Here is a 56026-nt window from a genome sequence, read left to right on the forward strand (position 1 = left end):
GGCGCCGGCTCCTCCGAGGTCTGCGGACAGCTGCTGCACACGGTCGTCGGCCCCGGCGACGAGGTCGTCTTCGGCTGGCGTTCCTTCGAGGCGTACCCGATCCTCACCGCGGTCGCGGGCGGATCGGCGGTGAAGGTGCCCCTGCGTGATCACACTCTCGACCTCGACGCCATGGCTGCGGCGATCTCCGACCGGACCCGGCTGGTGTTCGTGTGCAACCCCAACAACCCCACCTCCACCGCGCTCGGCGAGCGGGACCTGCTCGACTTCGCCGACCGGGTGCCGCGGGACGTGATGATCGTCGTCGACGAGGCGTACCGGGAGTACGCCGATCCCGCCCTGGTCCCCGACGCCCTCGCGCTCCTCGGCGACCGGCCGAACGTGGTGGTATTGCGGACCTTCTCGAAGGCCTACGGCCTGGCGGGGCTGCGTGTCGGTTACTGCGTCGCGCCGCCCGATGTCGCCTCCCACGTGCGCAAGACCCAGGTGCCGTTCAGCGTCAGCGCCCTCGCCCAGCGGGCGGCCGTCGTCGCCCTCGGTGAATCCGGCGAGGTCGCCCGGCAGGCCGCGCTCACGGTCGCCGAACGAGACCGTGTCACCCGGCGGCTGCGTGCGCTGGGATTCGACGTCCCCGACTCCCAGTCCAACTTCGTGTGGCTGCCGCTCGCCGACGACAGCGCGGACTTCGCGGTGCACTGCCTCGCCGGGCGAGTGGTGGTCCGCCCGTTCTTCGGCGAGGGCGTCCGGGTGACGATCGGTCTGCCGGAGGAGAACGACGCCCTACTGGCACTCGCGGCGACCTGGAAAGGCTGAAGGCCATGCGCCCCAGCGCCTACGAACGGCACCGCGAACTGCTCCAGAGCGTCGTCGCCGCCCTCGCCGCCGGTGAACGCCGCCGCCCCTTCACCGAGGCGACCGGCCAGGACGCAGCGGACGCGGGGATGAGATCGACACGCACCGCCGGAAAGGTCTTCGACTCCCTGCTGGGACGGCCCTTCGACCTGGGGCAGCCCGGCGCACTCGGCAGTGTGCGCACGGAGTCGTCGCCGTACGGCATCGGCCTGGGCATCGCCTATCCACGCTGCGACCCGGCCGAGTTGGTCGCCGCGGCCGCACGGACCGCGGCCGGCTGGCGGGCCGCCGGGCCCTACCAGCGCGCAGGGCTCGCCGTGGAGATCCTGCGTCGGCTGAACACCCGCAGCCACGAGCTGGCCCTGGCGGTGCACCACACCACCGGCCAGCCGTTGCCGACCGCTCTTCGCGCCGCGGGGCCGCGCGCCCAGGACCGTGCTCTGGAGGCCGTCGCCCAGGCCTTCGCCGAGTCGGAACGCGTCCCGGCCGACCTGCCCCTGGAGAGTGCCGGACGACGCGGTCGACCACTGGCCCTGCGGGGCAGCTGCACCCTCGTGCCCCGGGGGGTGTCGCTGCTCGTCGGCTGTCCCGACTTCCCCCTCTGGAATGGGTTTCCCGGCCTGTTCGCCAGTCTGGTGACCGGCAATCCCGTCGTCGTGGCCCCCCACCCACGCTCGGTGCTGCCACTGGCGATCACGGTGCGGGTCGCCCGGCAGGTGCTCGTGGAGGCAGGTCACGACCCGGACGTCGTGACCCTGGCGGTGGCGGAACCGGAGCGGCAGGTGCACCGGCGGCTGGCCACGGACCCGGCGGTGCGCATCGTCGACTTCACCGGCTCGGCGCGCTTCGCGACCTGGCTGGAGCAACACGCCCGCCAGGCCGCCGTGTTCGCCGACCGGACCGGACTGAACACCGTGGTCGTGGACTCGACCGACGACTACCGGGGGCTGGTCCGCGGACTCGCCCTCTCCCTGTGCCTGTGCAACGGCACGGTGCGCACCACCCCGCAGAACATCCTGGTCCCCGACCAGGGTTTCGGGACCGACGAGGGCCGCAAGACCCTTCGGGACCTCGGGTCCGACCTCGCTGACGCCGTGGACCGCCTGCTCGGTCATCCCACACGCGTGGCGCGGGTACTGGGCGCGATCACCGCCGACGAGGTGCGTGACGCGCTGGCGGAGGCCGCACGGTACGGCCCGGTCCTGCACGCCTCCGCTCCGGTCGCCCACCCGGACCATCCGGGTGCCGACACGCGCAGCCCGCTGCTGGTGCGGCTGCGGGCCTCGGACGAGCCGGTCTACACACGGGAATGGCCCGGTCCGGTCTCCTTCCTGGTGGGGACCGATTCGACCTCGCACGCCCTGGCGCTTCTGCGCCGTACCGTGGCACGGCACGGCGCGATCTACGCCGCTGTGCACTCCACCGACCCACTGGTGCTGGCGGCCGCCGAGGCGGCCGCGCTGGACGCCGGGGTCGATCTGGTGGCGAACCTCAGCGACCTGCCCGCCGGCCCTTCCTCGGCGCTCGCCGAACTGCCGGGCGCCGGCGCCCACTTCGTCACCGGACGGTTTCGCGTACTGCGCTCCCGGTGGCACGCCCCGCCGGCGGCCTCCGCGTCCGCCGCGGCGGCGGAACAGTTCACGGTCCCCGGGCCGGCACCCGACGGCGTTGCCGTGCCCGACCCCGGCCTCGCCGTCGAGCTCATCGACGTATGAGCCGGCCTGTGCTCAGCCGGTCCAGGTGGCGCCGCGCCCGCGCACCTCGTCGAAGACGAGCCAGGTGCGGCTCGAGCGCACGCCCGGCACCGCCTGGATGTTCCCCAGCACGACCTGGCGAAGCGCGATGTTGTCCGGCGCGCGCACCAGCACCAGGACGTCGAAGTCGCCCGTGACCAGGGCGACATGTTCCACATACGGGATCTCACGCAGCTCGCGCGAGATGTCGCGCCAGGCGTTCTGGTCGATGCCCAGCATCACGTAGGCGCTCGTACCGAGGCCGGCCCGCTGCGCGTTCAGCTGTGCGGTGAAGCCCGTGATGACGTCCTCGGCCACCAGTCTGCCGATACGTGTGTAGGCGTTGGCCCTGGAGATGTGGACCTGCTCGGCGAGGGCCCGGACCGAGATCCGGCCGTCCTCGAGGAGCCGGCTGAGGATCTGCCGGTCGATGTCGTCGAGCGGGACGGCAGTTCGTCCGGCCGCCGCACCCGGCGGCGCGCTTTCCTCGGACACATTGCTCTCCTGTCTCGCTCAGTTCGGCATTTCATCGCCAGTTCGGCGGAGCTATTGAACACATATTCCGCGGTGGCGACCATTCTCCTGTCAAGTGTCCAGAGAAAGCGAGTGCCCTCCATGTCTGTGAAGAGCCTCCGCCAGACCGTCCAGGGCCTGCTGCCGTCGCTGACGCCGGTACGGTTCGTGGCCGAGGACGGCACAGCGGTCGCCAGACAGCCGGCCGACTACGCCGAGCCACCGGCCCAGGCCCTGCGCGAGGCCTACCGGCGGATGGTCCTGGGACGCCGGTTCGACACCCAGGCGACCGCCCTGACCAAGCAGGGCAGGCTCGCGGTCTACCCCTCCAGCCGAGGCCAGGAGGCCTGCCAGATCGGTGCCGTGCTCGCGCTGCGCCCCGACGACTGGCTGTTTCCCACCTACCGCGACTCGGTGGCCCTGGTCACCCGCGACATCGACCCCGTCGAGGTGCTGACGCTGCTGCGCGGCGACTGGCACTGCGGTTACGACCCCGCCGCCACCCGCGTCGCTCCGCAGTGCACCCCGCTGGCCACGCAGGTGCTGCACGCCACCGGTATGGCCGAGTCCCTGCGCCGCGCGGGCACCGGCGGCGTGGCGATGGCTCTCGTCGGTGACGGTGCCACCAGCGAGGGCGACTTCCACGAGGCGCTGAACTTCGCGGCCGTCTTCCGCGCGCCGGTCGTCTTCTTCGTCCAGAACAACAAGTACGCGATCTCCGTGCCGCTGGCCCGGCAGACCGCGGCACCCGCGCTCGCGTACAAGGGCATCGGCCACGGCGTGCGCTCCGAGCAGGTCGACGGCAACGACCTGGTCGCCGTGCTGGCGGTACTGACCACGGCGGTGGAGCACGCACGGGCCGGACACGGTCCCGTCCTGGTCGAGGCGCACACCTACCGCATGGACGCGCACACCAACGCCGACGACGCCACCCGCTACCGGGAGGACGACGAGGTCGAGCAGTGGCGGGCTGCCGACCCGGTCGACCGGCTGGAGGCGTACCTGCGATCGCGGGACGCGCTCACCGACGAGGACGTCGCCGCGCTGCGGGAGGAGGCCGAGGAACTGGCCGCGCGGGTGCGCGCGGGCATGAACGCGGACTCCGAGCTGGACCCGCTGGAGCTGTTCGACCACGTCTACGCCGAACCGACACCCCAACTGCACGAGCAGCGGGCCCAGTTGGCCGCCGAACTGGCGGCGGTCGACGCCTCCGGGCACGATCAGGAGGACTGAACCCCGATGACCAAGGTCACGATGGCGCAGGCGCTCAACACCGCCCTGCGCGACGCGCTGAGTGAGGACGAGCGGGTGCTCGTCTTCGGCGAGGACGTCGGTCCGCTCGGCGGGGTGTTCCGCATCACCGACGGCCTGACCCGCGACTTCGGGGAACAGCGCTGCTTCGACACCCCGCTGGCCGAGGCCGGCATCGTCGGGCTGGCGGTCGGCATGGCGATGGGCGGATTCCGGCCCGTGGTGGAGATGCAGTTCGACGCCTTCGCGTACCCGGCGTTCGAGCAGATCGCCTCCCACGTCGCCAAGCTGCGCAACCGCACCCGCGGACGGATCGGCCTGCCGATGGTGATCCGCATCCCGTACGCCGGCGGGATCGGGGGAGTGGAGCACCACTGCGACTCCAGTGAGGCCTACTACGCGCACACCCCCGGCCTGAAGGTCGTCACCCCAGCCACGGCCGAGGACGCGTACTGGCTGCTGCGCGACGCGGTGGCGGACCCCGACCCCGTGGTCTTCCTGGAGCCGAAGAAGCTGTACTGGTCGCGCGAGGACGCCGACCTGGAGACGCGGGAAGCGCCGCCCTTCGGCCGGGCGGCGGTACGGCGGGTGGGCCGCGACGCCACGCTGGTCGCCTACGGGCCGTCGGTCCCGGTGGCCCTGGCGGCGGCCGAGGCCGCCGCCGCCGACGGGATCGACCTCGAAGTGGTGGACCTGCGGACCCTGGTCCCCTTCGACGACGAGACCGTCACGGAGTCCGTCCGCAGGACCGGGCGCTGCGTGGTCGTGCAGGAGGCCCAGGGCTTCGCCGGAGTCGGCGCCGAGATCGCCGCGCGGGTCCAGGAGCGCTGCTTCCACTCCCTGGCCGCGCCGGTCCTACGGGTCTCCGGGTTCGACATCCCGTATCCGCCGCCGAAGCTGGAGCACGCCCACCTGCCCGGCGTCGACCGGATCCTCGACGCCGTCGACCGCCTGCAGTTCGCCGACGAGCCGGATGCCCGCCACCTGCTGAAGGGAGCGGTCGCATGAGCACCGCGACGTCGCGGGAGCAACTGTTCCGCCTGCCCGACCTCGGCGAGGGACTGACCGAGGCGGAGATCATCGACTGGAAGGTCGCCGTCGGCGACACGGTGACGATCGACCAGATCGTGGTCGAGGTGGAGACCGCCAAGGCCGCGGTCGAGGTGCCGGTGCCCTACGCGGGCACCGTGCTGCGGCTGCACGCCGAGGCGGGCACCGCGCTGGGGGTGGGCGAACCGCTGATCACTGTGGGGGCCGGTGCCTCCGCCGGGGGAGAAGACACCGGCTCACGCCCGAGCGAGGTGGCCGCCGAGCGGTACCGCGAGGAGGAGCAGGCCGGATCCGGCAACGTGCTGATCGGCTACGGCACCGGCCGTGAACCGGCGCCCCGCCGTCGCCGCCGACGCGCGGCCACGACGTCCGCGGGCGGCCCCGAGACCACCGCGGTGCCGCCGGTCGAGCCGCACGCCCCCCGGGTCATCTCACCCCTGGTACGGAGAATGGCCCGGGACAACGGAATCGATCTCACCGCCCTGCGGCCTTCCGGTCCCGCCGGAGTCGTCCTGCGGCGCGACGTGGAGCAGGCCCTCGCCCAGGGCGCCCGCAGCCCGAGGGAAGCCGCCCCCCGCACGGAGCCCGTCGCGAACGGTCTCGTGCGCATCCCCCTGCGCGGTGTCCGCCGGGCCGTGGCCGACAAGCTCTCGCGCAGCCGGGCCGAGATCCCCGACGCCACCACCTGGGTCGACGTGGACGCCACCGGACTGCTCCAGGCCAAGAAGGTCTTGGAGGCCGCCGAACCCGGCCGTCGTGTCGGGCTGCTGGCACTGCTGGCCCGCGTCTGTGTCGCCGGTCTGCGCCGCTACCCCGAGTTGAACTCCGCGGTCGACACCGAACAGCGCGAGATCCTGCGCTTCGACGAAGTGCACCTCGGCTTCGCCGCCCAGACCGAACGCGGACTCGTCGTCCCGGTCGTCCGTGACGCCCACCGGCTGACGACCGTACAACTGGCCGCCGAACTGGCGCGGCTGACCGCTCTCGCCCGCGACGGCAACCTGCCGCCCGACCGGCTGACCGGCGGGACCTTCACCCTCAACAACTACGGCGTGTTCGGCGTCGACGGTTCGACGCCCATCATCAACCATCCGGAGGCGGCGCTCCTCGGCGTGGGCCGCATCGTCGACAAACCCTGGGTGGTGGACGGCGCGCTCGCCGTACGCAAGGTCACGCAGCTCTCGCTCAGCTTCGACCACCGGGTCTGCGACGGCGGCGTGGCCGGCGGCTTCCTGCGCTTCGTCGCCGACTGCGTGGAGCGCCCGGCGATCCTGCTCGCCGACGTCTGATCCGGCCCGTCTTCTCTTCCCCTCCGCTCGGGCCCACCGCGCCCATCCACCTACCGAACGTTCGGCCTGGAGTCTCATGTCCACCGACCAGCACCCCGACTTCTTCGCCCGCCATGTGGAGCTCCTCCACCAGGCGGTGGAACGCACCACCGACCGCGGCTACTGGACGCCCTATCCGGAAACCCCCAGCGCCTCCGCGTACGGAGCCGGAGCCCCCGAACGCGGAGAGGTCGCTTTCCGCGACCTCCTCGACCGCCGCTTCGCGCTCGACGGGCACCCGGCCACCGGCACCGTCCCGGCCGCCGAAGTCTCGCCCTACGGCTTTCCCCTCGGCGTCAGTTACCCCCATCTGGTGCCCGAGGTGGCCGTGGCCACCGCCAAGGCGGCGGGCGCGGCCTGGCGTGCCGCCAGCGCCGATGCCCGCGCCGGAGTCGCGGCCGAGATCCTGGCCCGCCTGAACACCGCGAGCTTCGAGATCGCCCACGCCGTCCAGCACACCACCGGCCAGCCCTTCGTGATGGCCTTCCAGGCGGGCGGCCCGCACGCCCAGGACCGCGGGCTGGAAGCAGTGGCCTACGCCTGGGAGGCACAGCGGCGCCATCCGGCCACCGCGCACTGGAGCAAGCCCCGGCGTCGCGGCGGACCGCTGGTCATGGAGAAGTCCTACACCCCGGTCGGCCGCGGTGTGGCGGTGCTCATCGCCTGCAACACCTTCCCCACCTGGAACGGATATCCGGGATTCTTCGCGAGCCTGGTCACCGGCAACCCGGTGGTCGTCAAGCCGCACCGGCGGGCCGTGCTGCCGCTGGCGATCACCGTGCGGATCGCCCGCGACGTGCTGGCGGAGGCCGGTTTCGACCCCGACGTGGTCCTGCTGGCCGCCTCGGGCCCCGAGGAGCGCACGGCTCCCGCCCTGGCCACCCACCCCGATGTGCGGATCGTGGACTTCACCGGTTCCAGCGATTTCGGCGACTGGCTGGAGGCCCACGCCCGTCAGGCCGTCGTGCACACGGAGAAGGCGGGGCTGAACACCGTCGTCGTGGACTCCACGAACGACTACGCCGGACTGCTGCGCAACCTCGCCTTCTCGCTGGCGCTCTACAGCGGCCAGATGTGCACCACCCCGCAGAACATCCTGGTGCCCCGCGACGGTTTCCCCACCGACCAAGGGACGCGTACGGCCGACGAGTTCGCCGCCGATCTGGGCTCCGCGCTGGACGACCTGCTCGCCGACCCGGCCCGCGCGGCCGCCACCCTCGGAGCCATCGCGAACGGCGGAGTCCTCGCCCGCCTGGAGGAGGCGGCGGCCCTGGACCGTACCGCCCATCCCTCCCGGGCCGTGGTGCACCCCGACCACCCGGACGCAGTCGTCCGCACCCCGCTGCTGGCCCGGCTCGACGCGGAGGCCGACATGAAGACCTGCACGAGCGAGTGGTTCGGGCCCATCTCCTTCGTCATCGCCACCGACGACACCGCACACTCCCTGCGCGTCCTGCACGAGACCGTACGACGCCACGGCGCCCTCACCGCCTGCGTGTACGCGACCGACGAGGGCGTACTGACGGCGACGCGTGCGACGGCCCTGGAAGCCGGGGTGCACCTGTCGGAGAACCTGACCCGGGACGTCTTCCCCAACCAGTCCGCGGCCTTCAGCGACTTCCACGGCACCTCGGCCAACCCCGCCGCCAACGCGACGCTCACCGACCCGGCGTTCGTCCACGGCCGGTTCTCGGTCCTCCAGTCCCGCCGTCACGCAACCGCAGAGGAGCACGACCATGTCTGACGAGGTCTATCTGATCGACGGCGCCCGCACCCCGCTGGGACGCCACCGCGGTGCCCTGGCCTCCATACGCCCCGACGACCTGGCCGCCCTGGTCGTCGGCGAGGCGGTGCGGCGCTCCGGCACCCCGGCCGAAGCCGTCGACGAGGTGATCCTCGGCGCCGCCAACCAGGCCGGCGAGGACAACCGCAACGTGGCGCGGATGGCGGCACTGCTGGCAGGTCTGCCGCACCACGTGCCCGGATACACCGTCAACCGGCTGTGCGCGTCCGGCCTGACGGCCGTGGCGTCCGCCGCCCAGACGATACGGGCGGGCGAGGCCGACCTGGTCGTGGCGGGCGGAGTGGAGTCGATGACCCGCGCCCCCTGGGTGATGGCCAAGCCGGGCACACCCTGGGCCCGGCCGACCGAAATGCACGACACCCCCCTCGGCTGGCGCTTCACCAACCCGCGCTTCCCCGCCGAGACCACCCTGTCGATGGGCGAGACCGCCGAGGAACTCGCCGCCCTGGACGGCATCACACGCCTGGAGGCGGACGCCTACGCCCTGCGCAGCCACCGGCGGGTACAGGCCGCCGGGCGAGCCGGCCGCCTGGACCAGGAGATCGTCCCGGTACCGGTGAAGGACGGGGAGGTGACCCAGGACGAGGGACCTCGGCCGGACACCACGCTGGAGAAACTCGGCGCGCTGCGCACCTCCTTCCGCCGCGAGGGAATCGTCACCGCGGGCAACTCCTCGCCGCTGTCGGACGGGGCAGCGGCCCTGGTGGTGGCGAGCGGGGCGGCGGTCGAACGGTACGGGCTGACTCCCCGCGCCCGTGTCGTCACCGCCGCCTCGGCCGGGGTCGAGCCCCGCCTCATGGGACTCGGCCCCGTGCCGGCCACCGCGCTGGCACTGGACCGGGCGGGCTGGAGCGTCGACGACCTGGACACGGTCGAACTCAACGAGGCGTTCGCCTCCCAGGCACTGTCGGTCATCCGCAGGCTGAAGCTGGACGAGGACCGCGTCAACGCCGACGGCGGCGCCATCGCCCTCGGCCACCCGCTGGGCTGCTCCGGCGCACGCATCGTGCTCACCCTGCTCGGCCGGATGGAACGCGAGAACGGCCACCGGGGCCTGGCGACCATGTGCGTGGGCGTCGGGATGGGCGTGTCGATGCTGCTGGAGCGCGTATGAGCACGACCGCCGACACCTCGTACGAGACCCTGCTCGTCGAACGGCGGGCGGACCGGCTCGTCGTCACCCTGCACCGCCCCGAGGCCCGCAACGCCGTCAACGGCCGCATGGTCGCCGAACTGCACCGTGTGTGCCAGGAGTTGGAGCACGACCCCAAGCTGCTCCTGCTCACCGGGCACGGCGGGGTGTTCGCCGGCGGCGCCGACATCGCCGAACTGCGCGAGCGCGGCAGGCAAGAGGCGCTGCGGGGCATCAACAGCCGCCTCTTCGAGCGGATCCGCAGACTGCCCATGCCCACGGTGGCGGCCGTGTCCGGCTGGGCGCTCGGCGGCGGCGCCGAACTGGCGTACGCCTGCGACCTGCGCATCGCCGGCCCCGACGCGGTCTTCGGCAACCCCGAGCCCGGCCTGGGCATCCTCGCCGCCGCCGGCGCGTGCTGGCGACTGCGGGAACTGGTCGGCGAATCGGTGGCCAAACAGGTCCTGCTCGCCGGCCGCACCCTCGACGCGCCGGCCGCGCTCACCTGCGGACTGCTCATGGACGTCGTACCCACGGACCGGCTGATCGTCGAGGCACACGCCCTGCTCGACCGCATGGCCCGCTCCTCGGCCCTGGCCCTGCGGCTCACCAAGCTCGTCACCGACGCCCCGGGAGCCCACCCCGTGGCCGACGACCTCGCCCAGGCCGTGCTGTTCGAAGGCAGCGACAAGAAGGAGCGCATGACGCGCTTCCTGGACGAGAAGGGAGGCCGGGCATGACCTCGGCATCCGCACCGCCCGCCGTCGTGGGGGTGATCGGCGGCGGCCGGATGGGCGCCGGTATCGCCCAGTCCTTCGCGGCCGTCGGATCGTCCGTGACGGTCGTGGAACACGACGCCGCGGCCGCGGCCACCGCCCACGACAGGATCGCCGCCGGGCTGCGGCTGGCCGCCGAGCGCGGGGGGCTCGACGGAACCGCGGCCCGCGCGGCGGCCGCCCGGGTCACCGCCGTGACCTCGGTCGCCGAACTGCCCCATGACATGCAGCTCGTCATCGAGGCGGTGCCCGAGGACACGGTCCTCAAGGCCGGCCTGCTCGCCGCCACCGAACAGGTCGTGACGGCGGAGTGCGTACTGGCCAGCAACACCAGCTCCCTGCCGGTGACCGAACTGGCCGCGGCCCTGAAGCGTCCGGCGCGGTTCCTGGGAATGCACTTCTTCAACCCCGTGCCCGTCTCCACGCTCGTCGAACTGGTCACCGCTCCCGACACCAGCGACGAAACCCTGACCGCGGCGATCGGCTGGACCCGCGCCCTCGGCAAACAGGAGATCGTCGTCAACGACTCACCCGGCTTCGCCAGCAGCCGGCTCGGTCTCGCGCTCGGTCTCGAGGCGATCCGCATGGTCGAGGAGGGTGTCGCCGACCCGGCGGCCATCGACACGGCCATGCGCCTCGGCTACCGGCACCCGATGGGGCCGCTGCGCCTGACCGACGTGGTGGGCCTCGACGTACGCCTCGCCATCGCCGAACACCTGCACACCACCCTCGGACAGCGGTTCGCGCCGCCCCGGCTGCTGCGCGAGAAGGTCGCCCGCGGAGAACTGGGCCGCAAGACCGGTCAGGGGTTCTACTCATGGCACTGAACGACAGCCCCTCCGTCCCCGCCCGGGAAGGCCAAGGGGAGGACCGCGAGGCGTACGGGGTGGCCTACGACGTCACCGGAGCCGTGGCCGTCGTCGAACTGCGCGGCCTCACGGCTGGCAACGCGCTCGACGCGCACCTGCGCAGCGCACTGCTCACCGCAGCCCGCCGCTTGACCACGGATGCCGCCCGCGGAGTGAGGGCGGCGCTCATCACAGCCCGCGGCAAGAACTTCAGCGTCGGACAGGACCTCACCGAACACGCCCGGCTGCTGAAGAGCTCGCCCACCCGGGCGTTCGCGAACCTTCCCAACGACTACAACCCATTGATGAAGGAGCTGAACGCGCTGCCGATCCCGCTCGTCGCGGCCGTCGAGGGCAACTGCGTCGGAGCCGGACTCGGCATCGCGCTCTGCGCCGACCTGCGCGTCGCCGCCGAGAGCGCACGCTTCGCCACCGCCTTCACCGGCCTGGCCCTGGCCTCCGACTCCGGGGTAGCCCGCGCCCTCGCCCGACAGCTCGGCCCCTCACGCACCGCCGCACTCATGCTCCTCAACGAGCCCTTCTCCGCCCGGGACGCCGAACGCTGGGGTCTCGTCCAACGCGTCGTACCCGACGGCACCGCCACGGCCGAGGGGCTGGCCCTGGCGCGCTCCCTGGCCTGCGGGCCCACCGCCGCCCACCGGGAGATCAAGGCACTGCTCCGAGGCGCCGCCACCACCCCGCTGCCCGCCGCACTGGAACGCGAGGCCGTGATCCAACGGCGCCTCGGCGCCACCGAAGACCACCAGGAAGCCGTAGCGGCCTTCCTCGAGCGCCGTGGCCCCGCCTTCCGCGGCCACTGACCCACCCACCTACCCAGTACGACGGGACGGACCCACCATGAACAACCCCACGGGCACACCCCCCGGGGCCCCAAGCCCCGAGTCGGCCTTCCAGGACACCATCGACCGGGATCACCGCATCGAACCCCGCGACTGGATGCCCGACGGCTACCGCGCCACGCTCATCCGGCAGATCGCCCAGCACGCCCACTCCGAGATCATCGGCATGCAGCCGGAGGGAGAGTGGATCACCAGGGCCCCCTCGCTGCGCCGCAAGGCGATCCTGTTCGCCAAGGTGCAGGACGAGGCCGGGCACGGGCTGTACCTCTACTCGGCGGCCGAGACCCTCGGCGCCGACCGCACCGAGCTGACCGAGCGGCTGGTCGAAGGCCGTCAGAAGTACTCCTCCATCTTCAACTACCCCACCCGCACCTTCGCGGACGTCGGCGTGATCGGCTGGTTCGTGGACGGCGCGGCCATCTGCAACCAGGTGCCCCTCTGCCGCACCTCCTACGGCCCCTACGGTCGCGCGATGGTGCGCATCTGCAAGGAGGAGTCCTTCCACCAACGGCAGGGCTACGAACTGCTGATGACCATGATGCGGGGCACCGACGAGCAACGGGCCATGGTGCAGGACGCCGTCGACCGCTGGTGGTGGCCGTCCCTGATGATGTTCGGGCCGCCCGACGACGACTCTCCCAACTCCATGCGGTCCATGGCCTGGAAGATCAAGCGGCACTCCAACGACGAACTGCGCCAGCGCTTCGTCGACATGACGGTCCCGCAGGCCGAGAAGCTGGGCGTCACCCTGCCCGACCCGGAACTGAAGTGGAACGAGGAGCGCGGCCGCCACGACTTCGGCACTCCCGACTGGACGGAGCTGCACCGCGTGATCGCCGGCGACGGGCCGTGCAACGACGAACGGATCGCACGACGCAGGGCCGCGCACGAGGAAGGCGCCTGGGTACGGGACGCAGCCGCCGCCTACGCCGCCAAGCAGGCCGTCCGGGTGCGCGAAGGAGCGGCGGCATGAGCGAGACCACCGGCACCGACGCCCGATCCGCGGACCGCATGCGGCGGGAGTGGCCGCTGTACGAGATCTTCGTCCGTGGCAAGCGCGGCCTCAACCACGTCCACGTCGGCTCCCTGCGCGCGGCCGACGACGACATGGCCCTCCTCCACGCCCGCGACCTGTACACACGACGCAGCGAGGGCGTGAGCATCTGGGCGGTGCGCTCCGACACCATCGCCGCCTCCGCCCCTGACGAGAAGGACGCCTTCTTCGCCCCCAGCGGCGACAAGGTCTACCGCCACCCCACCTTCTACGCCATCCCCGACGACGTCCCCCACATCTAGGAACAGCGCATGAGCGACGAGGACCTGCACACATCCCACGACGACACACGGTGGGCGTTCGGCACCGGATTCACCGACCCGCTGCACGGCATGGACCAGGCCGTGCCCGACGGCGTCGACGCGGGAGCCCTGGCGGCCTGCTGCCTAGCGCTGGCCGACGACGCCCTGGTGTCCGCCCAGCGGCTCGCCGAATGGTGCACCCGCGCACCCGAACTGGAGGAGGAACTGGCCCTGGCCAACATCGGACTGGACCTGCTGGGTCAGGCCCGCCTGCTGTACGCGAGGACCGGCCGCGCCGACGGCACGGGCCGCGGTGAGGACGCCTACGCGTACTTCCGTGACGCGGCGGACTTCCGCAACGTACGACTCGCCGAACTGCCCGGCGGCGACTTCGCGTTCACCATCACCCGGCTACTGGTCATGTCCACCTGGCGGCTGGACCTCTTCGAGACCCTCACCACCGCGCCCGACCCGGTCCTGGCAGCCATCGCCGCCAAGAGTGCCAAGGAACTGGCCTACCACCGCCGTTACGCCGCCGAGTGGACGGCGCGGCTCGGTGACGGCACCACGGAGTCCCGTCGACGCGTGGAAGCGGCCCTGTGCGCCATCACTCCCTGGCTGCCAGAACTGCTGACCGACCCCGTCGCGGCTCCTCTCGGCGCGGCTCCCGCCGCCGTCGCACACCGGACCTGGTCGGAACTCGCCGAAGTGCTCCGGTCTGCCGGACTGAGCCACGCCGGGGCCGGCTTTCGCGATGCGGAGCCCGTCGACGCCCTCGCCGGCTCCGGCCGGGACGGCGTCGATGCGGAGCCCGTCGACGCCCTCGCCGGCTCCGGCCGGGACGGCGTCCACACCGACCACCTGGCACCCCTCCTCACCGAGCTGCAGAGCGTCGCCCGCGCCCACCCGAGCGCGACATGGTGACGCCCTCGGAACGCGCATGGCGCACCGCCCGCGAGGTTCCCGACCCCGAGCTGCCGATGCTGACGCTCTCCGACCTCGGAGTACTGCGCGACGTCGAGGTGGCACAGGACGGCACGGTCGTCGCCCGTCTCACGCCGACGTACTCGGGCTGCCCGGCCATGCCCGAGATGCGCGCGGAGCTCGCCGCCCGGCTGCGAGCGGCCGGCTTTCCCGAGGTCGAGATCGTCACGGTGCTGGACCCACCGTGGACCACCGACTGGATCAGTGCCGAGGGCCGCCGGAAACTCGCCGAGCACGGCATAGCGCCACCGGCGACACGCCGGGCCCCCCACCGCCCCGCACAACCTGTCGGGCTGCCCACGCCCCGCTTCCACCACCCCGCACCGACGGCCGTGCCCTGCCCACGCTGCGCCTCGCCCGACACCGAGGAGATCTCCCACTTCGGCTCCACCGCCTGCAAGGCACTACGGCGATGTCACGCCTGCCTGGAGCCGTTCGAGCACGTGAAGGACCTCTGTTGACTTCAGTGAAGTCGCTCCGCGTGTACTCGACCGACGCCCTCGAAGGCCGGCTCCCCGGACTTCTTCCACTGCGTCAGCGCGGCCGACGACTGCACGCAGGAGGCACGACGCTGCTCTTCGTACCACGCGTGCGTGCGCTCCTCCATCGCCTTGTCTTGTACACCAGGCGTACGCAGTCGAACAGACGCGACAGCTCCGCTGCCTGCTCGCCGGCGGGGTAGTAACGGTACTTGAACGCCCTCTTGACCTGCCACGCCATACCTGACGTTGTATCAGATTCGGTGTGAGCAACAGGGGTTGGCCGGTGGATGGTGCACTCCGGTCCGGCCTGGCGGCGAACCGGCTCTTCTTGCCCTGCTCCGCAGGTGCTTCGTTTCTCCCCGGCCTGAAGACCGGGGCATCCACGAAGGACAAACCCTATGACTCACCCCGCAATCACCGCTGTGCCACGGGCCCGTCGCCGTCCCGCCTTTCACGCCCTGCGCGTCGCCGCCGTCGAGCAGCTCTGTGCCGACGCCGCCGCCCTCACCTTCGAGATCCCCGACCGGCTGGCGGAGGAATTCGCTTTCCTCCCCGGACAGTGCCTCACCCTGCGTCGCGAGTTCGACGGCCGCGACGAGCGGCGCTCGTACTCCATCTGTTCACCGGCGGGGACACCGCCCCGCATCGGTGTGCGCGCCGTTCCCGGCGGGTTGTTCTCCTCCTGGCTCGTCCACGGAATACGCCCGGGAGACACCCTGCACGTGATGGGTCCGACCGGCGCCTTCACTCCCGACCTGGGCGACACCGGCCGTCTCGGCCACCATGTGCTGGTCGCCGCCGGATCCGGCATCACGCCGATGCTCTCCATCGCCGCGTCCGTCCTCGGCGCGGACGACACCTCGCGTGTCACCCTGCTGTACGGCAACCGGCGCACCGGCTCGGTGATGTTCGCGGACGAACTCGCCGACCTCAAGGACCGGTATCCGTCCCGCTTCCATCTCGTCCACGTGCTCTCCCGTGAACCGCGCGAGGCGGACATGCTCTCGGGACGGCTGGACGCCGGGCGGCTCGCCGCGCTGCTCGACGGTCTCATCGACGCACGGGACGCCGACCACTGGTGGCTGTGCGGCCCGCACGGCATGGTCCGCGACGCCCGTGCCGTCCTCTCGGGACTGGGGGTGCCGGCTGACCGCGTCCACCAGGAACTGTTCCATGCCGACGAGGAACCTCCCGCTCGGGCCACGGCCGATCACGACGGCGCGCCGGACGACCGGCCGACGAGCGAGGTCACCGTCCTTCTGAACGGGAGAGCCACGACGTTCTCCGCCTCGCGCCGGCACAGCGTTCTCGACGGCGCCCAAAAGGTCCGCCCCGACCTGCCCTTCGCGTGCAAGGGCGGAGTCTGCGGCACCTGCCGTGCTCTCGTCACCGACGGCCGTGCCGACATGCGCCGCAACTACGCGCTGGAACCGGCGGAGGTCTCCGCGGGCTACGTCCTCACCTGCCAGAGTTTCGCCGCCTCCGACACCCTGACGGTCGACTTCGACAGCTGAGGTGCGCCGCCCGCCGCTCGCCGGGACGCAGCCGTCGGCGGGATGTCCCGGCCGTGAGAGAGGAGCACCTGTGAGGTCTGCCGACGTCCCGCGCCTGTCCTGTGACGTCCACCTCGACGCGGCTCCGTCGCGGGTGTGGGCGCGGTGACCGGCATCGCCCCGCCGGCCCGCCTGAGCCCTGAACTGCAGCGTGCGGAGTGGCTCGACGGCGCGGAGGAGCCGACGGCGGGGGCGCGCTTCGTCGGGTACGACGCCATCCGATGATCGGCGAGTGGCGGACCGTTGCTTGTGAAGCGGCGGGTGTGCTGCTGGGCCCTCGCCGATCCGGACGGCCGGTTCGGCGACCCGGCGTCGGCTCAGACCTCCGGCCACGTGGCGCTCGTACCCGAGACGACCGGCACCAGACTGCGGCAGGTCGCCCGTATCGGGCCGGGGCGTTCCGGGACCAGCGTGGCGATCGACCGCAACTCGGAACGGGAGGAGGCCATCGTGGCCTTCCGCGTGGCGGAGCTGCGCACCAACATGGAAGACACCTTGCGCGGCGTGAAGGCGCTTGCCGAACAGGCCGGATGGACACTGCGGCCATCGCTCACACCGGAACTGCACGATCGTCGCGCGGGTTCCCGACCAGGCGAGGGGGCTGCATAGCGCGGGTTGGCGAGGAGGCTGCGCCGCTGTCGGCCTGCAAGACGAGACCGCGGCCGTGCGACGGGCTCGTCTGCCGGCTCGTCGTGATGTGAGGTCGTACGGCCTTGGTTGATGTACCGGGCAGCCCGTTGAGGCAGACCGTGAAGCCTCGACCCCCGGCTTCGAGACTCACCAACTGGCCTTGCGGTGCAGCTCCCACATCATCATGATCGTCGAAGGGTCGAGCACCTGCTCGCCCCCGGAGATGTCGTCACTGGCCGCGATGTACTGCCGCCCCTGCCACAGCGGGATCAGGCGGGCGTCGTCGACGAGGACCCGCTGGGCCTCCTCGAAGTCCTCGACGGTTTCACCGCGGTTGCTCTCGGCGCGCGACTCGGGCAGCAGCTTGCCGGTGATCACGGGGGAGGTGTAGGGGGTACCGAGGGTGTTGCGGGGGCCGACGAAGGGGTCGATGAAGTTGTCGGCGTCGGGGAAGTCGGGGAACCAGCCGCGCCCGAACACCGGGTACTCGCCCCTTTGGTAACCGGCGACGTACGTCTTCCACGGCCGGCTCTTGAGGGTGATGGTGAACAGGCCTGAGGCGTCCAGTTGCCGCTTGAGTTCCTGGAACTCCTTCGCCGTCTCCGAGCCGTAGCGGTCGGTCGTGTACCAGAAGGTGAGCGGGACGCGCTGGGTGATGCCGGCGTCGGCAAGGATCCTGCGGGCTTTGGAGGGGCTGGGGTCGCCGTATGCGTCGAAGTAGCCTGCGGTGTGGCCGGTCAGTCCGGCGGGGACCATGGAGTAGAGCGGGTCGACGGTGCCCTGGTAGACCTTGAAGGCGATGGCGGGACGATCCACGATCTGGGCAACGGCCTTGCGTACGGCAGGAATTCTGGCCCATGGGGCCTTGGGGTTGAACACCAGGTAGTTGATGTTGATGCCGGTTCCGTCGATCAGTTGCAGGTCGGAGGAGTGGTAGGCCTGCAGGGCGACGATGTCGGACGCGGCGAGACCGCGGTAGGTGACATCGATCGCCCGCGAGCGCAGGGCTGCGACCATCGTGGCCGAATCATGGAAGTAGCGGATGGTCACCGCGTCGTTCTGCCGGTCGGCGAAGCCCTGGTAGTGGCCGTTGCGGACCAGTTCGGCCTGCTTGCCGTCCTCGTAGGAGTTGAGCGTGTACGGCCCGGAGCCGACCACCGACTGGTCCGTGCGCAGCGATGTGGCGGGGTAGTCGTCCGGGTCGACGATCGACATGGCCGGGGTGGCGAGGACGAACGGGAAGGTGGCGTCGGGCTTGTTGAGGTGGAAGACCACCTCGCGGTTGCCGAGCGTCCGCACCTGGGCGAGGCTGCCGAGGAGTCCGGCCGGGCCGCTGGGTGCGTTGATGGCCCGGATCCGGTCGATGGAGTACTTGACGGCCCGTGCGTCGAGTGTGTCGCCGTCGCTGAACTTCAGGCCGGAGCGCAGCTCACATCGGTAGGTGCGGTTGCCCGAGTCCGTGAAGGCGCAGTGCTTGGCGGCGTCGGGTTCGGGGGTGACGGCGCCGTTGGGGTAGGCGAGCAGCGTCTGGTAGATGTTCCGGAACAGTTCCCACGAGCCGTCCCAGGATCCGGCGGGATCGAGGGTGCTGGGGGCGCTGGTCGTCCCGACGACGATCGGCCTTCCGGCCCCCGCGCTGCTGCTGGAGACCATGCCGCACCCCGCCACCAGGGAAATGGACGCGACAGCGGCCACTCTTCGCAGGAATCGGTTCTGGTTGCCCACGCGCGCACACTCCTAGATCCGCCGTTCAAAGGTCGGCAGAACGTACTGGGCAGCGCCCCGACCCGAACCACCGCGAAAGCGCGCTGTTGCCGGAATGTGCTGTGTGGACACCGTCATCCCGGTGTGTCCGCCACTGTGCGCCCCCCGAGGCGCTTTCTCGATCGACCTTGTGATGTTTCCGTGATCACCGACTCACGCAGTCTTAGAGAGCATCTGATCTAGGTAGTTGGTAGTTAGGGATGATTTTGTGACGGCGCGTGCTGACGGTCGTCAGCACAGGCGTGAGCGTGCGTCGTCCTTACCGCAGTGACGTGTCTGATGCCCGGTGGGCTCTGATCGAGCCGGTCTTCACGGCCTGGCGGGCAAGACGGACCGGACCGGGAACGGCGGCCCGGGCACGACCGGGCCCGCAAGGCGTGACGGGTTGGTCCGCCGTTCACAGGCCGAGTGGCACCGGTTGCGTCGGGACCCCCGAGGTGATCAATGTGCCCAGCAGCCCGGCAAGGTCGCGGGGAGAGAAGAGATCAGGACCGTGATAACCGGAGGCGTCTGGCAGGGACCACCACTTCAGCTCACGGATGTTCTCAGCCGCGAGCTCGTCGTCAGACAGCTCTCCGCGAGGCTCGAACAGCACAGTGCGCACGAGGAAGTAGTCATTGATCACGCCGTCGTAGCCTGCGGCGTGACCTGGCGCCACGACTTCCTGGTGCCACACGTGCGGCGGGTCTGCCTCGATCATGAGACCTACCTCTTCCCGCACTTCGCGACGCAACGCGCCAAGCGGCGTCTCGCCTGGTTCGACCCCTCCGCCGGGAGCCGCCCACACGACTGTCCCCGCCGGGTCCGGGATCGCAAAACCGCACAGGAGGATGCGGTCGTCTTCGTCGAGGATGATCGCGCGAACTGAATGACGCATGCTCACCGATGGCATCCGGAAAGCCTAGCCGTCGCTGCCAGAGCGCCTCGTGATCAGCCGACGTAGGCCGAGGCACGGCAACTCACCATGACGGCTCACGGAACTTGTGCCAGACCCCGTTCAACGACGTCAGAGCCACCCTGGACACCCGCGCCTGGGGCGACGCTGCCACCCTGCACCCTGCACCCCCCAGACCTCGCCCGCGTGCTGGGCGTGTACGCCTCCCGGGTCATCACCCCGCGCGGCTCCACCGCCGTGTCCGGGCTGGAGCTGATGACCGCGACGAGGCCACCGACCCGCCCGGTGCACAACGAGACGACCGGCCAGTGGGTGTCCGGGCGCGCTCACCCGCCCGATCGCCCCGGCCCCGCCGGAAGCCCCGCCGGAACACCCCGCCGCCCAGGGCTGGACGGGCGGCTTCCTGGACGAAGAGGCCTACCAGTGGGTCCGCGACCCCAAGCTGCTCTCCGATGAGGAGTGCCTGCTGCCACGGGCGGTCGGCATCGACATCAACACCGCCTTCCTCGCGGCCGCCGCCCGCCTCACCGTCGGCCTGTTGCAGCCGGTCCACGTCATGACCCCGGCCTTCGACAAGAAGGTCCCCGGCAGCCGGCTGGTCGACCTCTCCCACATCGAACTGGACCCGCGCCTGCCGAACCCGTTCACGCCCACCGGACAGCGCCCCGAAGGACCCGGCTGGTACGCGACACCGACCGTGGCGTACGCGGTCAACTCGGCTACGACGTCACACCGGCCGAGGCATACCTGCGCCACGAGACGGGCGGTTACCTGGACACGTGGCACGACCGTCTCAAGGACGCCTTCCCGTCACCACGACCGCCGACATGGGTGTGCCCACCGACAAGGACACCGACGAGAGCGCGTTCCTCACCGCGATGGCCGTGCACAAGACCTACGCCGCCGCCCACGAGGACGGCCTCGAAACGCTGCGCACTGCGTTGCGTGAACTCGCGGCCAGCCGCGCCGACTTGGCGCACCTCACCGGCCAGAGCGACGAGGACCTGCAGGCGGCCGTCCGCCGGCACCGGCAGAGCGCGATGGTCCTGTCCGCCATCAAATCGACGGTCAAGGGCGGCATCGGCAAGCTCCGCGAACGACCTCAGGGGCGCCACTACACCGAGGGCGAGCGCTGGCCCGCCCTGGAACGGGCGACGTGGAGTCCGCACATCCGGGCGATGCTCATCGCCAAGGCACGCGTGAACACGCACCGCAAACTGGCCAAGCTCGCCGCCCTGACCGGCTTGTACCCGCTCACGGTGCTGTCCGACTGCGTCACCTACGCCAGCCCAGGCTCCTCCCCACTGGACTTCCTCCCGCGCAACGGCGACGGCACACCGGTCTACGGCACCTTCCGCATCGGCGCGAACCCCGGCTTCTGGCAAGGTCGAGGGTGTCCAGGAGATGGCGTGGGCTGTGGACCTGATGGAACAGGGCTACAACCCCGCCCGCCACATCAAGGGCGGCGACGCCGTCACGGACGAAGGGGAGTAGCCCCGTGGTGCGACGGATCCGCCCGGGCAACACCGACGCCGACGACGCCCTGGTCCACGAAGCCATCGAGCGCGCGGGCCAGGAAGTCTTCACCCACGAACCGCACAAGACCCCCAAAGGACGCATCAACGTCCTGCTGAAGCAGCTGAAGACGACCAAGGCCGTCTTCCAGGAACTCGGCATCACCCAGCGCTCCGCGGAGCGCTACCGCACCGGCGCGCGCAAACAGCCGCCCAAGGCCATTGCCGACCGGCTCGACGCGGCCGTACGCGCCCGCTGGCAGCCCCGCGTCCGCGACCGACGCCGCAAGCAGGCCGCGACCCGTACCGGGATCACCGTGGAAGCCCGCGCCCGGTTCGGCTACAGGGCGCCGATCGGCACGACCGATGACGGCCGCCAGCGCCGCATCACAGTCCACCTCCCCGCCGCCGACTACGCCCGGCGCTTGTTCGACGCCCAGCGGGGCATCAGTGCCTAGAGCCCCAACGAGGTCATCGCCGAAGGCATCCAGGAGATGTACTTCAAGGACCACGGCCGCCGCGCCGACCAACTTGAGGTTGAATTCACCGACATCGACTACATCGACGTCTCCTTCTGAACTGGGGCAACGCAGAAGCGGGCCCCGGAGGACGTTGAGCCGAAGCACGATGGTTGTCACATAGGCAGGATGTTGTCACCGACGGTGTTGTGGGCGGTTGAGCCTGAGCGCGACAGGTCGACGACTGTGATCATCCGTGTCCGGCCTCCTAGACCACGTCACATCGTGCCCGGCAGCGCGGACACCTGAGCCCGGCTGGCCGCAACCATTTCCGCACCTCGCGGGTCACACCTGTGAAGCACGGCGGGCCGGGACCCTCCCGGCGCGCGGGGAAGGTTTCGGTCGGATGGCAAGACGATCACGGGTACGCGCGGTCGCGACGGCGGCGGCGGGCGCGGTGGCGCTGGTGGCGGGGGTGTTCGGCACGGGTCCGGCCCGCGCCGACACGGCGGACGCCGCACGAAAGATGACGGTCCAGTTCGCCGAGCACGAGCTCTTCATCGGGACGGAGCCGGCGAGCGTGTACATGGTCTACCGGTGGAAGGTGGCCGGCGGGGGCACGGCACACCACGTCCACCTGACCGTCGACCTGTCCGGAGTGGCCGACTTCGCCGAGCCGGCACCGTCGGAGCACTGCAACGGCAACCTCTGCACACTGGACCTGGCGTCCGCCACCTCGGACTACCACGTCATCACGATGGTGCCGAAGCCCGATGCGGCCGTCGGCAGCAGCGGCACCGTGACCGTCTCCGGCACGGCGTCGGACGCCACCGTCACCGGCGACCACCTCACCCTGACCAACGGCAAGACGCAGCTGAAGGTGAGCGCGTCCGCCGAGCAGCTGAACGCGGTGCCGGGCGACACGCTGAACTTTCCGCTCGACGTGTGGAACAACGGCCAACTCCCTGCGGCCAAGGGGGTGGAACTGCTGATCGACACCACCGCCGGGCTGCACCTCCAGGGCTCCTGGTCCAACTGCCGCGACGTGTCCGCGAGCGGCCGCGGGGGGCACATCGTGCACGAGACCCTGTGCGACTTCCCCACCCCGGTGGAGCCCGGCCGGCAGTACGCGTTGTCGTCGCCGCTGCGCGTCAAGGTCGGCGACGAGGCCCTGCGCGACAAGATCTTCTACCAGTTCACCCCGCTGACCAGCGCCGCCCCGGCGAACGGCCCCGGGACCCCGCTGACCCTGGTCCCCAAGGGTGCGATGCCGTCCAACGGGAACACCGACCGGTACTTCACCACCTACGTCGACAGCGTCAACCACGCCGACTTCGCCGTCACCGGGGACACCGCCACCGGGCGGCGCGGCGGTCACGCCACGCTGCACGCCACGGTGATCGACCGGGGGCCGGCGGTGGTGCAGGACCTCCTCGACGAAGACGCCTTCCTCCCGGTCCTCGTCAAGCTGCCGCCGGGCACGAAGGCCACGAAGATCCCGGACAACTGCCAGCCGCCGCCCACGGACGACGGGTCGGACCCCGGCCCCCGGATGGGCCGGTCCTCCTACTGGTGCTACTACCATGACCCCGCCCCGGGGGACAGACACGTCCTGTCGTTCACCGTCGCCATCGGCCCCCGTACCCCGGCCGTCTCCACGGGCCAGGTCCGCACGCTGGAGGTCATGAAGGGGCTCGACCCCGACGCCTCCAACGACAGCGCGGCGCTGACCCTGCGGCTGGCGCGGGGCGGGTCCGCGGCCGGAGCGTCCGGCTCCGTTTCGGGCGGCCCTTCCGCGGGGTCCGGACCGCTGGCCGACACCGGATTCGGCGGAGGCTGGATCGTCTGGGCGGCCGGCGCGCTGTTGCTGGCCGGTGGTGCGGCCGTAGCGCTCTCCCGACGGTCCCGCGGCGGGAACTGACACGTCGTCCGGGGGTCCGGAGGGGCCCCCGGACAGGTGGGGACGGAAGCCGTCGGCGATGGTCGCAGCAGCCGCGCCCGCGACGGCATGCTCTACGCCGACCCAATGCAGCCCGGCACCGGGATCGGGGCTGTGGTGGCGGTACTCGCACAAACCGCCGGACTGGACCCGGTACAGCCCGCAGTGTTCCGGCCAGACCGCAGGTCGGAGGCTGCGGAGTTTCATATCTCGCCCCTCGCACCCCGGTGCCGGGTACTACGGTGCCGATCACTGTCCGTGCTGTAGGTGGGGGTGGCATGCGGTTTCCGCCGCTCGACGACCGGGGGACGCTGACGACGATCGAGCTTGAGGCGCTGCGGTCGTTGCAGGGGGGGCGTCTATGACCGCGCGGTGAGCCGCCCGGCCTGCCAGCCCACCCGGCCTACCGGCAGATCCTCGACGTCTTCCCCGACGCTGCTGGACCGATGCGTGCCCGCGACCTGTGCCAGGCCCAAGACTTCCCGCTCAAGCCGAAGAACATCGAGAGTACCCGGCACAACCTCAAGCGCCTGGTCAGCCTGGGCATCCTCGCCGAGACCGAACCGGGCCTGTTCATCCAGCGCCGCCCGTAGCAGCCCTCCGTTCTAGCCCACCCGTCCGTCACGGCTGCCGCACGCGCCATCCGGCTTACGACGCGATCGCTAGTGACCCGTCATGCGGAGCCACTGCATCGTTGTGACGAGCTCTTCGCCGAAGTCCTCGCAGAGCGCGAGCAACTCGCGACCCGTGGACGAGTCGAGCAGCCCTGCGGAATCGGGGAGAACCCCAACAGCACCGTGGCAGGCGGTCTCGACAGCGAAGTGGCGCGACGCGAAATAGCCCTCGCTCGCCCGCTCCGCCAGGTCGGCGAGGTACTGGCGGTGGGCTTCCTCCGAGGGGTGAGAGTAAAAGGAGCCCTCAACGAGACCGTCGAGGTAGTTCGCCAGGCCGGCCGAGGCTTCGACTACTCGCTCGACTTCGTCCACGCCAGGCTTGTCCAGCAGTTCGCCAAAGGTCAGCAGGTTGCTGATGGTCTCCAACTGGAAGAGCTGGACTGTGTCCGGGTCGACTTCAGACGTGAAGAGCGGGGCCGTGCACAGCTTGGCGATTGCTCGCCGGTATGCGCGATCCGACTGTTCACCAGCGGGTGATGCTGCCATTCGGAACAGCGACTCCAGCACAGACTGGTCGACGCCCCACTCTGCGTCCAAATCGAACGCGAGTATCGGCGCGCGCCACCGCCACAGGGCCAGGACGGCCGCCTGACGCTGGTGGACGGGCTTCAGATCCGCCAACCGCTCGATCCGCACCACGTTCTTGAGGAAGCCCTTCTGATCTACCGTCCCCGCCCGCCCGCTTTACCTCGGGACACTGTAGAAGCCGCCGAAGGACCACGTGACCGCCAGGACGGTGCCTGGCCCAAGCCAACTGTAGAAATCGGGCATACTGTTTCAAAATGCCCTCTCATACCTCGTGGCTACAGCCCGGTGGCGCTTGAGGCGGTTGATCCCGTACTCGACCGCGTGCCGCTGCTTGTAGTCGTCCTTGTCGAACTTGGGCGGCCGTCCGCCTCGCGATCCGCGCTTGAGGCGGTTGCGGACGCGGTCTGCCGGGACCCTGATCCGCTTGCTTGGTGTGCACTCCAAGGCCATAGCGTTGAGACGGCTGAACCGAACACCCGACGCGTCGACGCATCATCCCGCACGACCAACGAGAGAGGCGGCAAGTGGTAGACAACCAACTCACAACGCATGCAGAACTTTTCGATCTGTGTGGAAAGCGCGCGCTCGTCACCGGTGGCACCAGAGGCATCGGGATGATGATCGCGCGTGGCCTTCTCCAGGCGGGCGTCCGCGTGGTCATCAGCTCACGCAACGCAGAAGCGTGCGCTCAGGCGCAGGGACAGCTGTCCAAATTAGGTGAGGTGCGGGCCATCCCCGCCGACCTGTCCCGCCACGACGAGTGTCGGCGACTGTCCGACCTCGTCACCGCCGACTCCGAGCGTCTCGACATCCTCGTCAACAACGCGGGCGCCATGTGGGACGAGCCGCTGGCGACGTTCCCAGACGCGGCCTGGGACACGGTCGTCGACCTCAACCTGAAGTCGCCGTTCTGGCTAGTCCAGGCGCTGCTCCCCGCACTTCGCAGGGCGGGCACCGCCGACGATCCCGCGCGGATCATCAACATTGGCAGCATCGCCGCCATCCACATCCCCCAGCGGCCCAACTACTCGTACTCCAGCAGCAAGGCCGCACTGCATCAACTCACCAGAGTGCTCGCCAAGGAACTAGGACCGCAGCACGTTACGGTGAACGCCGTGGCGCCGGGACCGTTCCCGTCGACGATGATGGCTGCAACTCTCGATGAGTTCGGCGAGGCGATCGCGGCGTCGGCCCCACTACGCCGGATCGGCCGCGACGACGACATGGCGGGTGTCGCCGTGTTCCTCGCCAGCCGGGCAGGCGCATACCTGACGGGCACCGTGATCCCCGTCGACGGCGGCATCGCCACAACCGCGTAGGCCGCCTAGGGTCTTTTGCGAAAGTTGATCCTGATCGTTGATGATCATGTTCTGTGGGACGTGGGGATCTGACGAACGGCCAGTGGGCCCGACTTGAACCGCTGTTGCCGCGAGGCAGCAAGGCGGGCCGTCCGCCGGTATGGACGCGGCGGCAGCTGATAGACGGCATACGGTGGCGGACCCGGACGGGTGCTCCCTGGCGTGACGTGCCGGAACGCTACGGGCCGTGGGACCGGGTCTATGATCAGCAGGTGACCGACGATCTTCACAACAGACAGGCTGGGCCCCTTCGTTGAGTTGCTCGGCGAGGCGCCGATAACGGGCGATCGGTCACCAGGAGCCGCTTGGGCCCGAACGCAGCGCTGGTGGTGAGGGACGGGCTGGCCGGACACCGGGCGTCGCTCGCTCAGGCGGGGAAGTGTCTCCATGTGCCCTCGGAGACGACCTCCAGCGCACCGTCGACCACCGTAATGGCGGTGTCATCGTCGATCGCGTACGCCGGATTCGGGAGACCGGTCGCCCACTTCTCCGCCGCGGCCATGGTGTTCTCCGGCAGGTCGACGTGATCCACGTGCGGGAAGATCGAGAAGTCGACGACGCCCAGCGCGCTGTCGTCGCCGGTGGGCGCCTTCCACTCGACGAAGTGCTCCCCGATGCGGGGTGTCATCACCATGCTCCCGGCGCTGAGCCCCACCCAGATCTTCTCGGGCAGCGACGGCAGGAAGTCCGCCAGCCCGGACTGCCGCATCCAGTGGGCCAGATACAGCGCATCGCCGCCGTTCACCAGCAGGACGTCCGCCTCCTGGACCCACGGGATCCAACGCTCTTCACCGATGCTGGGCAGCGCGGTCAGCTCCAGCACCCCCAAGGACTTCCACTGCAGGTCGCACATGGGCAGGCGGGACTGTCCGCTGATGAAACGCCAGGCCCCAGCCGGGCTACCCATCGGGTGCCCGTACCCCGCAGTGGGGATGCACAGGGCATCGGACTCGGCGATCGGCTTGCCCAGCAGCTGCACAAGCGCGTCCTGGATGCTCGCGTTGGTAATACCCGCCGACGTGAGAAGAAGCTTCAAGATGACTCCGATGCGAACGCGATGGAACGGTCTGACAGGCAGACCGGAGGCCATCACAAAACTCATCGTTGTGGCGCGTGGCAAGACTTCTGCACCGGCAAAACCACCCCGCCCGACGATCAACACAGCAGACTGCCGCCCACGACCAGCACGAGCACTCCGAAGACCAGTCACGCCAGACCCGTGATCAGCAACTTCAAGATGCACACTGCTCGATCACGTGCAACTGGCCTGCATGGACGCCTTTTTCAATACAGCTGGGCCGTCACCGTGAGCCGGTCCGCCCGTGGAAACCTCATGCGCCACAGGCGTCACAGACTTCGGCGATTCGGCCAGATCTGCACCGCTGCGGGCCGCCCCAGTGCGGCGGTGGCGTGCACGGGAGGAACCCGCTGGCAGACGCGAGTTTCGGGGCCATGTGCCGGCGCCTGCCGTCCGTGCTCGGGCACACCGCGCGGATGGCCTGGGCCGTCGACAGGACCGGCGTCGTGCTCCTCCTCGCCTGCCAGCTGCTCACCGGTGCTGCGGCGGCTGTCGTCCTCGCGTTCACCGCTCAGGCGATGACTCACCTCGTCGGCACCGCAACCGTGTCCGAACGTCTGCACGCCTCCATGCCCGCCCTGATCGTCCTAGCAACAGCCGCAGGCATCGGCCGCATCAGCAGTGCCGTGTCCTCCTACGCCGACGGGCGGATCACCCCCCTGCTGATGACCGAGGCGGACATCGCCCTCGTCGCCGCCGTATGCCGCGTGGAGGCATCCGCATACGGCGAGGACGGATTCGCCGAGCGCTCGCCGGGGCCGGATCAGTTCTGCTGTACCTGCCTGGAACCGGCTGAGTCCGCCTCTGCCTGATAGGCGGTGAGGATGAGTCGTCCGTCGTCTCCTGCTGCGACGTTGACCGGCAGCGTGCTCTCCTCGTCGAAGCGCAGGGTGAAGAGCGGATCGAGCTTCATCAGGAAGTCGAAGCTCTCCCGGTCCTCCGCAGACAGGGGAGGTTCGACGATAGCCTCGCACGTCCGGTCGTTGCCGGTGACGCGGACCGCGACTCGCACACCGTTCCTGCCCAAGCACGTCGATCCGTTGGCCCACCACTCAAGCGTCGCGGTCCCCTCGTAGCTGTCCATCGCCCAAGTATCGCGGGCAGGTGGGGGCCACGCATCAACGATGCAGTGTCTGAGTGCGCGGTTCGTGAGTTGATGTCCGTTGCGGACTTGGTTACTGCTTATTGCCGAAGGTGCCGGGCTCGGCCTCGGTGAGGATTCCTAGTGTGACCAGGCGTTTCATCTTGGCGCGGGTGCGTTCGACGTGTTTCGGCAGGAGCTCGAAGTCGAGGGCCTGGCAGATGTCGCGGGCCCTCAGTGGGCCGCTGGTGTCGTTGAAGACGGCGAGGATGCGCGGGTAGTCCGGGTGCTCGGGCAGTCACGACGGTCAGCATGTTCCTCCTCTACGTCCTCTCCACAGCGGCGGCCACCTTCTTCCGGCAGATCGGTGGCACCGTCGAGTGCACCCGGTATGCGCCGGTGCGGGATATGGTCTGACCCGGCGTGAGGGCACCCGCGATGGTGCCGGCGATCATCGGCAGGAGCAGCGCTCCGGCGTGAGTCGGCCCGGCCCCGAGCACCACCTGGAAGTACTGCGGCACCAGGCTGAACGGGGCGAGGACGAGCACGCCGAGGACGAAGGCGAGCACGGCGCCCTGGGAGAACTGCACGTTCCGGAAGACCCGCAGCGGCAGCAGCGCGCTCTGGTCCATCCACTTCTCCACCCACCGGAACACCAGGTGCCCACGCCGAACACCGCGAAGCAGGCGACGGACCGGACCGAACCCCAGCCCCATTCCTGGCCGAACTGGGCGACGACGAGCATCGAGGTCAGGGCGACGGTGAGAGCCGCACTGCCGATCCAGTCGATCCGCACGCCTTCGCGGTGCGCGTGCTGGATGTTCAGGACTCGGTACACGACGGCCAGGGCCACCAGGCCGAGCGGTACGTTGATCAGGAAGGCCCAGCGCCAGCCGGTGATGCCCGCGATGGTGTGTGAGTCGGACAGGACGCCGCCGATGAGCGGACCGATGACACTGGAGCCGGTGAAGACCGCCAGGAAGTAACCCTGGTAGCGGGCGCGTTACCGGGGGCCACGATCTCGCCGAGAATCGTGAACGCCAGCACGCTCAGTCCACCGGCGCCGATGCCCTGCACGGCCCGCAAGGCCGCGAGCTCGTACATCGAGGTCGCGCAGGCGCAGGCGGTCGAGCCGAGCATGAAGACGGTGACCGCGAACAGGTAGGACGGCTTGCGCCCGAAGAGGTAGGACAGCTTGCCGTACAGCGGTGTGACGATGGTCGAGGTGACCAGATAGGCGGTGGTGACCCGGGCCTGCTGGGAGTAGCCGCCGAAGTCGTCGGCTATGACCCGGATCGAGGTCGCGACGACCGTCTGTTCCATCGCGGTCAGGAAGATGCCCATGAGCAGTCCGGACACGATGTACAGGATCTGCCGATGGGTCAGCGCCGCGGGCGCCGACTCGGGGGTCTGCTCGGGGGGACGGTCAGCCATGATGCGTACTCTCTTCCGGTCGGTCACGGTGGGACCTGTGCGGTCGGCGGCCGGCGACCGATCGCGGCGGGGCCCGGCGCATCCGGTACCGGACGGGCGCCGGGCTCCGCCGTCCGATGCCGCCGGTGCCGTCAGGCTCTGCCGTTCACACGTCAGACGCGTTCGTAGAAGCCGTCCAGCCGGCCGCGTGTGAGCACGTCACCCGCGGCGGCCAGCACGGCCCGCGGCTTGGCGGAGTCGGGCACGGTGTCGCTCTTGCCGAGGGTCAGCGGCTTGCCCAGGGCGAACAGTTGGAAGACGTAGCGGTGCGGGCCGTGGCCCTTGATCGGGGCGGGGCCCAGGTAACCGCGGCGCGAGCCCGAGCTGAGCAGCCGCACCCCGTCCGCGGGGGTCTCGGCGTCGAGGCCGCCCTGCGGGACACCGGTCAGGTGCGCGTCGAGCAGCGCGATGCCGTGGTTGTACGGCAGGGACGTCGGAGCGTCGGGATCCTCGATGACCAGCAGTAGCTGTGCCGTCTCCGCGGGCGCCGCGTCCCAGGCCAGGGCCGGTGAGAGGTCCTGCCCGCCCAGGCGCTTGCCGGCGTGCAGGGTCGGGATCGTCGCCTGGTGCGCGAAGTCGGGGCTGCTCAGCTGCAGCGTGTTCGCGCCGGCGAGGTTCGGCGCGTTCCAGGCGAGTCCCTCGTCCCCTGCTCGCTTGTTCTTCAGCAACTTGCCTATCACTGCCATGAGTTACTCCTTGTGGTGCTGTTGTCGGGTCCGTGTGGTCTTCGGGTGGGTCACAGCCGCCGGGCGTCTGCGGGGGAGAGCAGGGGTGCGGCGAAGCGGCAGATCTCCTCGGCTCCGTCGAACTCCTGCGTGGTTGGTTCGTCCCAGTTGTCGCCGACGGGTGCGCCCGGCCGGTTGTGGCCGCCGCCGAACACCGTCCAGGCGACGACCTGGGTACCACCGACACCGCCCAGGGTGGTGACACGGTTGGAGAACTCCGTGGTGCGCTTGCTGTCGGCTCCGGACGGGCACCGGTTCGTGGAGCGCCAGTGCTCAGCAGTCTCGTGCAACGACAGCGTCCGGCCCAGCAGTTGACCCCGGAGCCCGCGACGTCGGGAGTACCCGGGGCCGATCGGCGTGATCACGTCGGCGGTGCCGTGGATGAGCAGCGCCGAGACGGCGTGCGTCGGCCGGGTGCCCAGCAGAGCGGCGGGGAGCCCGCCGGCGACGGCGGCCACGACGGCCACCCGGTCGCTCGCCTCCAGCGCCAGCCGGTGAGCCATGAACGCGCCGTTGGAGATGCCTGTCACGACGGTCCGGTCGGCCGGTGTGCCGTACCGTTCGGCGGACCAGTCGATGATCGCGCGGAGGAAGGCGACGTCGTCCGCCCCGGCCAGGTCGGTCCCGGTCACACCGCGGCCGTCCGCCCAGCCGCCGCCGAGGCCGTCCGGGTAGGCGACCGCGAACCCCCAGGTGTCGGCCTGATCGTCGAAGGTGGTCCACTCGCGCATGATCTGTCCGGTGACATTCCAGTGGTGACCGTGTAGCACGAGGACGAGCGGCATCGGCCGGCCGGTACCGCCTGCGGCAGCCGGACCGCGAAGTCGCGGCGCCTCCCGTCGATCCTCAGCTTGCCGGCGACCAGGTCGCCATCGACTGACATGTGTGCTCATATCCTCAGATATCCTCAGTCGGATGGCATGGCTGTGGCGACGTTCGGTGGAAACGGGACGGAACACGACCAGCCCGTGGTCGGTGTGCAGGTCCGGCGGGTCGGGGCGGCTGCGGTGCTTCCCGGGGTGCCGCGGGGATGGGACTCGTTCCTTATACACCGGGGTCCCGGCGACTCGCACAGAAAGATTACGGGCAAATCACCCTAAATATCGCGGAGTTGTGGCAGTTGGTGCCGCGACGGACCGGGGCCCGGCGGTTGCGGCCGTTGAGAGCCTGCTCGATACATCCTCGAGTACCCCCATAGGCCGCGTCACGAGGATCGGGCCACTGGATGTTGTCTTTCGCCGGGGCGAGAGGGTGCCCTGTGACCGGTACGAGACTTCCGCTGGCCGATGTCTGAGTCATCGACGTGTCCACTCTGCTTGCCGGGCCGTTCGCCGCAAGGCTGCTGGCCGACTACAGGGCCGAGGTGATCAAGGTCGAGCACCCGTCGGGAGACCCGCTGCGTGGCTTCGGCCGGTCCAGGGACGGGATTCCGCTGTGGTGGAAGGTCTTCAACCGCAACAAGAAGAGCGTGGTGCTCGACCTGGCCGACAGTGAGGGCGCGGCACGGTTCCTGGAGCTGGCGGCCGGCGCCGACGCCGTCATCGAGAACTTCCGGCCGGGCACGCTGGAGCGCTGGGGGCTGGGTCCGGAGGTGCTGGCCGACGTTAACCCGAGGCTGGTCCTCACCCGGGTCACCGCGTTCGGCCAGGACGGGCCGTACCGGCGCAAACCGGGATTCGGCACGCTCGCCGAGGCGATGAGTGGCTACGCGGCCATGTCCGGTGAACCGGACGGACCGCCCCTGCTGCCGCCCTTTCCGCTGGGTGACGCCGTCGCCGGGCTGCACGCTGCCTGCGCGAGCCTGTTCGCGCTGCATGCCGCCGACCGGCTGGGACACGGGCAGACCGCGGACGTCGCGATCACCGAGACGCTGATCGGTTCGCTGGGCGCCCAGCTCACCGAGTACGACCAACTCGGTGTCAAGCCGGCCCGGTTGGGAAACCGTTCCAACAACAACGCCCCGCGCGGTGTGTACCGGTGCGGAGACGGCCGCTGGGTGGCGGTGTCGGCGCCGGCGCTGTGGTTGCCGAACGCGTCATGCGGCTGGTGGGGCGACCCGAGCTGTGCGACGAGCCCTGGTTCGCCCAGGGGCAGGTCGCGCACGGCACCGGGAGATCATCGACGAGGCGGTCGGGAGCTGGGTCTCGGCGCACGACCGCGCCACTGTGCTGGCCGAGTTCGAGCAGGCTCAGGCGGTGGTGGCGCCCGTCTACGAGGTCGACGACATCGCTGAGGACCCGCAGTTCCGCGCACGGTCGCTGCTGGCCCGGGTGCCCGACGCCGACCTGGGTACGGTGACCATGCCGACGGTGCGCTTCCGGCTGTCGCGGACACCCGGCAGCATCCGGTGGGCCGGCCCGCGCCTCGGCGAACACACCGAGGAACTGCTTCCCCGCTCGCGGAAGGAGGAGGCGGGCGCATGAGCGATTCCAAGGTGGAGCACCCCGTCTCCCGAAGTTGTCTGTACGTGCCGGGCCACCACCCGGACCGGATGGTACAGGCGATGAGATGGTCGCCCGAACACCGACCGAAGTCCTGGCTGCGTCCCGCCGGGAAACCAGCGTCCGCAAGCGCCAGCAGGTCATGGATGCTGTCCAGCGCATGCTCCACGACGCCGAGCCCATCAGCTTCACGGCCGTCGCCCGCGCGGCCGAAGTGTCGACCTGGCGCGTCTACGTCGAGGGCGTCCGCGAGCACGTCCTCGCGGCCATCCAACGGCAGGAGCAAGCTCCCGTCACCGCAACCGCCGACGGCCGCAGAGCAACCACGCGAGCCTGCACACCGACCTGGCCATGGCCCGCGAGGAGATCAAAGAACTCCGCGCAGAACGCGATCACCTTCGATCCGCTGCGGCAGCACCTCGGACATCAGCTCGACCAAATCAGCAACCGGAGTTTGACCGAGCGGATCAACGAACTCACCCCAGCCAACAGAAAGCTCGAACACGAGCAGGCCCATCTCCGGCCACTCGCCGATCACGTCCAGGAGCTTGAGCGAGACCTGGCAGCGACCCGCACCAGCCTGCGGCAGATGATCCGGGAGCGTGCCCTCGAACCCGGACCAAACGGTGCTGAAGGCCCCGCTTGGTCGCCTGTTTCAACCCCTCCCCGGAGGCGATCTCCGAGCTCACCAGCCTGCTCGCCCCCCGGCGACGCCCGCCGTTGACTGTCTGCCTCCGGCGGGGCTGGTCGTGCGATCGGTGCGCTACATCTTCCGGCTCGGCAGGTCCGCGAGCTGCGGCGCGTAGGCGAACCCGGCGAGCGTGAGCAGGCCGAAGACGATGTCGCTGTAGCTCGCGGTGTGCAGGCATACAGGGGAGATCAGGTGTGTGCCGATGGCCACGTCTGCCCCTGAACCACCGCCCGTCGATCCGGCCACGGTGATCGAAGTTGCGCCGTCGTTCAGTGCGGAATCACCCAGCCCGGCCTCCAGGTCCCGGCGGCGTCGTGGCCGGCCGCTGTGGCGGCGAGGTGGGTGCGGAGGGTGGCCAGCGCTGGGTGGGGGTTGTCGCGGTGCCAGAGGAGCGAGTGCGGGTAGACGGGTGTCGGGTCGGTCACCGGGATGCGGCGCAGGCCGTGGTCGGCGGGCCAGATGAGGCGGGTGGGCTCGCCTATGAAGGTGGCCAGGGCCGGGGTGTCGGAAATGGTGTCGAGGAGCGCGTCGGTGCCGAAGTTGGGGCCGGTCACCTCGATGGTGAGGCCGAACTCGGCGACGAGGTCGTCGTAGTAGGCGCCCCACTCGGTACCGGGGGCGATGCCGGGCATCCAGATCCGGTGCCCGGTGAGCTGGGCGACGGTCACCGACCGGGCGCCCGCAAGTGCGTGGGCGGGGCCGGTGAGGAGTTGGAGCGGCTCGTCGAGGACCCGGACGGAGGCGATGTCCTCCGGCAGGGGCCGGCCGGGCGCGGCGACGGCCCGGAAGGACGCGTCGATCGCACCGGAGAGAATGGCGGTGACGGCCGTCTCGATGTCGAAGAGCATCATCACGTCGAGGTCGATGTCGGGGTGTGCGCGGTGGAAACCGCGCATCAGGCCCGACTGCGCGCTGCGCGAGGCGAGCACGTCGACGCGCAGCGGACGGCGGCCGGGGCGCACGGACGCGCCTGCACGCTCGGCGACGCGCAGCAGCTCGCGTGCGTGGGGCAGGAACGCCTGACCATCGATGGTGAGCTCAGCGCCGCGTGGGGCACGGGTGAACAACCGCACGCCGAGGGTGCGCTCCAGCGCGGCGATGCGTTTGGACACGGCCTGCTGGGTGATCGACAGGTCGGCGGCGGCTTTCTGGAACTGGCCCGCTTCCGCGACGGCGATGAAGGTACGTACTGCTTCGAGATCCACGCCGACCCACCTTAGTGAACAACTGGTGGTTGTGGATTGCTGGCAGGTCAGTTGTTTGACCTGCTGTTGTCCTGCCCGCTTATCTCTCATCGGTCAACGTCAGTTTGTTCGGGTGGGACCTCAAGGGGGGTGCGTTGAGCATGGTGGGCAGGAGACGGTTGGGCCGGCAGTTCGGCTGGCTGTGGGCGTCATATGCGGTGAGCGCCTACGGGTCCGGGCTGGGGTTCGGGGCATTGCCGCTGATCGCCGTGCTGGTGCTGCATGCCGGACCCGCCGAGGTGTCCGCACTGTCCGCGGTGGGGCCTGCGGTGGGCGCGCTGATCGCGGTGCCGCTCGCGCCGTGGGTGGAGTTCCGGCGCAAGCGCCCGGTCATGATCATGATGGACCTGACCCGGTTTACGGCCATGGCGACGATCCCCGTCGCCTACGCCTTCGGATGGCTCGGTTTCGTCCAACTGCTCGTGGTCTCGGCCGTAGTCGCCACAGCCAAGATCGCCTTCAACGCGGCCAGCGGCGCCTACCTCAAAGCCCTCGTCCGACCGGACGACCTCCTCGTCGCCAACGCGCGGTTCGAGTCCACGAACTGGAGCTCCATCGCGGTCGGGCCACCACTGGGCGGGGCGGCGATCGGCCTGTTCGGGCCGGTCACCACCGTGGTCGCCGACGCGCTCAGCTACCTGCTCTCCGCGCTGGGCATCACCGCGATCCGCGGCCACGAAGAAGCAACGCGAACGACCGAAAAGAGCCCGGTCCGGGCAGGCGCACTGCTCGACGGCTGGCGACACATCATGGGCCACCCCGGTCTGCGGTCGCTCTACCTCAACAACATGCTCGTCGGCGGTCTGATCATGGCCACCGAGCCGCTACTGGCCGTGCTCCTGCTTCGCCAGCTCGGGTTCCCACCCTGGCAGTACGCCCTCGCCTTCGCCGCTCCATGCCTCGGCGGACTCGTCGGCTCCCGGCTGGCCCACCGCGTCGTGGCCCGCTACGGCCAGCACGCGGTCTTCCGGACCGTCGGCACCCTGCGCGCCACCTGGCTGATCGGCCTGGCCTTCGTCCGCCCCGGCGTCGTCGGCCTCCTCACCGTGATGGCCGTCGAGCTGGCAATCATCATCAACATGAGCCTGTACACCCCGGTGCTCGCCACCTACAGGCTCGAACGCACGCCGAAGCATCTCGTCGCCCGCACCCTGACAGCCTGGTCAATCGGCCAGCAGGCGTCCATCGCCGTCCTCACCGCGCTCGCCGGGCTGCTCGCCGACATCAGCAGCCCACGCACCGCTCTCACAGCCGCGGGACTGCTCATTCTGGCCACCCCGCTCCTGCTTCCCCGGCGCGACCAGATGCCGCAGCACGAGCCGGAACTGGCTCGTGGCCACTCATGACACACCGCAACTCGCCGCTGAAGCCCGCCGGCCGCAGACTCCGTCGACGCGTCTGCCTCGATCGGTCGCACACCAGCAAGGAGAACACTCACGTGAGCACTGCTCCCGTACTTGACCCCGTGCACACCGCACTTCTCGTCATGGACTACCAGCCCGCGATCCTGGCCGCTTTGCCAGAAGGCGGGGACCGCAACGCGCTGCTCGGTCGCGTGGAAGGGGCTATCGCCGACGTTCGAACAAACGGCGGCACCATCGCCTACGTACGCGTCGGCTTCACCGACGCCGACTGGGACGCGATCCCGGCCATCAACAAATCCTTCGCCCCGCTGGCCCGCCACCGCGTCATGCACCACGCGGACCCTGCCACCGCCATCCACGAGCGTCTGGCTCCCCAGGACGGCGACATCACCGTGCGCAAGCTCCGCTCCGGCGGCATGTCCACCACCGACCTCGACCAACAGTTGCGTGAGCGCGGCATCACCACTCTGGTCGTCTCTGGCATCAGCACCAGCGGCGTCGTCCTGTCCACCGTCATCGACGCGGCCGACCGCGACTACCAGCTCTACGTCCTGTCCGACGGCGTCGCCGACCCAGACACCGAAGTCCACAACGTCCTGCTCCACAAAGTCTTCCCCTCACGGGCCCACATCATCGACACCGCTGAGCTGCGCGGCCTGTTGCAGACTGACTGACCAGACTCACGAGCCAATCCCACATGCGGCCGCCGCGCCCACCCGGTGTGGCGGCCCGCCCGCACCTCCGTGCCGGACTGGCAGCAGCCCGGAACTCTCACCGGCCCCCGCCGGCACGACGGATCCCGGCACCCTACGAGCCGGTGACCAGTGCACACGTCGCCGCACGGATGGCCCTGGCGGTGACGGTCCCCCGCACGAGGTGCACACTCTTCGACTGCGTCCGAGACGCGCAGCGGACGCAGGCCGCTCGGCAGATTGGGGGCCAGCGCCGCGCTCGGGGCCTGGCCCTGCCGTGGCAGATGCGCGGGGACCTTCCGCGTCGGCGGACTGCTGCACCGGGGCCCGCGTCGTCCTCCTTGGCGGGCGGCACTGCCCGGGAAGGCGCTTCAACGGTCCCGCGGCCAGCTCTCGGTTGACGAGCAGAATTGACGAGACTGACCTTACGTCCCTCAGCGCCATCCGCTTTCCGAACGTGATCGTTTAGTTCGAGGTCTGCGTGGATGAACTCCGGTCGCTGGCGGGAGAGATGGGCGTGGTTCGTCCGCTCGTCTGGCTCGTGGAGGTGGCTGGTGCCGTCGGTGCTCGGTGTGCGGGAGGCCCGGGAGAAGAAGGTCCGGGAAGAGGTGGCCCGGTTGTGGGAGGAGGCCGAGCGATTGCAGGCCGCACTCGCTGCGGCGGAACTCACGCTTCAGAGGCTGGTGGAAGCCCGTGCAACGGTGGCCGAGGTGCTGGCCGAGCCGCCGTCCGTGCTCGCGGAGCCGGCGCGGAGCGCGGTGGCGGGCTCGCCCGTGCCGCGGCGGGTGGAGGGCATGGCGGCGTCGGCCCTCGCGCCGGACTACCAGAGGATCGTGTCGGTGCTGGAGTCGGAGGCGGGCCGGGAGGGCATGCGCTGCCAGCAGTTGGCCGCGGCTGTGGGGCTTGAGGTGGTCCCGGCGAAGGTCGAGGGGCTGCGGTCGAAGGCGAAACGTCTGGTGGAGCGGGGATGGGCCCGGCAGGTGCGGAGTGTTCACCGCGCTTGCGGTGCCGACCGCGGGGTGAAGGCGCCTGGGCGGCGTCCGGCGAGGCGGCCGCTCATGAGCATGGTCATGGACCACAGGACCATGGCCTCGTGTATGGCGGGCAGCGTCTGGTGGTCGCGCACCAGGCGCCGTGAGCGCATCAGCCAGCTCAGCGTTCTCTCCACAACCCACCTGCGCGGCAGCACCACGAACCCCGCCGTGTCGTCAGTGCGTTTGACGATCTCCAGGGTGAGCTGGAGTTTCTCGGCCGCCCAGTCGACCAGCCGCCCCGCATAGCCGCCGTCCGCCCACACCAGGCGGACGGAGAAGTACAGTCCGCGCAGCCGCTCCAACAGCCCGACCGCGGCGTCGCGGTCCTGCACACTCGCCGCGGTCACCGCGACGGCCAGGACCAGGACCAGGCCCAGGCCCAGGCAGTCCACCACCAGGTGTCGCTTGCGGCCGCCCACCTTCTTCCCGCCGTCCCAGCCGGACGTCGAGCGGGGGACGTTCGGTGCTGCCCGCGTGACTGCGAGTCCACGATCGCGGCGGTCGGGTCCACCGCGCGGCCCTCCCTGGCCCGGACACGGTCGCGCAACCGGTCGTGGAGTTCGGTGAGCAGGCCCTGGATCTGCCAGCGGCGGGCGAAGGCGTGCACCCGTTTGAACGGCGGGAAATCCGCAGGCAGGTTCTCCGCTTCTCTGGGGGAGTGAGGCTGTCGTAGTGGTGTGCACCTCGGGTTTGTGCAGCTCAGCCACTCGTGGTCGAACTCTAGCTAGTGCAACAGCTGTGGTGCTATCGCTGGTTGGAGTGTCTCTGAGGGCAACTGAGTGATCCACCGACGCCCTGTGGTCACAGACCAACTCCCTGCACCTGGAGCTGCAGCCGCGCGGCATCGCCGTCACCGGACTGCACGTGGGATACGTGGACAAGACCTCGCGGCTGGCGTAGAGGCGCCCAAGTCCGACCCGCGTGACGTCGCCTCCCTCGCCCTCGACGGCGTCGAGACGGGCGCGTACGAGGTGCTCGCCGACGACATCTCGCGGCAGGTCAAGGCGGGCCTGGCCGGCGACTTCGATGATGAGTGCCCGGATGCCGTGGTCGCGGATCTCGTGGTCGAGGGACGCGGTGTAGCCCTCGACCGCCTTCTTGAAGGCGGCAAAGGCGGCCATGTAGGGCTGGGGCAGGAACCCGAGCACGGACGAGATGTTGATGATGCGCCCGCGTCGCTGGGCACGCATGTGCGGCAGGGCCTCGTTCACCATGCGCATGACCCCGAAGACGTTGGTGTCGAAGTCGGACCGGGCGCGCTCGACGGAGGTTTCCTCGGCCGCACCCATCGAGCCGACGCCGGCGTTGTTGACCAGGACGTCGATCCGCCCGAACCGCTCGCTCACCTCCTGGACCTGACGATGACCGAGCTGTCCCTGGCGACGTCGAGCCCGAGGAACGTCATGCCGTCGAGCGGGGTGACGCGTGAGGTGTCGCGGCTTGTGCCGACCACGTTGAATCCGGCTGCGACCAAGGCGAGCGCGGTGTCCTTCCCGATGCCGGATAACGCACCCGTCACGAGGCCACCGGCTGATCTGCCGTCATCCTGGACTCCCGCGCGCACTCGAAACCGATCAGTTTCCACCACAATAAACTGATCGGTTTCCGCGTGTAGGTTCAAGCAGGGAGAATGCCGTCATGGGCAGGATCAGTGCGCAGGAGCGGCGTGAGAGCGTCATTCGCGCGGCGATCGCCGAGTTCGCGATCGCCGGCTACCGCGGCACCACCACCGCGGCGATCGCCGAGCGGGTCGGCGTCACGCAGCCGTATCTCTTCCGGCTTTTCCCGGACAAGAGGGCGATCTTCGTCGCCGCTCTGGTGCGGAGCATGGAAGACACTCGCTTGGCTTTCGCGAGGGCGGCTGACGGGGTGGAGGGGGGTGAGCGAGCCCGGCAGGTGATGGCGGACGCCTATGCGCAGCTGATCTCGACGCGCCCCGAAACGCTCCTGATGCAGATGCAGGGATATGCCGCCGTGGCGGCCGCCGAGGAGCAGGGCGATGGCCTGATCGGTGAGGTAGTCCGGGCCGGCTGGATGAGTATCTGGGACACCGTGCACCTGTCGCTGGGCGCTGATGCCGACGAGACCGCAAGCTTCTTCGCCTGCGGCATGCTCGGCAACATGCTGACGGCCATCGGGCTTCCCGTGGGTGCCGGGAGGTGAGGGAGTCTTCTGGGCGGCGATGCGTCAGCGCACGCCTGCCGCGTCGAGCAGGGTCGTCACGGTGGGCGCGACGAGCCCGGTCAGGTTGTCGGCCTGAATCCCCGCGCGGGCGCTCGCGCCGTCGAAGACCAGGCTGAGCTGCCGGGCCAGCAGACCCGGATCGCCTGCCCCGCCCTGCTCGGCCTCGGCACGGAAGAAGGCCGTCAGATTCGCCTTGACCTGATGGGCCACGCGGCTCGCCGGGTGGCTCGGGTCCTTGAGTTCGATCTGCACGGCCAGATACCGGCAGCCCCGGAACTCGGGCGCTCCTGCCTGCGATTCCACCTGCCCGAAAACGTGCAGGATCCGCTCGCGCGGCGACCGGCCGTCGTCCGCCGCAGGCAGGAGGGTCGCCACGTAGGCGGAGGAACGCTCCTTCAGGCTTGCTGCCAGGAGTTCGTCCTTGCTCTCGAACAGTTGGTACATGGAGCGCTTCGACACCCCCGCCGCCTTGCACAGCGCCTCTACGCCGATGTTGACGCCGTCTCGGTAGGTGAGTGTGGCCGCCGCCTCCAGCAACCGCTCCCTGGGGCTCAGTTTCACTTCGGTGGTCATACCGCGAGGTTAACCCGAAACGGACGAAATGAAAACCGATCGGTTTCCGGGGCCTCCGGGAGAGAGGCTCGGCGACGGCCTGGGGGAAGGGCCGTCGCCGAGCCATGACGGTGTGCGCGCCTGTCGTCCCCGTCAGGACGGCGCACACCGGGGCCACTCCGAGTAATGGCCCGTCTTGGGCGACCTGCCGTCATGCCGGTACGGCGGTCCTCTCCGGCCTCGTATCCGCCAGGATGCGGTGCAGTCCCTCTCGGTCGCGAAAGAGTGACGGTCGCTCATGGCGTACGTGTCTCCCGATCGGCGGACGTGGCGCGTTTCGCCGGGGGCTGCCAGCCGCCGGTGACTTCTTTGACGGGCTTGTGGGGGAAGCGGCGCCGGGCGTATTCCTGCGCGTGCGAGCCCGGCAGGACGTACAGGGTCTCCTTCTTGTCCTGGAGCGGGCGCAGCACGGTGTCCATGAACGTCTTGCGGTCGTCCAGGTAGGGGCCCAGGACGTCCTCGCCGGCGGGGCAGACGGCCAGGCAGTAGCCGGACTTGTAGCCGGGGGGCGAGGACAGGCTCTGCCACATGGAGGCGCTCTCGGAATCGGTGACCCGCAAGCGGTAGTCGGCGGCGTCCTCGCTGTCGGCCACGGTCTGCGCCCAGTCGGTGAACCCGCTCATGAACTCGCGGTAGTTGTGCGTGGTGCAGGCCAGTGCGTCGAAGGCGCCATCCTTGGCGATGGCGCCGACGGGACAGGCGGCGACGCACAGCTTGCAGTCGATGCAGGGGTTGTAGTCCAGTGCCTGTCCGTACTCGCTCACCTCGGCGTCCACCAGGACGGTCACGAGCAGGATGAAGCTGCCGAACTTCGGGTGGATGACGTTGCGGTGCAGGCCCATCACGCCGAGCCCGGCGGCCACCGCGACCGTCTTGTGTGCCACCACCCAGATCCGCTCGCGGGGGAAGCGATCCATCTCCTGGGGGAAGCCGACGGAGGGATTGAGCGCGCGGTAGCCGGCGTCCTGGAGGGCCTGGGTGACGCTGCGGGCGGCGTGGTTGGCCTGTTCGTCGGTCTGGTGGAACTCCTGGTTGGCCACGCTGCGGGCGGGGGAGCGGCAGTTGTCGCGGTTCATCCGGACCGCCATCGCGATCAGGGTGCGGGTGCCGGGTAGTGCGGACTGTGCGTGTTCGCGCTCGCCGGCCAGGTCGGGGTGGTCCAGGCTGACCGCGGCGGCGTCGTCGGCGCCGGCTGCCAGGCATAGTTCGCGCACCCAGGCCGCGTCGATCACCGCGGGCGGGCGGCCCACGTCACCGGCCCTGCGTCGGGCGAGTACGGCCTGTACCGACGGGTGGGCCGCCAGCTTCGCCGGAAGCGGGGGATGGGCGGGTTGCCCTTCGGTGTCACGCGCGGCAGTCATCCGTGCTCCTGGGGGTGTGGGTACATGGCGTGCCACCACGGGCGAGAAACCGATCAGTTTAACCACCGTAAACCGATCGGTTTTCGCGCGCAAGCCCAAGTGGCGAGCCTCTCCTTCGGGCTGTCGATCAAGTTCCTCGCGGACGTGGGCGATCGATCGCCGGGCGGTCAGAGGTCAGCCCGCGAGTCGGGGCGGGGTGCGGGCCTTCGGTCGGCAACGGGCGTGGAACCATGGGAGTTGCTCGGTCGCCGGTGCTCGGCTGCGGCTCACCGAGCGCATGGCTCGCCGAGGCCGCCCGTCACGCGATGCGTCAGCGCATGTCCGCCGCATCGAGCAGGGTGGCCACGGTGGGGGTGATGAGCCCGGCCTGTGTGTCGGCTTTGATTCCGGCACGGGCGCTGGCGCCGTCGAAGACCAGAATCAGCTGACGGGCCAGCAGGTCCGGGTCGCTCGCCCCGCCCTGTTCCGCCTCGGCGCGGAAGAAGCCGGTCAGGTTCTCCTTGACCCGATGGGCCACCCGGCTCGCGGTGTGGTTCGGGTCCTTGAGCTCGATCTGTACGACGAGGTACCGGCAGCCCTGGAAGTCGGGTGCGCCCGCCTGCTTCTCCGCCTGTTCGAAGACATGCAGGATTCGCTCGCGGGGTGGACGGTTGTCGTCCGTCGCGGGAAGGAGTGCCGCCATATAGGTGGAGGCGCGTTCCTCCAGGCTCGCCGCCAGCAGTTCGTCTTTGCGCTCGAACAGCTTGTACATGGAGCGCTTGGACACCCCCGCTGCTTTGCACAGCGTGTCGACACCGATGTTGACGCCGTCTCGGTAGGTCAGCGTGGCCGCTGCCTCCAGCAGTCGCTCTCGGGAGCTTGACATTGCTTCGGTGGTCATATCCCGAGGTTAACTCCATTCAGGCCCATTGAAAACCGATCGGTTTACGGTATTGGCCGGAGTGTGCTACGGCGCCGCCCATGGCCGAGTCGGTTCGGCGTCGCCGCCGCGGTCTCCAGAATGGGCGGTGTGTCTCGCCGGCCTCGGAAGCTCGGCCCCCATCGTGCGTGCCCTCGACCGGCGATGACGGGTTTGCTGAGGAGGGAACGTACGGGACCGTCTCGGAGATGCCCCTGTCCTGCGCTGATGTGTGCCTGGAGGCACCCATCAGCGCAGGACATTTCTCACCACGGTGGATTCAGGCTCAGTGGGCGATCACAGGCTCGCCCTCCGACGGCGCCAGAGCCGTATTCGGCATCAGGAGCGCCGTGAGCACCGCACCGACCACGAAGATCCCGGCGCCCCACGCCAGGGTGGCCGTGTAGCTCTCGACGCCGGCCTGGGCCACGGTCAGGGCGCCGGGCTTGTGCGAGGACAGGTAGTCGGTCGCGGCCGATGAGGCAACGGTGGTCAGCAGCGCCGTGCTGATCGAGCCGCCCACCTGCTGGCTGGTGTTGATCAGCGCCGAGGCGACGCCCGCGTCCTCGTGGTGCACGCCTGCCGTCGCACCCTGGAACGCGGTGGTCATCACCCCACCGATACCGAGTCCCAGCAGGATCATGCCCGGCATGATGTCGGCGACGTAGTCGCTGTTCAACGTGAGCCGGGTCAGCAGGGCCATACCGGATGCGGAGACCAGGAAGCCGACGCTGACCACGACCTTCGGGCCGACCTTGGGCAGCAGCAGCGAAGGCACCGTGGTCGACGAGGCGACGATGCCGCCGACCATCGGCAGGAAGGACAGACCGGCCTCGATCGGCGAGTAGCCGATGCTGGCCTCCAGGTAATAGGTCAGGAACAGGAAGATCGAGAACATCCCCATGCCCAGGACGAACACGGCCAGGAACGAACCGCCTCGGGTCCGGTCCAGCACGACTCGCAGCGGCAGCAGCGGATGCGCGACCCTGAGCTCCAGCCAGGCGAATACCGCGAGCAGCACCACGCCGCTGATCATGGAGCCGAGGGCGACCGGGTCGGTCCAACTGGTGGATTCCACATGCGCGAACCCGTAGACGACGCCGAACAGCGCGGCGCTCACCACGACGGTACCGGGAATGTCGATCTTGGGCCGCTCGGTGACCACGGGCTTGGCCAGCAACAGCAACGCACCGACCAGAGCGACGCCCGCGAAAATGACGTTCACGTACATCACCCAGCGCCACGACGCCCATTCGGTGAGCATGCCGCCGAGCAGGAGTCCGACCGCGGCGCCCGCACCGGACAGCGCACTGAAGATGCCGAACGCCTTCGGCCGTTCGGCCGGGTCGGTGAAGGTCACGCTGAGCAGTGAGAGCGCCGCGGGCGCGAGCAGCGCGGCGAACAGGCCCTGGGCCACACGGGCCACGACGAGTATGTCGAAGCCGCCGGCCGCGCCGCCGACGACGGATGCGGCCGCGAAACCGATCAGGCCGGTCACGAAGGTCGTACGCCGGCCGAACAGGTCGCCCAGTCGGCCCCCGAGCAGCAGCAGGCTGCCGAACGCCAGGGCGTACCCCGTGATGACCCACTGCCGGCTGCCGTCACTGAAGCCGAGGTTATGTTGGGCTTCGGGCAGCGCGATGTTCACGACGGTCGCATCGAGCGTGACCATGAGCTGCGCCACGCCCAGCACGACGAGCACCCACCAGCGCACGGCATGGGAGCCGCGGCGGCCCGAGTCTGTTTTCCCGGAGGCGGGCGCCCCGCGGTCGAAGGTGGTACTCACATTTCCCCTTAAGTCGCTGGTCATAGGCCGACCAGCAGCCGGAAACCGATCTGTTTCCAGCTAGGAAAACAGATCGGTTTCCCAGGCGCAAGTGAACGGGTCGCTTCTGGCCCGGGACTGGCCCGACAGGGTTGAAGCCCGCGTAGGCCGACGACGCTGCCCCGCCAAGCGACTGGCTGATCGGCATCGCGGCACAGCTGTCCTACAGGCGGAGCGCTCATATCGGCGTCGGACACCTTGCGCAGCACTGCCAAGACCACAGGACGCCCCAGGCGTACTTGGTCGGTGCGTCACCGACCGCGACCTTCGGGGTCCTGGTCTGGATCTTCCAGGCCGCCGGACCACCGAGACGTCGCCCCAGCGGAAGCCCACCACTGGAGCCTCCCGCATCTGCGACATCAGCGATCCCAAGGTCCCCGAGGGCAAGAGCGCCGGTCGGTTCGCCGCCGAGTCCTGGACCATGAAGGGAAGCCGCCTCGAACTGCACGACCTCGCCGTCGGTGGCGTGGTGACCGTGGACACGGCCGCCACCCCCAAGCGAGTGCTCAAGTTCTCCGCGGCGGCCGCCACGATCCGCGACCTGTAGATGGCCGCACCCGTCGGCGGGCAGATCCAGCACATCAACGGAGCGCCCGGCTCGACGTCCACACAGCGAGGCGGCCGCATCACCATGTACGTCGAGAACCTGACGGGCCCCCTCTCCGGCGTCGAAGGCATCCCCCTGCCCCCAGTCCTGCGCCTCCATCTCGCGCCCGACACCGTCCCGGAGTGGCTCTACGACACGGTCGGAAAACTCGACCTCAAGCTCCGGCTCGGCTTGGACGACGCCGACATCGACCAGGCCGGTCAGACAGGTGGCGGGCTCGTCATCCCGGGGATCCACGGGTACGGAACGCCCCGGTGAGTCCGGGGAGCCGGTTGGGCTTGCGCCTTGGAACCGATCGGTTTACCGTGATGGAAACCGATCGGTTTCTCATTCTGTGGAGGCAGTCATGACCGCACTCAAGGGCGCCAACGTCTTCGTCACCGGCGGCAGCCGAGGCATCGGCAAGGCCCTGGTGGAAGAGCTGTACGCGCGCGGTGCCGGCAAGGTCTACGCCACGGCCCGCGATCCGCGCAGTGTGACGCACCCCGACGCGGTCCCGGTGGCGCTGGAGGTCACCGACCCGGCCTCCGTGGCGGCCGCCGCCGCGCAGGCGCAAGACGTGACCGTGCTGATCAACAACGCCGGTGCCTCGGTCGGCGCGTCGTTCCTCGACTCCCCGGTGGACGACGTGCGCCGGGAGTTCGAGACCAATTTCTACGGTCCGCTGCTTCTCACCCGCGCCTTCGTGCCCCTCATCGAGCGCAACGGCGGCGGCCACCTCCTGAACGTGCACTCCGTGCTCTCCTGGATCGCGCTCGGCGGCTCCTACAGCGCCTCCAAGGCCGCCCTCTGGTCGCAGACCAACTCCCTGCGCCTGGAGCTGCAGCCGCGCGGCATCGCCGTCACCGGACTGCACGTCGGCTACGTCGACACGGACCTCGCGGCCGGTGTCGAGGCGCCCAAGTCCGACCCCCGTGCTGTCGCTGCCCTCGCCCTCGACGGCGTCGAGACGGGTGCGTACGAGGTGCTCGCCGACGACATCTCACGGCAGGTCAAGGCGGGCCTGGCCGGCGACCTGGCCGGACTGTACGCCCAGCTGGCGAACTAACCCCCGTACACACAAGGAGTCGGCGAGATGCCCAGCCACGAGTCACGTCCCACGATCCACATTCCGGGAACCACCAGCCACACCCTCGCCCCGCGCGCGGGATCCGGCGGCCGCGAGGGGACCCTGCGCTACCTCAAGGCGGGCACCGGCGCCCCCCTGGTCCTGCTGCACACCGTGCGCACCCAGGCCGAGCACTTCCGCCTCCTCATCCCGCTGATCGCGGACCGGTACACCGTGTACGCCCTCGACCTGCCGGGGATGGGCTACTCCGAGATCGTGCCCGGGGCGTCGTACGACGAGCCGGCCATGCGCGCGGGCGTCAAGAGGCTCCTGACCGAACTCGACCTCCACGACGTCACACTGGTCGGGGAGTCCATGGGAGCGGTGCTCGCCCTGACCACAGCGGCCGATCTCCCGGAGCGGGTACGACGCGTCGTCTCGGTGAACACCTACGACTTCCGCGGCGGAATCGCCCGGTCGAGCCTCCTCGCCCGCGTGGTCGTCACCGGTGTCCTCGCCCCAGGGGTAGGTCCGGTGGTCGCCGGGGTGGAGCCCAAGCCCGTCGTCCGCAGGATCCTGCAGGGCGGCCTCGGCGACAAGAGCGCACTGCGCGAGGACTACGTCGACGAGCTCCTCCAGGTGGGCGGCCGCCCCGGCTACCCGACTGTCGCCCGGGCCGTGTACCAGAGCCTGCCCAGCCTCATCGCCGCCCGCTCGCGCTACCCCGCGGTCAAGGCACCGGTCCACCTCGTCTACGGCGAGAAGGACTGGTCCCGACCCTCCGACCGGGAAGCCAACAAGCAGCTGCTGCCGGCCGCCGACTTCACACAGGTGCCGGGAGCGGGGCACTTCATCGCGCTGGAAAGGCCCGATGTCCTGGCCGACCTGTTGAACTCGGTCGCGTGAGGCCCACGAGCGTCCAGCGGGCAGATTACCCGAACAAAAGACACACTACTCAGATTCCCCCGACCTCAGTCTTCACTCGGGCACTGGATGTTCATTCTGCCAGCCAGTCTCTCAGATGTCATAAATCGTGGCCTTCGTCAGCGCCATCATCAACAATGCCGGCGTCCTGCTGCCAGTGACCCGCCCGCCTAGAGAAGCGAACACAGATTCATGAAACCGGAGGGAGCATTAACAATGAGTGCGAATTCGCAGAAGAAGAAGTTTTACGCCCTGAATATGTTTGACGTGGTCGACTTGGAGAAGTACCTCGCGTATTTCAGTCGTTTGCCCGAAGCGGCTCCGCAGTATGGTGGTCGAATGGTGGCGTTCGGTCGTTTCCGAGACAGTGTAGCCGGTGACATCGCGCCGCGGCAGGTCCTGTTTCTCGTTGAATGGGAGTCCGAAGAGGCGTTCATCAGCTTCCGGGACGATCCGACCCTGGCCGACTTGCATCCGCTGCGGGAGAGCGGGGCGGCGTCCTATGTCTGGCAGACGTTCGATGGTGTCGATATGAGCGACCCCGCCAACGTCTCGCTCGACGATGTACTGGCGGTACTCAAACCCTAAAACCCGCATCCCCACGGAGCCGAAGCCGGATGAGCCAGCCGACGAATCGTCGGCTGGCGCGTCATCGCCCCGCGCAGTCTGTTCAGCCAGCGCCCGGCCGAAGCCATGGACCGCCAGATTACGGAAAGCCGAGTAAGCCTCACATCATGACTGAACAGGCGAAGCCGACGTCCCGAGAGCGGCTGCTGGAGGCAGCGGCCACGCTCGCCTACCGCGACGGCGTCACAATCAGCGTCGAGGCGTTGTGCAAGCGGCGGGGGTGTCCAAGCGCTCGGTGTACCAGCTGTTCGAGAGCAAGGACGACCTGCTGGCGGCGGGCCTGGAGCGGCGAGCCGCTTCCTACGCCGCCCGGGGGCGGATCCTGCATGTCTTCGAGCAGTTGGAGTCGCAGGCGGGGGCGCCGGAATTCCGGGGCTGTGCGTACCTGGCTGTGCAGATCGGCCTGAGGGATCAGCGCCACCCCGCCAGCCGGGTGGCCCACCGGGTCAAGGGGAACCTGATGGCCTTTTTCCGTGCCGAGGCCGAACAGGGAGGGGTGAGCGATCCGGGACGGCTGGCCCGGCAGCTGATGGTGGTCTTCGATGGCGCCAGCGCCCGTGCGGGGATCGGCGCCGACAAGCTGACGGGGCTCGTCGCGCCCATGGCGGCCTTCCTGCTCGATGCGGCAGGCATGCGCTGACGCATCGCCTTTGGAGCTCCCCGGGCAGACGGATGCGCGTTGCGATGGAGCGTCGACAAACCTCCCTCCCGGCTCAACGGGAGGAAGGCGCAGGGCTCCGGCCGCCACAGGTTCAACCCGTTGCGAAGAGTCCGGTGCCGGCCGACGCGTGTCTGCCGGGATTGCGGACGACGGCCGGGCGCCGGTGCAGGGTTGCCGGGTCTCCGGTCATCCAGGCTGCCTGGCACCTGCATCTGTCCTGGCCGACCGTGATGGGCGCCTTCCGTGCCCGGGATCGTGAGGTCGTCGAGGTGCCACTGCCTGAGACCTTGCCGCACGGAAACCGATCGGTGTAACGTGTTGGAAACCGATCGGTTTCCCGGAGGGATTCTCGATCGCCGGGCTGATGTAGAGCAGTCTCGAACGCGCCGCGTCCCTCGCGTACTGATCACGTGCGTACTCAACCTCGGGAGTCGAACGCCATGTCTTCTCACACCACCTCCAATATCTTCGTGATCGGCGGTACGGGGGCTCAAGGAATGCCCATCGTCCGCTCTCTTGTCGCCGACAAGAAATACTCCGTCCGGGTTCTCACGCGCGATTCCAGCTCGCCCCGAGCCCAGGCGCTCCTCGCGCTCGGCAACGTCTCCCTCCTCGAAGGGTCGTTCGCCGACGAGGACGTGCTGCGGGAAGGGTTTAGAGGCTGTGACGGCGTATTCATCAACATCGACGGATTCAACACCGGTGAGAAAACGGAGACCTACTGGGCGATCCGCAGTTACGAGATAGCGATTGAAGAAGGAATCAAGTTCTTCGTCTACGGAAACCTCGACTACACCCTCAAGAAGTCCGGCTACGACTCGAGGTTCCGCACCGGGCATTATGACGGTAAAGGCCGCATGGCCGAATGGGTGCTGTTTCAAAATGAAAAGAACAGGGACCGGATGGGGGCAGCGGTCTTCACGTCAGGTCCCTACATTGAGATGGTGATCTCACCGCTCACGCCCATGACGCCCAGCGTTGAAAACGGTGTCGTCACGTGGCGAGTCCCTCTCGGCGAGGGAGCCGTTCCTCACGTGGCACTGGAAGACTGCGGCTTTTACGTTCGCTGGCTCTTCGACCATCCGGAGCGCGCGAATGGCATGGACCTCGAAGTCGCCATCGAGCACATGACCTATGCCGACATGGCTGCGGCGTTCGAGAAGGTCACCGGGCATCCGGCGCAGTACATCGACACTGATCTGGACACTTATTGGAACGCGCCGGACGTGAAGGGCATTGCTGATCAGCCTGCTGGTTACAACGCCGATCCCAACGACAAAAGCACCATGAGCTTCCGGGACAATTTCACGGGCTTCTGGAATACGTGGAAGCACGGAATCATCACCCGGGATTACGCTCTGCTCGACGAAATCCACCCCAACAGGATCAGGAGTGCTGAGGAGTGGTTCCGCCGGGAGGACCAGGTGGGAAGGGAACTCGGTAAAGGCAGTCTCTGGGAGAGGGTCCAACCGGAGAACTGGAGCCTCGACTCTGCGATCCTCAAGAGCAGTGCCGATATGAGGACGGGCAAGTTGTAAACGGGTGAGCGGTATGGCGGCTCGGTAGATGCTGAGCGATGAGTTGAATGTTCGCGATCTTCGCCGGGAGTTGCTGCCGGGGAGCGTACGGCTCCGCGGCGGTTCGTCCGACGGCGACGGCCGCGTCAGCGCAGGTCGTGCGCGTACGTGGTGACGGTGCTGGGGTCAGGTCCGGGAAAGCCCCGTACTCGCCGATCCCGGTGTCGCGGATGGCATTCGTGAAGCGGCCTGCCGGAGCTGGGCAGCGGTGACGGCCGTGGCGGCGGGACCGGGTCGGCGAGCGTCCGGCACTGCGGTCCACGAGGTGCGGCGAGGCGACACGGCACGGCCATCGTCGACCGGCGGACCTTCACGGTGCGATCGTCCAGACCGGGGCGGAGTCCTACCGCCTCGCCCACACCAAGGCGCAGGCCGAACGCGCCGCGGCCGGCTGAGCCCGCCCCCGGTCAGGGACGGAGGCTCCGGCGGGCCGATGGCCCGCCGCCCCACCCGCTCATGGCCGCCGGCGTGCCTTTCCCGGACTGGCCCCTGGAACGAGTACGACGCGTCGGGGCGGCGGGTGCCGATCAGGGCTCGGGGGCAGGCGTGGTCCGAGAAGGTCTCGATCTTCAGGCCGGCTGCGTGCCGGTGCTGATCTGTTGGGTGAGCTTGAGCAGTTCTTCGACGTGGTAGATCTCGGTGATCTCGCCGTCGACAACGCGGACGATGTCGGTGCCGGTGATGTCGACCGGGTTGCCGCTGGCGGCGAAGCCGAAGGCGTCTCCGGTGTGGGTCCCGGTCATCCGCCAGTGGAGGACCACCCAGCCGCCGGGAAGCTCCTGCTGGAACAGGATCCGGTGCTGCGTGCCGGTGAATCCGTCGCGGACCGCGGCGATCAGCACTCGCATGCCGTCGATGCCCGAGGCGGCGCCGTCAGCGGGGTTGTGGTCGATCACGTCGGGGGCGAACACCTCGTCCGCTCCGGCGACGTTCCCGGTGTCGTAGAGCTCAAGGTTGCGCGCGGCGACCCGCAACGCGGTGGTCGTGGCCGAGCGCACCATCTCGCTCGCGGTGTTGGCCGTACTGATCGCGGTCATGAGGTTCTCCAAGGAGTGGGGGTGCGGGCTGCTCCGGCTATAGTTCCCTGAGGGAATCAGTTCCCTCAAATGAACTAATGGGGAGAGCATGAGTGAGCTGGATCACCCTTTGCCGGAATGTCCGATCGCCCGGTTCCTGACCGTGCTGGACGGGCCCTGGGCGACGCTGATCGTGAGGGAGTTGCTGACCGGCCCGAAACGCTTCACCGAGCTGCGCGCCGGGCTTCCGGGGATCAGCCCCAAGACCCTGTCCTCACGGCTGCGACGATTCGTACTCCTAGGGCTGGTCACCCGCACGGCCTATGCGGAGATCCCGCCCCGCGTGGAGTACGAACTCACCCCGGCAGGCGCACGACTCGAGGTCGTGCTGGCCACCATGGGCGCCTGGGCCGAACAAGACCTTCCCCGCACTGGCGCGTTCCCTATCGAAGATCGGTAACCCTGGCCCGCCGACTGCCCAGCCCTGAGCGCAAAGGAGTGGTCAAGGCGACCGAAACAGCGCCTGACAGGACATCTCGGGCATAAAGGGCGGCCGGCTGGCACGGCTTGGAGAATCCGGGCCCGCAGACGAGCACTGATGCAGCGGCACAGTGACATCGATTCCCATCGACATTGATCATGAAAACGCGCGCCAGGTGACTCCCGAACTCAGGTCGAAACGGGAGAAGTGGCACCCCCGTTGGTCGCGCCGGAGCAATAGGACATCGAGATCGCTGTGATCTCGGAACGAGTAGCCGACCGCGAGCTCGATGGCGTAACCCCCGGCAACCCACCAGGGGACCTCGACCCACGAGAACAGCGTCGCTACATCGGCCAGGGCCGCCGGCTCCCAGGGACCCCACGGCGTCTCGGTGCGTGTCACTCTGCGAGGCTACTGGTGCATGATCATTCACGGCACTGCGGGCAGAGCCATTTCCAGAGAGCCCTATCAGCGTCAGCGGGCCTGGTTCAGCGCCCGGGTCAGTTCCCGGTTAGCCGCCCGCGCAGCATCAAGTTCCTCGCTCCGCTCATCGAGCTGGCCCCTTATGTCGGCCAGGTCTTGTTCGAGCAACGTGATGCGGCGTTGAAGTTCGTCGATGTCTGCGGATGCGCCAAGGCCGGATTCCTTCCAGGCGGTTTCACCGAGGCTCTCGGACAGACACTTCTCCAACTGCCGGACCCGGACTGTCAGCCGCCTGTTCCGCTCCAGCGCGTTGGTTAGGTCTGCCCGCAGCGAGGCCCAGCTGACGGCCGCGATCCGGCCTTCTTCGCCGGTAGGCATAGGGGTAGATCTTGTTCTTGTCGAAGGGCAGCATCGTGGTGACCCGGTTTCCGTCTTCGACGATCACGATGGGGACCTGGAAGTCGGGCAGGTTTTTCACCCAGGCTCGGTGCTTTGCCGACACCCCCTCGTAGGTTGTCGCCTTCGTGCCGTGGGGGTTGGCCAGGCTGGCGGGGAAGAGTTTGAGCTTGTCGGTCGGGGTGTTGGGGAAGCGGGCGCGGGCGCGTTGTTGCGGCTTGACGATGAGCGCGGCGGTCGCGCCGGGGATCGGTAGTCGGCGAGCGTGCCGAAGGTTCTTGGTGTTGTCGTAGACAAGGACGGGGCTGCCGTCGCTTTCCCGGTCGAGGCACTGCCATGGCAGTTTGCAGATCTCGTTGGGGCGCCTGCCGGTGTCGATGATCAGCTCGATGGCCGTGCGGACGTCTGTGGAGCTGACGGTCTCAAGGGAGTCGAGGTTGGCGCAGAGCTGCCGCATGACTTCCGGAGGAAGGTCTCGGCCGACTTCGGAGTCCTCGGGGTCGTCGGGGATGTCCTCCTGGCGGAGGGCGAAGTCGTCCGCCAGGCCGTGCAGGGGCTGGCCGGGCTTGGTCAGGCCCAGGGTCCGGAGCCGGGTCAGCACGCGTCGGGTGTCGCGGACGGTCATGTACGGCGTGCAGCCAGAGATGTCGCCGCGGTCGTTGAGAAAGCTCAGCCAACCCAGGAAGGCAGTGATGTCGGTGCGCCCGAGCACCGGCAGGTCGGCGCCGTGGCCATCCCGGCTCAGGTGCAGGCTCTTGGAGAAACGGCTCAGGGACATCAGGGTGCGTTGGAACGCGGTCTTGCCGCTCTTTCCGCGGCGCCGGGGGATGTCGTCGAGGGCCCAGGCCTTGGCTCCTTCCCTCAGCCAGGGCTGGGTGATCCCGGTGAAAGAGAAGGTGCCACCGAGGCCGAAGACACTCGCGTCCCAGACGTCCTTGTGGCGTTCGGTCTCCGGGCTCAGGCCGAAGCGGCGGATGTGCTTGAGGAAGCCCCTGGCCAGGGTCCTGTCGGTGCGGGTGAGAACGTCCAGGTCGAGCTCGTCGAGTGAAGTGACTTGCCGAGCACGGGCGTTGTTGCACAAATTGCGCAGCAGGTAGTCCTTGTGCAGGAGTCCCTGGGCGATCCGTTCCTGGAGGCCATAGATGATCTCGGCGACCACACGGTCGGGCAGTCCGCGCAGGCTGACCTTGCGGGATTCTGCGATGGCCGGGGTGGTCAGCCGCCAAAGATCCTCGTCCTCCAAGACGCCTTCCTGGCGGAGGTCACGGCATTGATCGGCGTGGCGCGTGCAGTAACCGTCCCTGGTCTCGCCTTGCCGGTCACAGGCAGCGACCTGACAAGGCCCCAGGGCTGGCAGCGGTTGCACCTCGGGGTGAGCGAGGAAGTCCTCCAGCGGGAGCCCGTAGACGTTGCGCCTTTGATAGTCATGCGATGAGCACAGGAGTGTCGCCCGTCTGCCCGGCCGCTCGCAGTGCGCGACCTGGCAAGGGAAGAACCCGACCATCCGGCCGGGACGCTGGATGGTGACGAACTCCTCGAAGGGCAGGTCGCTCTTCTTCCACCGCTCCGCGCACCCGGTGCACATTCACTTCTGATAGGCGTAGTAGGACATCTTGTCGCAGCCGGCCACCAGGCACTCCTCACCGCTGAACTGCGGGTGCGAGCGGGGCAGCACCAGAACCCGGACGTGAGGATCCCAGTTGAGCAGCTGCAGGAACTCCGGTTGGACGGCGCCCATGAGCCCTGTGGTGACCGTGTCTTCCCCTGCCCCGTGTTGGGGCGTTGCGACCGCCAGGTTCACCGGGTCTCCCCCTCAGTCAGGCGGGGCGAAGCCACGCGGTCAACGGCCGCGCGCAGGCGAGTTCGGTCCGGATGAAGGTAGGGACGGGGTGAGGCTGGGTTCTTCTTCAGGGCCTGAACCTCATCCAGCGTGCCGCCGGCATCCACGATGTTGCTGGCCATCGCATGCCGGCACATCCGCGGCCCAACCTGGCGGCCCAGCCCCGCCCGTCTCGACAGAGACTCGCACAGCTCTCCGATCGCGCCGGTGGTCACCGGCGAGCCATAGGGCGGGCGGAAGAGGTTGATCAGCAAGAAGTCGCTTCCGTCCTCCCCGAGGATCTCGTAACGCTCCACCGCGTACTGGTCGGCGGCCTGCACCACCAGGAAGTCCACCGGCATCACCCACGACTTCCTCGACTTCGACCAGGCGCCATTCACGTTCTGCCGCCGGATCACGTGCAGATGGGGCCCCTCGACATCGCACCCCAGCGAGCGCGAATCCATCAGCATGGACATCACAGCGGTGCAGCCCCGCGACCTGTCCCGGACGCAACCCCACCCGGGACAGCAGCAGCACGATCAACCTGTCCCGGGCTGACCGACAGGCCCGCAGCATTGCCACGACTTCCTCGTCACTGGCCCGGTCCACTTCCGTCTCCGGCTCCTGCAGCCGGTGACGGGCCCGCAGCCGATACCGCATCCCACCGCTCTCGCCCCGTGCCTCCACCGGCAGATCCCGGTCATCCCCCAGTTCGTAGAGCTGCTCAAGTACCCAGGCTGGCGCGGCCTTGTTGACCACCGCGTGAAGCCGGAACATCCGTACCGCGGTCAGCACCTTGTTGATTCGCGCATCCCCGCGGACCGGCTGTCCTCCCGGCCCCGGGACGACGGCCTGGCGCTGGCCACCGTTGCCCGGCGCCCACCGCAGCCACACCATGAACAGCCCCATGTCCCGGGCCGCTGTCGACCAGTCCCGCCTTGTTCCTGCGCACCAGCGCAGGAACAAGGTCACCGCCTCGGCGTACGCCTTCGTTGTCGTCTCTGCGCGGCCCCGGGCCAGGCGTACCTCCCTCAGGAAGCGGTCCGCCTCTTGGACGACCTCCAGTTCGTCGTCCACCACGGTCCAGTACCGGGTCCCCGACGGCATCGAGACGAGAAATGTTTCGTACATTCGTTCCCATGCTCCGTGTGTCGATCGCAACGATCCACTACAAGAGCCACACCCCCGAAGAACCGCCGTAATACACCAAACGACAGCACAAGGCGCAATGTCACACCACAGCCACCAAAACCCCAGAGAACGTCCACTTGACGCCGTTATCCACGACGTGACGGACCGCGTCGATCATCTGCCGATGGCAGTACCCCTCCGAGCGGCCGCCCCGCCCTTCCAGCCAGGCCGGAACGGGCAGCACGGCCCGCACGACCTGCCATCCCGCCTCCGTCATGTCGGAGCCGTAGCACGGGGCGCGGTCAGGACCGTCCGCCGCATTGCCGAACCTGTGCGCGAGGCAGTCACACGGCAGAGACGGTGAGTTGAACTCCGCGGGCGCGAGCGC

General features: G+C 69.2%; 54 protein-coding genes and 11 pseudogenes (1 of these 65 cut by a window edge). 37 read left to right on the plus strand and 28 right to left on the minus strand.

Going from position 1 to position 56026, the window contains the following annotated elements:
• Together ACWC09_RS37165 and ACWC09_RS37170 are read left to right on the plus strand one after the other, a co-directional pair.
• Positions 1-813 (plus strand): histidinol-phosphate transaminase (locus ACWC09_RS37165; protein WP_450855452.1); only part of this gene is annotated, 813 nt, incomplete at its 5' end.
• A gap of 5 nt (positions 814-818) precedes the next feature.
• Positions 819-2567 carry an aldehyde dehydrogenase family protein gene (locus tag ACWC09_RS37170; RefSeq protein ID WP_450855453.1) on the plus strand — a complete coding sequence of 583 codons (1749 nt, stop codon included), beginning with the start codon at positions 819-821 and terminating at the stop codon, positions 2565-2567.
• 12 nt (positions 2568-2579) lie between these two features.
• On the opposite strand, the gene ACWC09_RS37175 is transcribed toward ACWC09_RS37170, so the two are convergent.
• The gene (locus tag ACWC09_RS37175; RefSeq protein ID WP_450855454.1) at positions 2580-3080 is read right to left on the minus strand and encodes an Lrp/AsnC family transcriptional regulator; all 501 of its coding nucleotides are present in this window, start codon (positions 3078-3080) and stop codon (positions 2580-2582) included.
• 120 nt (positions 3081-3200) lie between these two features.
• Between ACWC09_RS37175 and pdhA the strand changes: the two genes are divergently transcribed.
• The 12 genes from pdhA (at position 3201) to paaD (ending at position 14888) form a co-directional block, all read left to right on the plus strand.
• On the plus strand, positions 3201-4331 hold the full coding sequence (pdhA, locus tag ACWC09_RS37180; protein WP_450855455.1) for a pyruvate dehydrogenase (acetyl-transferring) E1 component subunit alpha: 1131 nt from the start codon (positions 3201-3203) through the stop codon (positions 4329-4331).
• A gap of 6 nt (positions 4332-4337) precedes the next feature.
• Positions 4338-5357: an alpha-ketoacid dehydrogenase subunit beta gene (locus ACWC09_RS37185; protein ID WP_450855456.1), complete on the plus strand. Its 1020-nt coding sequence runs from the start codon at positions 4338-4340 to the stop codon at positions 5355-5357.
• Positions 5354-6688, plus strand: coding sequence for a dihydrolipoamide acetyltransferase family protein (locus ACWC09_RS37190; RefSeq protein WP_450855457.1), 1335 nt, complete (start codon positions 5354-5356; stop codon positions 6686-6688). Before ACWC09_RS37185 ends, ACWC09_RS37190 begins: the two co-directional genes overlap by 4 nt.
• A gap of 76 nt (positions 6689-6764) precedes the next feature.
• Positions 6765-8471 (plus strand): phenylacetic acid degradation protein PaaN, encoded by a 1707-nt coding sequence (gene paaN / locus ACWC09_RS37195; protein WP_450855458.1) that lies wholly within the window; start codon positions 6765-6767, stop codon positions 8469-8471.
• Positions 8464-9645: a thiolase family protein gene (locus ACWC09_RS37200; protein WP_450855459.1), complete on the plus strand. Its 1182-nt coding sequence runs from the start codon at positions 8464-8466 to the stop codon at positions 9643-9645. The genes paaN and ACWC09_RS37200 overlap by 8 nt, the downstream gene beginning before the upstream one ends.
• Positions 9642-10403: an enoyl-CoA hydratase/isomerase family protein gene (locus ACWC09_RS37205; protein WP_450855460.1), complete on the plus strand. Its 762-nt coding sequence runs from the start codon at positions 9642-9644 to the stop codon at positions 10401-10403. The genes ACWC09_RS37200 and ACWC09_RS37205 overlap by 4 nt, the downstream gene beginning before the upstream one ends.
• A complete protein-coding gene (locus ACWC09_RS37210) occupies positions 10400-11266 on the plus strand; it encodes a 3-hydroxyacyl-CoA dehydrogenase family protein (RefSeq protein ID WP_450855461.1) in 867 nt (288 codons plus the stop codon). The genes ACWC09_RS37205 and ACWC09_RS37210 overlap by 4 nt, the downstream gene beginning before the upstream one ends.
• The gene (locus ACWC09_RS37215; RefSeq protein WP_450855462.1) at positions 11257-12108 is read left to right on the plus strand and encodes an enoyl-CoA hydratase/isomerase family protein; all 852 of its coding nucleotides are present in this window, start codon (positions 11257-11259) and stop codon (positions 12106-12108) included. The genes ACWC09_RS37210 and ACWC09_RS37215 overlap by 10 nt, the downstream gene beginning before the upstream one ends.
• A gap of 37 nt (positions 12109-12145) precedes the next feature.
• Positions 12146-13120 carry a 1,2-phenylacetyl-CoA epoxidase subunit PaaA gene (paaA, locus tag ACWC09_RS37220; protein ID WP_450855463.1) on the plus strand — a complete coding sequence of 325 codons (975 nt, stop codon included), beginning with the start codon at positions 12146-12148 and terminating at the stop codon, positions 13118-13120.
• A 38-nt stretch (positions 13121-13158) separates the two neighbouring features.
• Complete coding sequence (paaB, locus tag ACWC09_RS37225) at positions 13159-13443, plus strand: 1,2-phenylacetyl-CoA epoxidase subunit PaaB (protein ID WP_450855504.1); 285 nt, start codon at positions 13159-13161, stop codon at positions 13441-13443.
• A 9-nt stretch (positions 13444-13452) separates the two neighbouring features.
• Positions 13453-14367: a 1,2-phenylacetyl-CoA epoxidase subunit PaaC gene (gene paaC, locus ACWC09_RS37230; RefSeq protein ID WP_450855464.1), complete on the plus strand. Its 915-nt coding sequence runs from the start codon at positions 13453-13455 to the stop codon at positions 14365-14367.
• Positions 14361-14888, plus strand: coding sequence for a 1,2-phenylacetyl-CoA epoxidase subunit PaaD (paaD, locus tag ACWC09_RS37235; protein ID WP_450855465.1), 528 nt, complete (start codon positions 14361-14363; stop codon positions 14886-14888). Before paaC ends, paaD begins: the two co-directional genes overlap by 7 nt.
• Before the next feature lie 41 nt (positions 14889-14929).
• Here the strand turns inward: paaD and ACWC09_RS37240 are convergent.
• Positions 14930-15147: pseudogene (locus ACWC09_RS37240) on the minus strand (helix-turn-helix domain-containing protein); the annotation flags it as partial.
• Between the two features lie 160 nt (positions 15148-15307).
• On the opposite strand from ACWC09_RS37240, the gene paaE reads away from it, so the two are divergent.
• Together paaE and ACWC09_RS37250 are read left to right on the plus strand one after the other, a co-directional pair.
• The gene (gene paaE / locus ACWC09_RS37245) at positions 15308-16423 is read left to right on the plus strand and encodes a 1,2-phenylacetyl-CoA epoxidase subunit PaaE (RefSeq protein ID WP_450855466.1); all 1116 of its coding nucleotides are present in this window, start codon (positions 15308-15310) and stop codon (positions 16421-16423) included.
• A 288-nt stretch (positions 16424-16711) separates the two neighbouring features.
• Positions 16712-17071, plus strand: a complete 360-nt coding sequence (locus ACWC09_RS37250; RefSeq protein ID WP_450855467.1) for a hypothetical protein — start codon at positions 16712-16714, stop codon at positions 17069-17071.
• Positions 17072-17239: 168 nt separating this feature from the next.
• Here ACWC09_RS37250 and ACWC09_RS37255 read toward each other — a convergent pair whose 3' ends face one another.
• The gene (locus ACWC09_RS37255; protein WP_450855468.1) at positions 17240-18817 is read right to left on the minus strand and encodes an ABC transporter substrate-binding protein; all 1578 of its coding nucleotides are present in this window, start codon (positions 18815-18817) and stop codon (positions 17240-17242) included.
• Positions 18818-19098: 281 nt separating this feature from the next.
• Here ACWC09_RS37255 and ACWC09_RS37260 point away from each other — a divergent pair.
• Positions 19099-19188, plus strand: a pseudogene (locus ACWC09_RS37260) (IS5/IS1182 family transposase); the annotation flags it as partial.
• Positions 19189-19253: 65 nt separating this feature from the next.
• Here the strand turns inward: ACWC09_RS37260 and ACWC09_RS37265 are convergent.
• Positions 19254-19748, minus strand: coding sequence for an NUDIX hydrolase (locus ACWC09_RS37265; protein WP_450855469.1), 495 nt, complete (start codon positions 19746-19748; stop codon positions 19254-19256).
• Between the two features lie 165 nt (positions 19749-19913).
• Here ACWC09_RS37265 and tap point away from each other — a divergent pair.
• The 4 genes and pseudogenes from tap to ACWC09_RS37285 form a co-directional block, all read left to right on the plus strand.
• A pseudogene (gene tap, locus ACWC09_RS37270) lies at positions 19914-21245 on the plus strand (telomere-associated protein Tap); the annotation flags it as partial.
• Positions 21246-21294: 49 nt separating this feature from the next.
• A pseudogene (gene tpg, locus ACWC09_RS37275) lies at positions 21295-21843 on the plus strand (telomere-protecting terminal protein Tpg).
• 286 nt (positions 21844-22129) lie between these two features.
• Positions 22130-23644, plus strand: a complete 1515-nt coding sequence (locus ACWC09_RS37280; RefSeq protein WP_450855470.1) for a COG1470 family protein — start codon at positions 22130-22132, stop codon at positions 23642-23644.
• Positions 23645-24108: 464 nt separating this feature from the next.
• Complete coding sequence (locus ACWC09_RS37285) at positions 24109-24255, plus strand: hypothetical protein (RefSeq protein WP_450855471.1); 147 nt, start codon at positions 24109-24111, stop codon at positions 24253-24255.
• Between the two features lie 69 nt (positions 24256-24324).
• Here the strand turns inward: ACWC09_RS37285 and ACWC09_RS37290 are convergent, their stop codons facing one another.
• Positions 24325-24975 (minus strand): hypothetical protein, encoded by a 651-nt coding sequence (locus tag ACWC09_RS37290; protein ID WP_450855472.1) that lies wholly within the window; start codon positions 24973-24975, stop codon positions 24325-24327.
• A 413-nt stretch (positions 24976-25388) separates the two neighbouring features.
• Between ACWC09_RS37290 and ACWC09_RS37295 the strand changes: the two genes are divergently transcribed.
• Positions 25389-26183, plus strand: a complete 795-nt coding sequence (locus tag ACWC09_RS37295) for an SDR family oxidoreductase (protein ID WP_450855473.1) — start codon at positions 25389-25391, stop codon at positions 26181-26183.
• A 53-nt stretch (positions 26184-26236) separates the two neighbouring features.
• Positions 26237-26431 (plus strand): annotated as a pseudogene (locus ACWC09_RS37300) (transposase); the annotation flags it as partial.
• Positions 26432-26589: 158 nt separating this feature from the next.
• On the opposite strand, the gene ACWC09_RS37305 reads toward ACWC09_RS37300, so the two are convergent.
• Positions 26590-27258: a Type 1 glutamine amidotransferase-like domain-containing protein gene (locus tag ACWC09_RS37305; protein WP_450855474.1), complete on the minus strand. Its 669-nt coding sequence runs from the start codon at positions 27256-27258 to the stop codon at positions 26590-26592.
• A 416-nt stretch (positions 27259-27674) separates the two neighbouring features.
• Here ACWC09_RS37305 and ACWC09_RS37310 point away from each other — a divergent pair, with 416 nt between their 5' ends.
• The gene (locus ACWC09_RS37310; protein ID WP_450855475.1) at positions 27675-28112 is read left to right on the plus strand and encodes a hypothetical protein; all 438 of its coding nucleotides are present in this window, start codon (positions 27675-27677) and stop codon (positions 28110-28112) included.
• Here the strand turns inward: ACWC09_RS37310 and ACWC09_RS37315 are convergent.
• The 5 genes from ACWC09_RS37315 to ACWC09_RS37335 form a co-directional block, all read right to left on the minus strand.
• Positions 28064-28384, minus strand: coding sequence for a hypothetical protein (locus ACWC09_RS37315; RefSeq protein ID WP_450855476.1), 321 nt, complete (start codon positions 28382-28384; stop codon positions 28064-28066). The genes ACWC09_RS37310 and ACWC09_RS37315 overlap by 49 nt on opposite strands.
• Positions 28385-28704: 320 nt before the next feature.
• Positions 28705-29013 (minus strand): hypothetical protein, encoded by a 309-nt coding sequence (locus ACWC09_RS37320; protein WP_450855477.1) that lies wholly within the window; start codon positions 29011-29013, stop codon positions 28705-28707.
• 241 nt (positions 29014-29254) lie between these two features.
• The gene (locus ACWC09_RS37325) at positions 29255-29815 is read right to left on the minus strand and encodes an MFS transporter (RefSeq protein ID WP_450855478.1); all 561 of its coding nucleotides are present in this window, start codon (positions 29813-29815) and stop codon (positions 29255-29257) included.
• A 152-nt stretch (positions 29816-29967) separates the two neighbouring features.
• A complete protein-coding gene (locus ACWC09_RS37330; RefSeq protein WP_450855479.1) occupies positions 29968-30540 on the minus strand; it encodes a YbhB/YbcL family Raf kinase inhibitor-like protein in 573 nt (190 codons plus the stop codon).
• 50 nt (positions 30541-30590) lie between these two features.
• The gene (locus ACWC09_RS37335) at positions 30591-31364 is read right to left on the minus strand and encodes an alpha/beta hydrolase family esterase (RefSeq protein ID WP_450855480.1); all 774 of its coding nucleotides are present in this window, start codon (positions 31362-31364) and stop codon (positions 30591-30593) included.
• A 518-nt stretch (positions 31365-31882) separates the two neighbouring features.
• Here ACWC09_RS37335 and ACWC09_RS37340 point away from each other — a divergent pair.
• Positions 31883-33002: pseudogene (locus ACWC09_RS37340) on the plus strand (CaiB/BaiF CoA transferase family protein).
• 385 nt (positions 33003-33387) lie between these two features.
• Here ACWC09_RS37340 and ACWC09_RS37345 read toward each other — a convergent pair.
• From ACWC09_RS37345 to ACWC09_RS37355, 3 genes and pseudogenes are all read right to left on the minus strand, one after another.
• Entirely contained in the window at positions 33388-33558 is a 171-nt protein-coding gene (locus ACWC09_RS37345) for a hypothetical protein (protein WP_450855481.1), read from the minus strand.
• A gap of 228 nt (positions 33559-33786) precedes the next feature.
• Positions 33787-33882: pseudogene (locus ACWC09_RS37350) on the minus strand (Tn3 family transposase); the annotation flags it as partial.
• A 98-nt stretch (positions 33883-33980) separates the two neighbouring features.
• Entirely contained in the window at positions 33981-34916 is a 936-nt protein-coding gene (locus ACWC09_RS37355) for a LysR family transcriptional regulator (protein WP_450855482.1), read from the minus strand.
• A 140-nt stretch (positions 34917-35056) separates the two neighbouring features.
• Here ACWC09_RS37355 and ACWC09_RS37360 point away from each other — a divergent pair, with 140 nt between their 5' ends.
• Both ACWC09_RS37360 and ACWC09_RS37365 read left to right on the plus strand, forming a co-directional pair.
• Positions 35057-36301, plus strand: a complete 1245-nt coding sequence (locus ACWC09_RS37360; RefSeq protein ID WP_450855483.1) for an MFS transporter — start codon at positions 35057-35059, stop codon at positions 36299-36301.
• A 92-nt stretch (positions 36302-36393) separates the two neighbouring features.
• Positions 36394-36993, plus strand: a complete 600-nt coding sequence (locus ACWC09_RS37365; protein WP_450855484.1) for a cysteine hydrolase family protein — start codon at positions 36394-36396, stop codon at positions 36991-36993.
• Between the two features lie 691 nt (positions 36994-37684).
• On the opposite strand, the gene ACWC09_RS37370 is transcribed toward ACWC09_RS37365, so the two are convergent.
• Together ACWC09_RS37370 and ACWC09_RS37375 are read right to left on the minus strand one after the other, a co-directional pair.
• Positions 37685-37807, minus strand: a complete 123-nt coding sequence (locus ACWC09_RS37370; RefSeq protein WP_450855485.1) for a hypothetical protein — start codon at positions 37805-37807, stop codon at positions 37685-37687.
• 195 nt (positions 37808-38002) lie between these two features.
• A complete protein-coding gene (locus ACWC09_RS37375; protein WP_450855486.1) occupies positions 38003-38464 on the minus strand; it encodes a transposase in 462 nt (153 codons plus the stop codon).
• A gap of 364 nt (positions 38465-38828) precedes the next feature.
• Between ACWC09_RS37375 and ACWC09_RS37380 the strand changes: the two are divergent.
• Positions 38829-39067: pseudogene (locus ACWC09_RS37380) on the plus strand (short-chain dehydrogenase); the annotation flags it as partial.
• On the opposite strand, the pseudogene ACWC09_RS37385 reads toward ACWC09_RS37380, so the two are convergent.
• Positions 39062-39498, minus strand: a pseudogene (locus ACWC09_RS37385) (SDR family NAD(P)-dependent oxidoreductase); the annotation flags it as partial. The pseudogenes ACWC09_RS37380 and ACWC09_RS37385 sit on opposite strands and share 6 nt — an antisense overlap.
• Before the next feature lie 185 nt (positions 39499-39683).
• On the opposite strand from ACWC09_RS37385, the gene ACWC09_RS37390 reads away from it, so the two are divergent.
• Entirely contained in the window at positions 39684-40208 is a 525-nt protein-coding gene (locus ACWC09_RS37390; protein ID WP_450855487.1) for a TetR/AcrR family transcriptional regulator, read from the plus strand.
• Positions 40209-40232: 24 nt separating this feature from the next.
• Here ACWC09_RS37390 and ACWC09_RS37395 read toward each other — a convergent pair whose 3' ends face one another.
• The 4 genes from ACWC09_RS37395 to ACWC09_RS37410 form a co-directional block, all read right to left on the minus strand.
• A complete protein-coding gene (locus ACWC09_RS37395) occupies positions 40233-40802 on the minus strand; it encodes a TetR/AcrR family transcriptional regulator (protein ID WP_450855488.1) in 570 nt (189 codons plus the stop codon).
• A 275-nt stretch (positions 40803-41077) separates the two neighbouring features.
• Positions 41078-42202: a 4Fe-4S binding protein gene (locus ACWC09_RS37400; protein ID WP_450855489.1), complete on the minus strand. Its 1125-nt coding sequence runs from the start codon at positions 42200-42202 to the stop codon at positions 41078-41080.
• A 310-nt stretch (positions 42203-42512) separates the two neighbouring features.
• A complete protein-coding gene (locus ACWC09_RS37405; RefSeq protein ID WP_450855490.1) occupies positions 42513-43082 on the minus strand; it encodes a TetR/AcrR family transcriptional regulator in 570 nt (189 codons plus the stop codon).
• A gap of 304 nt (positions 43083-43386) precedes the next feature.
• Positions 43387-44886 carry an MFS transporter gene (locus ACWC09_RS37410; protein ID WP_450855491.1) on the minus strand — a complete coding sequence of 500 codons (1500 nt, stop codon included), beginning with the start codon at positions 44884-44886 and terminating at the stop codon, positions 43387-43389.
• A 460-nt stretch (positions 44887-45346) separates the two neighbouring features.
• Between ACWC09_RS37410 and ACWC09_RS37415 the strand changes: the two genes are divergently transcribed.
• From ACWC09_RS37415 to ACWC09_RS37445, 7 genes and pseudogenes are all read left to right on the plus strand, one after another.
• On the plus strand, positions 45347-45472 hold the full coding sequence (locus ACWC09_RS37415) for a hypothetical protein (protein WP_450855492.1): 126 nt from the start codon (positions 45347-45349) through the stop codon (positions 45470-45472).
• Positions 45473-45790: a hypothetical protein gene (locus ACWC09_RS37420; protein ID WP_450855493.1), complete on the plus strand. Its 318-nt coding sequence runs from the start codon at positions 45473-45475 to the stop codon at positions 45788-45790.
• Between the two features lie 88 nt (positions 45791-45878).
• Positions 45879-46580 (plus strand): SDR family oxidoreductase, encoded by a 702-nt coding sequence (locus tag ACWC09_RS37425; protein WP_450855494.1) that lies wholly within the window; start codon positions 45879-45881, stop codon positions 46578-46580.
• A gap of 27 nt (positions 46581-46607) precedes the next feature.
• Positions 46608-47486, plus strand: coding sequence for an alpha/beta fold hydrolase (locus ACWC09_RS37430; protein WP_450855495.1), 879 nt, complete (start codon positions 46608-46610; stop codon positions 47484-47486).
• A gap of 234 nt (positions 47487-47720) precedes the next feature.
• On the plus strand, positions 47721-48092 hold the full coding sequence (locus tag ACWC09_RS37435; RefSeq protein WP_450855496.1) for a DUF1330 domain-containing protein: 372 nt from the start codon (positions 47721-47723) through the stop codon (positions 48090-48092).
• 146 nt (positions 48093-48238) lie between these two features.
• A pseudogene (locus tag ACWC09_RS37440) lies at positions 48239-48771 on the plus strand (TetR/AcrR family transcriptional regulator).
• Between the two features lie 461 nt (positions 48772-49232).
• Entirely contained in the window at positions 49233-50330 is a 1098-nt protein-coding gene (locus ACWC09_RS37445) for an NmrA family NAD(P)-binding protein (RefSeq protein ID WP_450855497.1), read from the plus strand.
• Positions 50331-50938: 608 nt separating this feature from the next.
• On the opposite strand, the gene ACWC09_RS37450 is transcribed toward ACWC09_RS37445, so the two are convergent.
• Entirely contained in the window at positions 50939-51406 is a 468-nt protein-coding gene (locus tag ACWC09_RS37450) for an ester cyclase (RefSeq protein WP_450855498.1), read from the minus strand.
• Positions 51407-51494: 88 nt separating this feature from the next.
• On the opposite strand from ACWC09_RS37450, the gene ACWC09_RS37455 reads away from it, so the two are divergent.
• On the plus strand, positions 51495-51845 hold the full coding sequence (locus ACWC09_RS37455) for a winged helix-turn-helix transcriptional regulator (protein WP_123995091.1): 351 nt from the start codon (positions 51495-51497) through the stop codon (positions 51843-51845).
• 240 nt (positions 51846-52085) lie between these two features.
• Here ACWC09_RS37455 and ACWC09_RS37460 read toward each other — a convergent pair.
• From ACWC09_RS37460 to ACWC09_RS37485, 6 genes and pseudogenes are all read right to left on the minus strand, one after another.
• Positions 52086-52268: pseudogene (locus ACWC09_RS37460) on the minus strand (nucleotidyltransferase domain-containing protein); the annotation flags it as partial.
• Positions 52269-52340: 72 nt separating this feature from the next.
• A complete protein-coding gene (locus ACWC09_RS37465) occupies positions 52341-52556 on the minus strand; it encodes a hypothetical protein (protein ID WP_450855499.1) in 216 nt (71 codons plus the stop codon).
• Positions 52525-54189 (minus strand): hypothetical protein, encoded by a 1665-nt coding sequence (locus ACWC09_RS37470; protein WP_450855500.1) that lies wholly within the window; start codon positions 54187-54189, stop codon positions 52525-52527. The genes ACWC09_RS37465 and ACWC09_RS37470 overlap by 32 nt, the downstream gene beginning before the upstream one ends.
• Before the next feature lie 81 nt (positions 54190-54270).
• Positions 54271-54423, minus strand: coding sequence for a hypothetical protein (locus ACWC09_RS37475; protein WP_450855501.1), 153 nt, complete (start codon positions 54421-54423; stop codon positions 54271-54273).
• Positions 54424-54482: 59 nt separating this feature from the next.
• Positions 54483-54983 (minus strand): tyrosine-type recombinase/integrase, encoded by a 501-nt coding sequence (locus tag ACWC09_RS37480; protein ID WP_450855502.1) that lies wholly within the window; start codon positions 54981-54983, stop codon positions 54483-54485.
• 755 nt (positions 54984-55738) lie between these two features.
• On the minus strand, positions 55739-56026 hold the 3' portion of the coding sequence (locus ACWC09_RS37485) for a hypothetical protein (protein ID WP_450855503.1). It continues 102 nt past the right edge of the window; only the last 288 of its 390 coding nucleotides appear in the window; the start codon falls outside the window, past its right edge — the gene reads right to left on this strand; it ends in the stop codon at positions 55739-55741.

Source organism: Streptomyces sp. NPDC001617, from assembly GCF_053596855.1.

Coding starts and splice junctions, on each gene's coding strand:
- ACWC09_RS37170 (WP_450855453.1), top strand. CDS start 819: ATGCGCCCCAGCGCCTACGAACGGCACCGCGAACTGCTCCAGAGCGTC.
- pdhA (WP_450855455.1), top strand. CDS start 3,201: ATGTCTGTGAAGAGCCTCCGCCAGACCGTCCAGGGCCTGCTGCCGTCG.
- ACWC09_RS37185 (WP_450855456.1), top strand. CDS start 4,338: ATGACCAAGGTCACGATGGCGCAGGCGCTCAACACCGCCCTGCGCGAC.
- ACWC09_RS37190 (WP_450855457.1), top strand. CDS start 5,354: ATGAGCACCGCGACGTCGCGGGAGCAACTGTTCCGCCTGCCCGACCTC.
- paaN (WP_450855458.1), top strand. CDS start 6,765: ATGTCCACCGACCAGCACCCCGACTTCTTCGCCCGCCATGTGGAGCTC.
- ACWC09_RS37200 (WP_450855459.1), top strand. CDS start 8,464: ATGTCTGACGAGGTCTATCTGATCGACGGCGCCCGCACCCCGCTGGGA.
- ACWC09_RS37205 (WP_450855460.1), top strand. CDS start 9,642: ATGAGCACGACCGCCGACACCTCGTACGAGACCCTGCTCGTCGAACGG.
- ACWC09_RS37210 (WP_450855461.1), top strand. CDS start 10,400: ATGACCTCGGCATCCGCACCGCCCGCCGTCGTGGGGGTGATCGGCGGC.
- ACWC09_RS37215 (WP_450855462.1), top strand. CDS start 11,257: ATGGCACTGAACGACAGCCCCTCCGTCCCCGCCCGGGAAGGCCAAGGG.
- paaA (WP_450855463.1), top strand. CDS start 12,146: ATGAACAACCCCACGGGCACACCCCCCGGGGCCCCAAGCCCCGAGTCG.
- paaB (WP_450855504.1), top strand. CDS start 13,159: ATGCGGCGGGAGTGGCCGCTGTACGAGATCTTCGTCCGTGGCAAGCGC.
- paaC (WP_450855464.1), top strand. CDS start 13,453: ATGAGCGACGAGGACCTGCACACATCCCACGACGACACACGGTGGGCG.
- paaD (WP_450855465.1), top strand. CDS start 14,361: ATGGTGACGCCCTCGGAACGCGCATGGCGCACCGCCCGCGAGGTTCCC.
- paaE (WP_450855466.1), top strand. CDS start 15,308: ATGACTCACCCCGCAATCACCGCTGTGCCACGGGCCCGTCGCCGTCCC.
- ACWC09_RS37265 (WP_450855469.1), bottom strand. CDS start 19,748: ATGCCATCGGTGAGCATGCGTCATTCAGTTCGCGCGATCATCCTCGAC.
- ACWC09_RS37280 (WP_450855470.1), top strand. CDS start 22,130: ATGGCAAGACGATCACGGGTACGCGCGGTCGCGACGGCGGCGGCGGGC.
- ACWC09_RS37285 (WP_450855471.1), top strand. CDS start 24,109: ATGCGTGCCCGCGACCTGTGCCAGGCCCAAGACTTCCCGCTCAAGCCG.
- ACWC09_RS37310 (WP_450855475.1), top strand. CDS start 27,675: ATGTGCCGGCGCCTGCCGTCCGTGCTCGGGCACACCGCGCGGATGGCC.
- ACWC09_RS37315 (WP_450855476.1), bottom strand. CDS start 28,384: ATGGACAGCTACGAGGGGACCGCGACGCTTGAGTGGTGGGCCAACGGA.
- ACWC09_RS37320 (WP_450855477.1), bottom strand. CDS start 29,013: ATGGACCAGAGCGCGCTGCTGCCGCTGCGGGTCTTCCGGAACGTGCAG.
- ACWC09_RS37325 (WP_450855478.1), bottom strand. CDS start 29,815: ATGGCTGACCGTCCCCCCGAGCAGACCCCCGAGTCGGCGCCCGCGGCG.
- ACWC09_RS37330 (WP_450855479.1), bottom strand. CDS start 30,540: ATGGCAGTGATAGGCAAGTTGCTGAAGAACAAGCGAGCAGGGGACGAG.
- ACWC09_RS37335 (WP_450855480.1), bottom strand. CDS start 31,364: ATGCCGCTCGTCCTCGTGCTACACGGTCACCACTGGAATGTCACCGGA.
- ACWC09_RS37360 (WP_450855483.1), top strand. CDS start 35,057: ATGGTGGGCAGGAGACGGTTGGGCCGGCAGTTCGGCTGGCTGTGGGCG.
- ACWC09_RS37370 (WP_450855485.1), bottom strand. CDS start 37,807: ATGCCCTCCACCCGCCGCGGCACGGGCGAGCCCGCCACCGCGCTCCGC.
- ACWC09_RS37390 (WP_450855487.1), top strand. CDS start 39,684: ATGGGCAGGATCAGTGCGCAGGAGCGGCGTGAGAGCGTCATTCGCGCG.
- ACWC09_RS37395 (WP_450855488.1), bottom strand. CDS start 40,802: ATGACCACCGAAGTGAAACTGAGCCCCAGGGAGCGGTTGCTGGAGGCG.
- ACWC09_RS37400 (WP_450855489.1), bottom strand. CDS start 42,202: ATGACTGCCGCGCGTGACACCGAAGGGCAACCCGCCCATCCCCCGCTT.
- ACWC09_RS37405 (WP_450855490.1), bottom strand. CDS start 43,082: ATGACCACCGAAGCAATGTCAAGCTCCCGAGAGCGACTGCTGGAGGCA.
- ACWC09_RS37415 (WP_450855492.1), top strand. CDS start 45,347: ATGAAGGGAAGCCGCCTCGAACTGCACGACCTCGCCGTCGGTGGCGTG.
- ACWC09_RS37420 (WP_450855493.1), top strand. CDS start 45,473: ATGGCCGCACCCGTCGGCGGGCAGATCCAGCACATCAACGGAGCGCCC.
- ACWC09_RS37425 (WP_450855494.1), top strand. CDS start 45,879: ATGACCGCACTCAAGGGCGCCAACGTCTTCGTCACCGGCGGCAGCCGA.
- ACWC09_RS37430 (WP_450855495.1), top strand. CDS start 46,608: ATGCCCAGCCACGAGTCACGTCCCACGATCCACATTCCGGGAACCACC.
- ACWC09_RS37435 (WP_450855496.1), top strand. CDS start 47,721: ATGAGTGCGAATTCGCAGAAGAAGAAGTTTTACGCCCTGAATATGTTT.
- ACWC09_RS37445 (WP_450855497.1), top strand. CDS start 49,233: ATGTCTTCTCACACCACCTCCAATATCTTCGTGATCGGCGGTACGGGG.
- ACWC09_RS37450 (WP_450855498.1), bottom strand. CDS start 51,406: ATGACCGCGATCAGTACGGCCAACACCGCGAGCGAGATGGTGCGCTCG.
- ACWC09_RS37455 (WP_123995091.1), top strand. CDS start 51,495: ATGAGTGAGCTGGATCACCCTTTGCCGGAATGTCCGATCGCCCGGTTC.
- ACWC09_RS37470 (WP_450855500.1), bottom strand. CDS start 54,189: ATGGTCGGGTTCTTCCCTTGCCAGGTCGCGCACTGCGAGCGGCCGGGC.
- ACWC09_RS37475 (WP_450855501.1), bottom strand. CDS start 54,423: ATGGGCGCCGTCCAACCGGAGTTCCTGCAGCTGCTCAACTGGGATCCT.
- ACWC09_RS37480 (WP_450855502.1), bottom strand. CDS start 54,983: ATGTCCATGCTGATGGATTCGCGCTCGCTGGGGTGCGATGTCGAGGGG.